Annotated in this window: 55 protein-coding genes, 1 pseudogene and 1 other annotated feature; of the genes and pseudogenes, 39 read left to right on the top strand and 17 right to left on the bottom strand. The window is 41.7% G+C overall.

Going from position 1 to position 56551, the window contains the following annotated elements; translation table 11 throughout:
• The first annotated feature begins 283 nt into the window (after nucleotides 1–283).
• Together ACI2IW_RS12675 and ACI2IW_RS12680 are read left to right on the top strand one after the other, a co-directional pair.
• A complete protein-coding gene (locus tag ACI2IW_RS12675; protein WP_057758797.1) occupies nucleotides 284–1120 on the top strand; it encodes a cation transporter in 837 nt (278 codons plus the stop codon).
• A 433-nt stretch (nucleotides 1121–1553) separates the two neighbouring features.
• Nucleotides 1554–1712: a transposase gene (locus ACI2IW_RS12680; RefSeq protein WP_224737862.1), complete on the top strand. Its 159-nt coding sequence runs from the start codon at nucleotides 1554–1556 to the stop codon at nucleotides 1710–1712.
• A 37-nt stretch (nucleotides 1713–1749) separates the two neighbouring features.
• Here ACI2IW_RS12680 and ACI2IW_RS12685 read toward each other — a convergent pair whose 3' ends face one another.
• A complete protein-coding gene (locus tag ACI2IW_RS12685) occupies nucleotides 1750–1959 on the bottom strand; it encodes a helix-turn-helix domain-containing protein (protein ID WP_058025361.1) in 210 nt (69 codons plus the stop codon).
• 84 nt (nucleotides 1960–2043) lie between these two features.
• Here ACI2IW_RS12685 and ACI2IW_RS12690 point away from each other — a divergent pair, with 84 nt between their 5' ends.
• Nucleotides 2044–3336 (top strand): hypothetical protein, encoded by a 1293-nt coding sequence (locus ACI2IW_RS12690; protein WP_057758801.1) that lies wholly within the window; start codon nucleotides 2044–2046, stop codon nucleotides 3334–3336.
• A gap of 128 nt (nucleotides 3337–3464) precedes the next feature.
• Nucleotides 3465–3713, top strand: coding sequence for an antitoxin VbhA family protein (locus ACI2IW_RS12695; RefSeq protein ID WP_057758803.1), 249 nt, complete (start codon nucleotides 3465–3467; stop codon nucleotides 3711–3713).
• Between the two features lie 781 nt (nucleotides 3714–4494).
• Here ACI2IW_RS12695 and ACI2IW_RS12700 read toward each other — a convergent pair.
• A pseudogene (locus tag ACI2IW_RS12700) lies at nucleotides 4495–4776 on the bottom strand (elongation factor P hydroxylase); the annotation flags it as partial.
• A gap of 299 nt (nucleotides 4777–5075) precedes the next feature.
• Here ACI2IW_RS12700 and ACI2IW_RS12705 point away from each other — a divergent pair.
• From ACI2IW_RS12705 to lysM, 6 genes are all read left to right on the top strand, one after another.
• Nucleotides 5076–5669 carry a DUF177 domain-containing protein gene (locus ACI2IW_RS12705; RefSeq protein WP_134292644.1) on the top strand — a complete coding sequence of 198 codons (594 nt, stop codon included), beginning with the start codon at nucleotides 5076–5078 and terminating at the stop codon, nucleotides 5667–5669.
• A gap of 318 nt (nucleotides 5670–5987) precedes the next feature.
• Complete coding sequence (gene rpmF / locus ACI2IW_RS12710; RefSeq protein WP_057758809.1) at nucleotides 5988–6170, top strand: 50S ribosomal protein L32; 183 nt, start codon at nucleotides 5988–5990, stop codon at nucleotides 6168–6170.
• A 425-nt stretch (nucleotides 6171–6595) separates the two neighbouring features.
• Nucleotides 6596–7564 carry an ACP S-malonyltransferase gene (gene fabD / locus ACI2IW_RS12715; RefSeq protein WP_134292643.1) on the top strand — a complete coding sequence of 323 codons (969 nt, stop codon included), beginning with the start codon at nucleotides 6596–6598 and terminating at the stop codon, nucleotides 7562–7564.
• The gene (gene fabG, locus ACI2IW_RS12720) at nucleotides 7561–8289 is read left to right on the top strand and encodes a 3-oxoacyl-ACP reductase FabG (protein ID WP_057758813.1); all 729 of its coding nucleotides are present in this window, start codon (nucleotides 7561–7563) and stop codon (nucleotides 8287–8289) included. The genes fabD and fabG overlap by 4 nt, the downstream gene beginning before the upstream one ends.
• Before the next feature lie 269 nt (nucleotides 8290–8558).
• Nucleotides 8559–8795, top strand: coding sequence for an acyl carrier protein (gene acpP, locus ACI2IW_RS12725; RefSeq protein WP_057758815.1), 237 nt, complete (start codon nucleotides 8559–8561; stop codon nucleotides 8793–8795).
• 282 nt (nucleotides 8796–9077) lie between these two features.
• Nucleotides 9078–9587 carry a peptidoglycan-binding protein LysM gene (gene lysM, locus ACI2IW_RS12730; RefSeq protein WP_057758817.1) on the top strand — a complete coding sequence of 170 codons (510 nt, stop codon included), beginning with the start codon at nucleotides 9078–9080 and terminating at the stop codon, nucleotides 9585–9587.
• A gap of 131 nt (nucleotides 9588–9718) precedes the next feature.
• Here lysM and ACI2IW_RS12735 read toward each other — a convergent pair whose 3' ends face one another.
• Together ACI2IW_RS12735 and queG are read right to left on the bottom strand one after the other, a co-directional pair.
• Nucleotides 9719–9790: a hypothetical protein gene (locus ACI2IW_RS12735; RefSeq protein WP_404693882.1), complete on the bottom strand. Its 72-nt coding sequence runs from the start codon at nucleotides 9788–9790 to the stop codon at nucleotides 9719–9721.
• Between the two features lie 19 nt (nucleotides 9791–9809).
• Complete coding sequence (queG, locus tag ACI2IW_RS12740; RefSeq protein WP_404693857.1) at nucleotides 9810–10967, bottom strand: tRNA epoxyqueuosine(34) reductase QueG; 1158 nt, start codon at nucleotides 10965–10967, stop codon at nucleotides 9810–9812.
• 245 nt (nucleotides 10968–11212) lie between these two features.
• On the opposite strand from queG, the gene ACI2IW_RS12745 reads away from it, so the two are divergent.
• Nucleotides 11213–13045: an NAD(P)H-hydrate dehydratase gene (locus ACI2IW_RS12745; protein ID WP_404693858.1), complete on the top strand. Its 1833-nt coding sequence runs from the start codon at nucleotides 11213–11215 to the stop codon at nucleotides 13043–13045.
• A gap of 22 nt (nucleotides 13046–13067) precedes the next feature.
• Here the strand turns inward: ACI2IW_RS12745 and ACI2IW_RS12750 are convergent, their stop codons facing one another.
• Nucleotides 13068–13565: a DUF4124 domain-containing protein gene (locus tag ACI2IW_RS12750; RefSeq protein ID WP_101204858.1), complete on the bottom strand. Its 498-nt coding sequence runs from the start codon at nucleotides 13563–13565 to the stop codon at nucleotides 13068–13070.
• Nucleotides 13566–14541: 976 nt separating this feature from the next.
• Here ACI2IW_RS12750 and ACI2IW_RS12755 point away from each other — a divergent pair.
• The 8 genes from ACI2IW_RS12755 (at nucleotide 14542) to ACI2IW_RS12790 (ending at nucleotide 22310) form a co-directional block, all read left to right on the top strand.
• Complete coding sequence (locus ACI2IW_RS12755) at nucleotides 14542–16254, top strand: acetolactate synthase 3 large subunit (protein ID WP_404693883.1); 1713 nt, start codon at nucleotides 14542–14544, stop codon at nucleotides 16252–16254.
• Nucleotides 16254–16751: an acetolactate synthase small subunit gene (ilvN, locus tag ACI2IW_RS12760; RefSeq protein ID WP_057758828.1), complete on the top strand. Its 498-nt coding sequence runs from the start codon at nucleotides 16254–16256 to the stop codon at nucleotides 16749–16751. Before ACI2IW_RS12755 ends, ilvN begins: the two co-directional genes overlap by 1 nt.
• A 130-nt stretch (nucleotides 16752–16881) precedes the next feature.
• Complete coding sequence (gene ilvC / locus ACI2IW_RS12765; RefSeq protein ID WP_101204856.1) at nucleotides 16882–17898, top strand: ketol-acid reductoisomerase; 1017 nt, start codon at nucleotides 16882–16884, stop codon at nucleotides 17896–17898.
• A 280-nt stretch (nucleotides 17899–18178) separates the two neighbouring features.
• Nucleotides 18179–18610 (top strand): hypothetical protein, encoded by a 432-nt coding sequence (locus tag ACI2IW_RS12770; protein ID WP_404693859.1) that lies wholly within the window; start codon nucleotides 18179–18181, stop codon nucleotides 18608–18610.
• Between the two features lie 362 nt (nucleotides 18611–18972).
• Nucleotides 18973–19185: a cold-shock protein gene (locus ACI2IW_RS12775; RefSeq protein ID WP_057758834.1), complete on the top strand. Its 213-nt coding sequence runs from the start codon at nucleotides 18973–18975 to the stop codon at nucleotides 19183–19185.
• A gap of 267 nt (nucleotides 19186–19452) precedes the next feature.
• Nucleotides 19453–20022, top strand: coding sequence for a DUF421 domain-containing protein (locus ACI2IW_RS12780; RefSeq protein WP_179799542.1), 570 nt, complete (start codon nucleotides 19453–19455; stop codon nucleotides 20020–20022).
• A gap of 461 nt (nucleotides 20023–20483) precedes the next feature.
• Nucleotides 20484–21233: an electron transfer flavoprotein subunit beta/FixA family protein gene (locus ACI2IW_RS12785; RefSeq protein ID WP_404693860.1), complete on the top strand. Its 750-nt coding sequence runs from the start codon at nucleotides 20484–20486 to the stop codon at nucleotides 21231–21233.
• 144 nt (nucleotides 21234–21377) lie between these two features.
• The gene (locus ACI2IW_RS12790; RefSeq protein WP_201549324.1) at nucleotides 21378–22310 is read left to right on the top strand and encodes an electron transfer flavoprotein subunit alpha/FixB family protein; all 933 of its coding nucleotides are present in this window, start codon (nucleotides 21378–21380) and stop codon (nucleotides 22308–22310) included.
• A gap of 205 nt (nucleotides 22311–22515) precedes the next feature.
• Here the strand turns inward: ACI2IW_RS12790 and ACI2IW_RS12795 are convergent, their stop codons facing one another.
• A complete protein-coding gene (locus ACI2IW_RS12795; RefSeq protein ID WP_404693861.1) occupies nucleotides 22516–23310 on the bottom strand; it encodes a TrmH family RNA methyltransferase in 795 nt (264 codons plus the stop codon).
• A 96-nt stretch (nucleotides 23311–23406) separates the two neighbouring features.
• Nucleotides 23407–24390 carry a class 1 fructose-bisphosphatase gene (locus tag ACI2IW_RS12800; RefSeq protein ID WP_404693862.1) on the bottom strand — a complete coding sequence of 328 codons (984 nt, stop codon included), beginning with the start codon at nucleotides 24388–24390 and terminating at the stop codon, nucleotides 23407–23409.
• 389 nt (nucleotides 24391–24779) lie between these two features.
• Here ACI2IW_RS12800 and ACI2IW_RS12805 point away from each other — a divergent pair, with 389 nt between their 5' ends.
• From ACI2IW_RS12805 to ACI2IW_RS12815, 3 genes are read left to right on the top strand one after another with little or no spacing between them, the layout of a single operon-like run.
• Nucleotides 24780–25853, top strand: coding sequence for an aspartate carbamoyltransferase catalytic subunit (locus tag ACI2IW_RS12805; protein ID WP_114701674.1), 1074 nt, complete (start codon nucleotides 24780–24782; stop codon nucleotides 25851–25853).
• 58 nt (nucleotides 25854–25911) lie between these two features.
• Nucleotides 25912–27123, top strand: coding sequence for a dihydroorotase (locus ACI2IW_RS12810; RefSeq protein ID WP_404693863.1), 1212 nt, complete (start codon nucleotides 25912–25914; stop codon nucleotides 27121–27123).
• A 55-nt stretch (nucleotides 27124–27178) separates the two neighbouring features.
• On the top strand, nucleotides 27179–27664 hold the full coding sequence (locus ACI2IW_RS12815; RefSeq protein ID WP_404693884.1) for a DUF2127 domain-containing protein: 486 nt from the start codon (nucleotides 27179–27181) through the stop codon (nucleotides 27662–27664).
• Between the two features lie 79 nt (nucleotides 27665–27743).
• Here ACI2IW_RS12815 and ACI2IW_RS12820 read toward each other — a convergent pair whose 3' ends face one another.
• The 3 genes from ACI2IW_RS12820 to ACI2IW_RS12830 form a co-directional block, all read right to left on the bottom strand.
• On the bottom strand, nucleotides 27744–29018 hold the full coding sequence (locus tag ACI2IW_RS12820) for a cation:proton antiporter (protein WP_404693864.1): 1275 nt from the start codon (nucleotides 29016–29018) through the stop codon (nucleotides 27744–27746).
• Nucleotides 29019–29172: 154 nt separating this feature from the next.
• Complete coding sequence (locus ACI2IW_RS12825; RefSeq protein ID WP_404693865.1) at nucleotides 29173–30789, bottom strand: DUF2254 domain-containing protein; 1617 nt, start codon at nucleotides 30787–30789, stop codon at nucleotides 29173–29175.
• Complete coding sequence (locus tag ACI2IW_RS12830) at nucleotides 30782–32368, bottom strand: YihY/virulence factor BrkB family protein (protein WP_404693866.1); 1587 nt, start codon at nucleotides 32366–32368, stop codon at nucleotides 30782–30784. Before ACI2IW_RS12830 ends, ACI2IW_RS12825 begins: the two co-directional genes overlap by 8 nt.
• A gap of 256 nt (nucleotides 32369–32624) precedes the next feature.
• Here ACI2IW_RS12830 and wrbA point away from each other — a divergent pair, with 256 nt between their 5' ends.
• Both wrbA and ACI2IW_RS12840 read left to right on the top strand, forming a co-directional pair.
• A complete protein-coding gene (gene wrbA, locus ACI2IW_RS12835) occupies nucleotides 32625–33242 on the top strand; it encodes an NAD(P)H:quinone oxidoreductase (protein ID WP_404693867.1) in 618 nt (205 codons plus the stop codon).
• Between the two features lie 127 nt (nucleotides 33243–33369).
• Nucleotides 33370–33822, top strand: a complete 453-nt coding sequence (locus tag ACI2IW_RS12840; RefSeq protein WP_404693868.1) for a hypothetical protein — start codon at nucleotides 33370–33372, stop codon at nucleotides 33820–33822.
• Between the two features lie 103 nt (nucleotides 33823–33925).
• Here the strand turns inward: ACI2IW_RS12840 and ACI2IW_RS12845 are convergent, their stop codons facing one another.
• Complete coding sequence (locus ACI2IW_RS12845; RefSeq protein ID WP_404693885.1) at nucleotides 33926–34681, bottom strand: DUF3108 domain-containing protein; 756 nt, start codon at nucleotides 34679–34681, stop codon at nucleotides 33926–33928.
• 467 nt (nucleotides 34682–35148) lie between these two features.
• Here ACI2IW_RS12845 and groES point away from each other — a divergent pair, with 467 nt between their 5' ends.
• The 3 genes from groES (at nucleotide 35149) to ACI2IW_RS12860 (ending at nucleotide 38079) form a co-directional block, all read left to right on the top strand.
• Nucleotides 35149–35439, top strand: coding sequence for a co-chaperone GroES (groES, locus tag ACI2IW_RS12850; RefSeq protein WP_058024926.1), 291 nt, complete (start codon nucleotides 35149–35151; stop codon nucleotides 35437–35439).
• A gap of 110 nt (nucleotides 35440–35549) precedes the next feature.
• Nucleotides 35550–37199: a chaperonin GroEL gene (gene groL, locus ACI2IW_RS12855; RefSeq protein ID WP_404693869.1), complete on the top strand. Its 1650-nt coding sequence runs from the start codon at nucleotides 35550–35552 to the stop codon at nucleotides 37197–37199.
• 367 nt (nucleotides 37200–37566) lie between these two features.
• Nucleotides 37567–38079: a hypothetical protein gene (locus tag ACI2IW_RS12860; RefSeq protein WP_404693870.1), complete on the top strand. Its 513-nt coding sequence runs from the start codon at nucleotides 37567–37569 to the stop codon at nucleotides 38077–38079.
• A 295-nt stretch (nucleotides 38080–38374) separates the two neighbouring features.
• Here the strand turns inward: ACI2IW_RS12860 and ACI2IW_RS12865 are convergent, their stop codons facing one another.
• Nucleotides 38375–38830 carry an Lrp/AsnC family transcriptional regulator gene (locus tag ACI2IW_RS12865; protein ID WP_057758867.1) on the bottom strand — a complete coding sequence of 152 codons (456 nt, stop codon included), beginning with the start codon at nucleotides 38828–38830 and terminating at the stop codon, nucleotides 38375–38377.
• Between the two features lie 147 nt (nucleotides 38831–38977).
• On the opposite strand from ACI2IW_RS12865, the gene ACI2IW_RS12870 reads away from it, so the two are divergent.
• From ACI2IW_RS12870 to ACI2IW_RS12885, 4 genes are all read left to right on the top strand, one after another.
• Entirely contained in the window at nucleotides 38978–39895 is a 918-nt protein-coding gene (locus ACI2IW_RS12870; RefSeq protein ID WP_404693871.1) for a DMT family transporter, read from the top strand.
• Between the two features lie 18 nt (nucleotides 39896–39913).
• The gene (locus tag ACI2IW_RS12875) at nucleotides 39914–41092 is read left to right on the top strand and encodes an aromatic amino acid transaminase (RefSeq protein ID WP_404693872.1); all 1179 of its coding nucleotides are present in this window, start codon (nucleotides 39914–39916) and stop codon (nucleotides 41090–41092) included.
• A 66-nt stretch (nucleotides 41093–41158) separates the two neighbouring features.
• Nucleotides 41159–41785 (top strand): glutathione S-transferase family protein, encoded by a 627-nt coding sequence (locus tag ACI2IW_RS12880; RefSeq protein ID WP_404693886.1) that lies wholly within the window; start codon nucleotides 41159–41161, stop codon nucleotides 41783–41785.
• Nucleotides 41786–42241: 456 nt separating this feature from the next.
• Nucleotides 42242–43855, top strand: a complete 1614-nt coding sequence (locus tag ACI2IW_RS12885) for a hypothetical protein (protein ID WP_404693873.1) — start codon at nucleotides 42242–42244, stop codon at nucleotides 43853–43855.
• Between the two features lie 86 nt (nucleotides 43856–43941).
• Here ACI2IW_RS12885 and ACI2IW_RS12890 read toward each other — a convergent pair.
• Together ACI2IW_RS12890 and yaaA are read right to left on the bottom strand one after the other, a co-directional pair.
• Nucleotides 43942–45161, bottom strand: a protein-coding gene (locus ACI2IW_RS12890) for an IS3 family transposase (RefSeq protein WP_404693874.1) whose coding sequence is annotated in 2 segments (ribosomal slippage) — nucleotides 43942–44885 and nucleotides 44885–45161 — 1221 coding nt in all. Because the reading frame shifts where the segments join, the coding sequence is not laid out codon by codon here.
• Nucleotides 44770–44886: a sequence feature (AL1L pseudoknot), on the bottom strand. It overlaps the preceding gene by 117 nt.
• 100 nt (nucleotides 45162–45261) lie before the next feature.
• Nucleotides 45262–46074 (bottom strand): peroxide stress protein YaaA, encoded by an 813-nt coding sequence (yaaA, locus tag ACI2IW_RS12895; RefSeq protein WP_404693875.1) that lies wholly within the window; start codon nucleotides 46072–46074, stop codon nucleotides 45262–45264.
• Nucleotides 46075–46571: 497 nt separating this feature from the next.
• Between yaaA and ACI2IW_RS12900 the strand changes: the two genes are divergently transcribed.
• The 6 genes from ACI2IW_RS12900 to ACI2IW_RS12925 all read left to right on the top strand — a co-directional run bounded on the left by ACI2IW_RS12900 (nucleotide 46572) and on the right by ACI2IW_RS12925 (nucleotide 51345).
• Nucleotides 46572–47723, top strand: a complete 1152-nt coding sequence (locus ACI2IW_RS12900; protein WP_404693876.1) for a Re/Si-specific NAD(P)(+) transhydrogenase subunit alpha — start codon at nucleotides 46572–46574, stop codon at nucleotides 47721–47723.
• Between the two features lie 115 nt (nucleotides 47724–47838).
• Nucleotides 47839–48177, top strand: a complete 339-nt coding sequence (locus ACI2IW_RS12905) for a proton-translocating transhydrogenase family protein (protein ID WP_197707696.1) — start codon at nucleotides 47839–47841, stop codon at nucleotides 48175–48177.
• Nucleotides 48174–49574, top strand: coding sequence for an NAD(P)(+) transhydrogenase (Re/Si-specific) subunit beta (locus ACI2IW_RS12910; protein ID WP_101204835.1), 1401 nt, complete (start codon nucleotides 48174–48176; stop codon nucleotides 49572–49574). The genes ACI2IW_RS12905 and ACI2IW_RS12910 overlap by 4 nt, the downstream gene beginning before the upstream one ends.
• A 279-nt stretch (nucleotides 49575–49853) precedes the next feature.
• Nucleotides 49854–50390, top strand: a complete 537-nt coding sequence (locus tag ACI2IW_RS12915; protein WP_404693877.1) for an acyl-CoA thioesterase — start codon at nucleotides 49854–49856, stop codon at nucleotides 50388–50390.
• Between the two features lie 176 nt (nucleotides 50391–50566).
• Complete coding sequence (gene iscX / locus ACI2IW_RS12920; RefSeq protein WP_010196865.1) at nucleotides 50567–50776, top strand: Fe-S cluster assembly protein IscX; 210 nt, start codon at nucleotides 50567–50569, stop codon at nucleotides 50774–50776.
• Between the two features lie 65 nt (nucleotides 50777–50841).
• Nucleotides 50842–51345 (top strand): GyrI-like domain-containing protein, encoded by a 504-nt coding sequence (locus tag ACI2IW_RS12925; protein ID WP_404693878.1) that lies wholly within the window; start codon nucleotides 50842–50844, stop codon nucleotides 51343–51345.
• A 141-nt stretch (nucleotides 51346–51486) separates the two neighbouring features.
• Here ACI2IW_RS12925 and dapE read toward each other — a convergent pair whose 3' ends face one another.
• From dapE to ACI2IW_RS12940, 3 genes are all read right to left on the bottom strand, one after another.
• Nucleotides 51487–52686, bottom strand: a complete 1200-nt coding sequence (dapE, locus tag ACI2IW_RS12930) for a succinyl-diaminopimelate desuccinylase (protein WP_290177079.1) — start codon at nucleotides 52684–52686, stop codon at nucleotides 51487–51489.
• Between the two features lie 134 nt (nucleotides 52687–52820).
• Entirely contained in the window at nucleotides 52821–53285 is a 465-nt protein-coding gene (locus ACI2IW_RS12935) for a hypothetical protein (protein WP_404693879.1), read from the bottom strand.
• 57 nt (nucleotides 53286–53342) lie between these two features.
• Nucleotides 53343–54095 carry a 2OG-Fe(II) oxygenase gene (locus ACI2IW_RS12940; protein ID WP_404693880.1) on the bottom strand — a complete coding sequence of 251 codons (753 nt, stop codon included), beginning with the start codon at nucleotides 54093–54095 and terminating at the stop codon, nucleotides 53343–53345.
• 141 nt (nucleotides 54096–54236) lie between these two features.
• On the opposite strand from ACI2IW_RS12940, the gene ACI2IW_RS12945 reads away from it, so the two are divergent.
• Together ACI2IW_RS12945 and pssA are read left to right on the top strand one after the other, a co-directional pair.
• Nucleotides 54237–55124, top strand: a complete 888-nt coding sequence (locus ACI2IW_RS12945) for a 23S rRNA (adenine(2030)-N(6))-methyltransferase RlmJ (protein WP_057758888.1) — start codon at nucleotides 54237–54239, stop codon at nucleotides 55122–55124.
• Between the two features lie 26 nt (nucleotides 55125–55150).
• Nucleotides 55151–56065: a CDP-diacylglycerol--serine O-phosphatidyltransferase gene (gene pssA / locus ACI2IW_RS12950; protein ID WP_404693881.1), complete on the top strand. Its 915-nt coding sequence runs from the start codon at nucleotides 55151–55153 to the stop codon at nucleotides 56063–56065.
• The last annotated feature ends 486 nt before the right edge of the window (nucleotides 56066–56551 follow it).

Below are 56551 nucleotides of genomic sequence, written 5' to 3' on the forward strand. Positions count from 1 at the left end.
CATTGATTATAATTGACATGATATTTTTAGAAAGTAAGCGTAATAAATAAGCACATTGATGCCGATTATCACAAACAAAATGAACTAGCGTCGTATTCACTCTATACGGAAAAATACTTTTTATACTTGAGTATGTTTATAAAATGTGAACTGGAAGGTAATGTTACTTAGACAGGCTGGGCATTTGATGTATAGTGTCATTTGCATTTCACTATTTATCAATTTCTCAGCCTGTTTTTTTTCAGCCTACTTTTTGAACCACCACCCGGATATAAATGTAACTATGAATAAAACAACTTTTAAAATATCGAAGATGGACTGCCCTTCGGAGGAAAACCTAATCCGAATGAAATTAGAGGGCCACTCGAATATTGAACATCTTGAGTTCGACATTCCTAACCGTCAATTAACTGTGTTTCATCATGACAATATAGAAGGGATAGAGACTGCTATTCATGACCTAAAATTAGGAGACACCCTACTCTCGACCGAAACCATTGACCCCTCTGATCCCAACAATAATTTTAAAATTGATGCTGACTCTAGTCACAAAAAAGATGCTGAGCAAAGAAAGCTACTATGGATAGTGCTGGTCATTAACTTTGCTTTCTTTATTATTGAAATGAGCACGGGACTGATTTCTCGTTCGATGGGGTTGGTCGCCGACAGCTTAGATATGTTAGCAGATAGCTTGGTGTACGGAATTAGCTTATTTGCGGTCGGTGGAACGGTCATTAAGAAAAAACGGATTGCTAGAATTGCCGGATATTTTCAAATTACGCTAGCGATTCTTGGTTTTTTAGAAGTACTAAGACGTTTCTTTGGCAATGAGCAGTTACCTGACTTTTCTACCATGATAGTCATATCGATTCTTGCGCTAATTGCAAACTTGATTTGCCTCTATTTACTACAAAAATCGAAAAGCAAAGAAGGAGAAGAAGCCCATATGCAAGCCAGTATGATTTTCACTTCAAACGATGTGATTATCAATTTAGGGGTAATTGTTGCAGGGATTTTGGTTAATTGGTTACACTCTAGTACGCCTGATTTGATTATTGGTAGCATCGTATTTGCTTTAGTTATTCAGGGCGCCTTTAGAATATTGAAGTTGAGTAAGTAGCCAAGCCTAATAACTGAAGCAAATAGCTCAAGTAAGTAGCTTAATTAAACCGCTAAGTGTAAAGTAACTGGGTTTGAAGCAAATAAACATCATAAGGATATGAGACCTCAAGCAATGATTGAACAAACTTTAAATCTAGTCACCACCAAAGACCATCAGCAAGTTGCCGTTTGGCGAATAATAGATGATGAAGTCTTTGATAAGAATCTGGTGGTGGTCAACTAATTTAGGACACTAATAAAATTCAAACCTACATCGCCATTACTTATAACCCTGAGTCGAGAACGGATAATAATTATAAGCGTTGGGGCAACTTTTATGACCGCCAAGATCTGTTAGTAGGTGACGAGTTGTGTCAGGTGGTTAATTTTCAGAGACCTTCCTAAATTTTGTGTAAGTATTTAATCTAAACGTCAGTTACACAGAATCTGGGATGGTCTCTCGTATTCTTTGGTTGCCACCCTACAGCCCTGATCTAAATCCCATTGAAAAGAAGTGGGCACAGGCAAAATTTCTACGTCAAGGCTGGATGGAGAATAATCTACCTAAGCTGTTTCATGATATGGGTTGTATCTCTTTTATTCTAGACTGACTATAGTTAACTATCATATTATTATGAATCGAACAATTTAGACTAGATCCTTAATATCTATATCCAATGCATCGCAAATATCATAGGCCTTTTTGAGAGTGACATTCTTCTCTCCACGCTCGATATTTCCCATATAACTTCGATCAATATCTGCCATCTCTGCCAGCACTTCTTGAGATATTCCTTTGCTTCTGCGCACATCACGGATACGCTTTCCAAAGGCTATCATGCGTTCATCTGTCTTCATCTCACCAACCACTGCTAAAAATAGCAATACTCACAGTGGTGGGCTATAATATCCACGGGATATAGTCGGTATTATGAGGTGAGTATGAAAACAAAACTAGAGTATCAGCCAGATATAACAGAAACTAATAAGCTGATCTGTGAGAGGTACTGGTTAAGAGAAGGCGATAAACGAAGTGGTTTTATATATACCTGTAAAGAAATAGGTCAAGAGTTTGATGTTAAGCATCAGGATATACCTAGTATCGTTAAAATAAATGCTCATCTTGTCGTACTAGACTGCCAATGCATAGACTGCGGTACAACTAAGATTTGCTATACTCGCTCACAGCTAACTCGATTGGATCTTATTAGATGGCGGTGTGATGATTGCAGGGCGGCGCTTGAAAAAAGAATGGATCAAGAGTACTTAGAGTATCGTCTTAAACAAGACCGTTTAGCAGAAGAAAAGAGACAGACCGCTCTAGAGTACATCAATCAATGCCGAAGCATTCAATTAAGCAGTATTCCTTCAGTCACTGAGCTTAACGATGTGGATAAACTTCTACTCGCAGCGACTGTAGAGAGCCTAGGGGCAGATAATATAAGGAATACAGTCTCTCTACGTGACAATTTATCATTACCTTTATCACCGTTCTCTAAATTAGATGAAGAGATACTACAGCATCTTTTTAACCGAAATCTGCTCATACTCGCTTCTGAAAATAGCTACGAATACGTAACTATCAACGAAGAAAAAGAGCTAGAGATAGATTTCTATCAAGCGATCTTTGAGTTTGCTTATAGTATTGAGAATCTTACTAAAATCTTGATAAACGCTAAATCTCAGAAAAATACCAGTGCTCTAGTAGCGAATGATCAATTTAAGAACTGGTGTGAAAAGTTACAGCTAGGAGAGTGTTTAAGCTACCTGATTACTAGGTCAAGATTGAACTATCTAGCACCGCCTATTGGCGAAAAGCTAATTAGTATTCTCAGATCATGTTTAGCTGAATGCTCTGTATCAACCATGCATTATATCATTTGGAAGTCTGTGGAAAATGCTGCTGCATACGTGCAAAAACCAGGTATTACTCGAAAACATGCTTCAAATTCTGTTTCTGGTAATATAGAGAGAGTATTCAATAAAATATACAGTGGTAGTTGGAGTCACAATAAATCTTTTCGCGATGCTAGCCACCCTCAGTCTGCAATGGCCAAAATATTTTTTGATTATGTATTTGCAGTAGATGATGGTGGTTTTCACCATACTCTTGATGAGCTATTCAGCCCATATAGGTCCCAAAAAACTTTAGAGCAAGTAAGTTACGCAACTCTAGGAGATGCTAGAAGTACGAATTATTCAGTCACAATAGCTCTTGATATTAAACAATCATGATTTACCGATGTCTAAATCACTAATACAATTAAATCAGCCGAATAAGACATAGCAATGAGAGAAAGATTGTCTAGATAGAAGACTATCTGACTTGCTGAACAATTTTATTACTACTGATAGGAGCTAGTATGGAAGATTCTAAATTTGAAGCATCGATTACCGATGATCGTCCTATCCTCGTTAGCAAACAAGAAATAGAAAAGCGCCGCCGCATTAACTTTGATACTTTGGGCAGCTTCGCAGTCGATAATATTCCTATTAACCCAGATACTCAGCACATCTTTCAAGACTTTGAGGAAGGTAAAATTGCAACTAGCAAGGAAGTAAAAGCTTTGCTACATGCTCACTATACTAAGATAGCGCTCGAAGATAATTAGCTCTTATAGTTTGAGCCCGACGTTGCTAAGCTATTATAGTATTGCTTTTCACAGCCAGTATCGAAAGATGAAACATAATTAATTGTGCTATTCAATCATATTTATCAAATCATTTCACCTATGTAAGATTACTAGTCCAGTATCACTAACTCTCGTCCAGCCATCTCCGAAATAAAGAATAACTATTCTGCCCACAAACATAATAATGCTATAGCTAGTCAGCTTATTCGCTTAGTGAATAGATAAGCATTAAGACCTAATATCACCGTGGTGAATTACATCCTTGGGTCTGCTTCTATCTACACTCGCGTGCTTTAATATTACCATCATTATATCCGTGTTCATATGATTCGATATCTTGCAACTGACAATACTATGTGCAAAGACGTTAATGATAAACATGAATAGCAGAAAACTACTTTTACTTCTACCTATCTGACATAGATAAAATCTACTGGATTAGAGGATGGTACGATTGATCAAAAGTAACCATTAATAGATAGACGTAGCGAAGCGCATCATGTCCGCGTTTATAGCTTAGATAGGATGATATTAGAAAGAATGCTTCTGAAGATGTGAAAGATACCTGAAAAACTTAATTGTTATGATACCTAATTGATAGAACGACCATTATCTTTTGGATAGGTAAAAGTGATTTGTTCTGATAGGTTGTAATAATCACCGAAGTGATAGTTTTAATTTAGATGCCTACAAATAATATAGCGATGTACACTATTAGAATAAGAGGTTTCTAGCATGTCAACCTATAAGGAGATGTGTGCATTTCATGTAAAGCACTAGCAAAAAAGCCATGAGCGAACTCAATTCTGGCAGGTTTATCATTTTGAGCAGGGAAATACTCTGGCTCACCTTCACTACGAACCAATATAACTTGCTGATCAGCGAATAAAGTATTAAATAACTGTATGAGCCAGTCGGTAGCTAATCGTTCGCTATCAATTATTAATTCTGCTGACAAAGGATTGTCAGATTGAGTACTACACAATTTTTGCCACTGACTTCTCCATTCTTTTAAATACTCATTTTTATCATGAGAGAGCATATTGCTAGATGACTTTTCAGTATGACTCTTTAATTGAATAAGCTGTTGTAGCAACGAACTTGCTTCAGTAGAAGAAAGTAAATCAGAAAAATTCATTTTATTATCGGATAGATTCATAGAGAAGACATTGACTTAATAAATACTAAAGACAAAAAACTTTAGGTAAAAAGGTAAGTAGTAAAAGAGCTTAAACAAATTTACTATCAAAAAATCTTAACATACTAGCGCTAGCAGAATATGGCACTTTCCGTTAGTATGGCAGGCAATATTATACACCGTTTTTATGAATGAGGCCGCGCATGTCAAGCACTCCAGAAACTAAACCGTCAGCACCTCAAGCTGACAATAAAAAAGCGCCTGTATCTACTGGCATGCCTGAGCATATTTCTTTAGATAAGTGGGCAGACACTGGTTATGAATGGTCAGGAGAGGTAAAACCAAGCTCGTTTGATCGTCTTGCTACTACTCTGAGCACTGAACATGAGCAGTCAGATATACAGCTCAACGCTAACTTGTATCGTCGCAACAACGTCTTGCATTTAGCATTTACTTTGACAGGTGATGTTTGGCTAACTTGTCAGCGTTGTTTACAACCAATCGCTATAGACTTGTCTGATGATTATGACATCGCGCTACTCGAAAACGATAGTCAGGTTCGTTTAGTTAAAGATGAACAAGATTATTTATTACTGGATGAAATCGTTACCGAGCAATCTCCAGAGCGTCTGTTACCATTTAAGAAATTGGTAGAAGACGAAATCTTGCTCAAAACACCAATGGCACCAAAGCATGACGATTGTGAAATGTCTGTTGAGCAGTTTGGTGAAATACCAGAAGAAGAGGAAGGTGAAAATCCTTTCGCTGCTTTAGCCTCGCTAAAAGGCAAACTATAAGCACTAAAACTATCTACTCGATGCATTTAAAAAACCTTTTATCAGCTTTGTACAGAAGAGTGCGAGGCAGGGCTTTATTAATTTAATAAACATGCGTATAATGTCCGGTTTATTGCATTCGAGCAACCTGTTGCTTGCTGATAGAAACTGACTGGGTAAATTTTTTATAAGATTCAGCCTTGGTCAGTGCTTTATGTGAGTGGCAATCTATTTAACTAATGATGCTTAAGACTTAGGTTGTTGTGATTATATAGCCTCTGTCAGTATCGACTTAAGCTGAATTTCAAGCTTATCCCTTTTAAGTATAGGAGCTATATCATGGCTGTTCAAAAAAGTCGTAAAAGCCGTTCTCGTCGTGACATGCGCCGTTCACATCACCGTATGGAAATTGCTGAACTAAGCGTAGATGCTACTACTGGTGAAAAACATCGTCGTCATCACATGACTAAAGATGGTTTCTACCGTGGTCGTCAACTGTTCAAAGTCAGCCAAGACGCCTAAGACATTGGCTCTATGATAGCTTAGGCGAAGATAATAATAGTACTGGTGACTATTATTATTTTTGCCTAATTATTATTAGTCAATAAGCTTTGAGCTAAAAAAAGCCAAGTTATTTCGCTATCATATATTATGTGGCTGGATAACTTGGCTTTTTGTTATTTATAACTAGACTTATTGCTTAATGCGCTTGTTATTTTTAGTAGATTTAAAAATGTGCTGATATAATCCGCTCCTTTAATTTGGGCAGCGTTACTCTTGCTGTTTGGTTTGCATCCGCTATGATAATAGTGTCTGTCAGTGTATAGTTTACTGACAATCCGTTTTCTTGCATAAATACTTGAAGTAGCGGCTTTGTATAACATCTAATAATATAATACACCCCATTGTTTTTAGGGATATTTCTAATCAGATAAGGAATATTGGTTATGGCTTCTGTACCCGATATGGTAAAAAAGCAACCCGCTCGTATCGCGGTCATTTTTCCTGGACAAGGATCTCAAGCAGTCGCGATGACGAGCGAGCTTGCCGAAATCTATCCAGAGATACGCGATACATTTACCGAAGCGAGTGATGCGCTTGGTGAGGATTTGTGGGCAATCTGTCAGGACGAAGAAAAACTCAATCAAACCCAATATACTCAGCCTGCGCTTTTGACCGCTAGTATTGCTATTTGGCGTGTCTTACAACAAAAAATAGAAGAGACGCCTTGTTATTTAGCTGGTCACTCTCTGGGCGAGTACAGTGCCTTGTGTGCTGCCAATGTGATATCGCTGGGTGATGCCGTTACTTTAGTACATAAGCGCGGTCAGTTGATGCAAGAGGCCGTTATAGGTGTTGATACTGCTATGGCTGCAGTATTAGGACTAGAAGACAACCGAGTCGAAAACTTGTGTGAGCAAGCAACCGAACATGTCGAAGATGCAGTAGTCGGTGCAGCCAATTTCAATAGTCCAGGACAAGTGGTTATCTCGGGTAACGCTGCTGGTGTCAATGCTGTTATTGATAAAGTCAAAAATACTGGCAAAAAATCTGTTCCTCTAAAAGTGAGTGTGCCGTCTCATTGCGCACTTATGGAACCTGCCAGCAATGCATTGGCTGAAATACTAGCGGGTATCAAGTTTGATCAGGCAACCATTCCTGTTATACAAAATCGTTATGCACGCGTTGAAACCAGTGCGGTCGGTATCAAGCAAGCATTGACCGAACAGCTGAGCGAGCCAGTACTGTGGTCAAAAACCATGCAAGAGTTAGCTGACAAGCAAATTAATATCTTAATCGAATGTGGCAGTGGTAATGTACTGAGCAATTTGGCGAAGCGTCAGGCGCAGCCAATCGCAAGCTATCCTACTGACAAGCCTGCCCGTCTAGAAAAATTATTAGAGGTGTTATCATGAGCCGTACGATTACATTAGTGACTGGCGCTAGCCGAGGTATTGGCAAAGCAGTGGCCAAACGTTTTGCCAAAGAAGGACATTTTGTTATTGGAACTGCGACCACTGAAAAGGGCGCTGAGCTTATCGATGACTACCTTCATGATACTGGTGGTATTGGTCGTGTTTTAGACGTACGTGATACTGCTCAAATTGACAAACTGTTTGAAGAGATTGAAAGCGTCTATGGTGCGGTACAAGTATTGGTTAACAATGCAGGTATCACTCAAGATGGCCTATTGATGCGCATGAAAGATGAAGATTGGGAAAACGTTATCGATACCAATTTGACCTCAGTATATCGCATGAGTAAACGTGCCGTACGCGGTATGATGAAAGCACGCCGTGGCCGTATTATTAATATCACCTCTGTAGTCGCTCAAATGGGCAATGCAGGCCAATCTAACTATGCGGCGACCAAGGCTGGCGTAGAAGGGTTTAGCCGTACGCTTGCACGTGAGATCGGTTCACGCCAAGTGACCATCAACTGCGTGGCACCAGGCTTGATCGAAACGGATATGACAGATGAGCTTGATGAGCGCCTATTGAACTCCATGTTAGATGCTGTACCTATCAGTCGTCTTGGTCAGCCAGAAGACATCGCTGCAGCGGTACATTTCTTGGCTAGCGACGAGGCCAGCTATATCACAGGCGCTGTGATTCCTGTCAATGGCGGCATGTATATGTAGTCAATATACGAGCGTTACATAGTTATAATAAAAAACTGTGTGAACGAGTGTAAACTATAATAAAGAGTGCTATAATGACGGATACTTTTAAGTCAAAGCCCTGTATGATAACAGGGGTTTATTAGACATCAGACAAACTGTATAACATGTCATAGAGTACTCAGACAGCATTGCTGGTCTGGCAAACGCATTTTATATACCATGCTATAGCGTTAAATAAGGCGATATAGCAGTTTATTAAAACAATAGATGATAACGGAGTGATCTACATGAGTAATGATATCGAGCTAAGAGTAAAAGCAGCAGTAGCTGAGCAACTAGGTATGAATGTTGAAGACATCAACAACGATGCTTCATTCATGGAAGACCTAGGTGCGGACTCTTTAGACCTAGTTGAATTGGTTATGTCATTTGAAAGTGATTTTGGTATCACTATTCCTGATGAAGATTCTGCAGAATTGACTACTGTTCAAAAAGCAATTGATTACGTACAAGCCCAACTATAATTTGCTGCTTATTTAGCAGATTTATAATGCCGCTTATCTGATTAGATAGGCGGTTTTTTTATGGGCGCGTGATTATTATCTTTAAACGCAGTAATCGAATTTAACATTGACTACGTCAATTCAACATTATTCAACATACTATTACTATCTACATCGACTCACTTTATCTATACTCGTAATGGTAAGTCGTAGAAAAAGACGCCAGTTAGACATTTAAAATATCGTTTGATTGCGTATTTCATTAAAAGAATGACAAATAATAATATTTCAAGGAGTAGATATATGGGTATGTTCAGTTTTGCAAAAGATATCGGTGATAAGATTTTTAACCGTGATGACGAAAAGCATGATGCTAAGACAGAAACGAAAGCAGATGCTAATACACCAGTACAAAGCAGTGAGCCGAGTGCACAATCAGTTGCTAATATTCTATTGCGCCGTATTCAGCAGCAGAACCTCAATATCAGTAACCTAAAAATTAAATATAATGGTTCTACAGATACTGCAGAAATTAGTGGTAATGCTAAAACTCAAGCTGATCGTGAAAAAGCCATTATCGCTATCGGTAACGTGCAAAACGTTGCAAAAGTTATTGATAACATCGATATCGAAGAAGATGCACCTGAATCTACAATGTATACGGTAAAATCTGGTGACAGTTTATCTAAAATCGCTAAAGAAGTGTATGGTTCATCTGGCGATTATATGAAGATATTCGAAGCAAACAAACCAATGTTATCTGATCCAGATAAAATCTATCCAGGTCAAGTATTACGTATTCCGAAGCCATAATTCTAGAAGAAGCGTATAGAAAAATAGTATTTTAAATATGAAATTCTAATAAAAAAAGCCTCTTATTATTAAGAGGCTTTTTTTATTTTGTACACTTCAAATAAACACTTTATCTCAGGGATATTTGATAGTTATAAAGTGATTGGTTGATTGGTTGATTGGTTGATTGGTTGATTGGTTGATTGATTGGTTAATTGGTTAATTGGTTAATTGGTTAATTGGTTAATTGGTTGAGTCTAGCTTATTGTGCTGCTCAGCTAGAGCCCATTCGATATGCTCATCTAGCATGTCATTATGTAAGGTCAATTTAGATTTTAATTGTTCGACTACTTCTAAGTTGGCATTAGCATTGCCAAGGCCGATAGCGATATTACGTAAAAAATTCACATAGCCGGTGCGTCTTAGCGGACTACCTTGAGTGTTCTTCATAAAGTCGGCTTCTTGCCACTGCCATAGTTCAAGCAAGCTACTATTGTCTAATCCATGTCTTGGTGCGAAGTCATCGACGGTAGTCAGATTGGCATAACGATTCCATGGACAGATTAACTGACAATCATCACAGCCAAAGACCCGATTACCAATTGCGCGTCGATATTTGGTATCGATGACACCATCATGTTCGATAGTCAAATAAGAGATACAAGCAGAAGCGTTGAGCTCATGGGGTGCTACAATTGCTTGAGTAGGGCATATGTCAATACAAGCGCTACAACTACCGCAATGCTCCTTAACTGGTTTGTCATCGGGTAGCTCAAGGCTCAAAAATAGCTCACCGAGTACAAAAAATGAGCCAGCTTGCTTATTTATAAGTAGTGTATGTTTACCTGTCCAACCAAGACCTGCTGCATCTGCAATCGGCCGCTCAAAGATAGGCGCCGAATCGCTAAAAGGTCTAAACACAAATTCTTTCTCTGAACCGATATCTAAATGTTGCCATTCAGGAAGCATTGTTTCTATCTTTAAAGCCAACTGCTTTAAACGGCTACGCATCGTTTTATGGTAGTCACGCCCTCTTGCATAACGCGCGATGATGCCTTTATTGGGATGATCATTATCAGTGACAGCACGCGGCGTCGGTGATTGAGTTAGATAATCCATACGTACGCTGATGATGGTCTTTGCGCCCTCGACTAGCTGATCAGGATGAGCGCGCAGATCATGGTTGTTATGCATAAACTGCAGTTGACCCTCATAGCCTTTATCTAGCCACTTCTGTAGTTGTTCAATCTGCTGAGTAAACAAAGGATGATGCACAGATAAAAAACCACAATCAGCAAATCCTAATGCCTGTGCTTGTGCTGTAATCCACTGCTTAACATCAGCTGTGGTTGTAAATACAGTTGGGTTCGTAATGGCGATTTTGTTTTTATCAGTAGGCATAGAGAGTAGGTGCTTATTAGATGGTTTTCTCGTTTGTTTTAATCAGATTATTCATATCTGACAATCAGAGATAATGTAAATACGGCTATGATAAGCCAGTGAGCAATGAGTGCAAGTATAAAAGAAAATAAACTCACATTCATATTGATACATAAGTCGAGGTAAGCTTTTGCTAAGCTGATATGAGAAATGAGCAACCAAATTTAAATAAAATAAAAAATGAGTAGAAACACCAAGGATAAGTTATGAGAAATAATACCAATTTATTACCTATAAAAAATACAAAACCTATCGCGCTATATAGTAGTGAGCAGGTTTATGCGATGGAACAGGCTTGGTTTGCAGAGGGATACGACAGTTTTGGTTTGATGAAACAAGCTGCTTGGCAAATGACACAGCAAATAGAACAGGTTTATGAGCGAAAAACCGTCAGTGCCAGCCATTCTACCAATACTAACGTTTATCAGCGTAGTGCTTATCCACGTCGAGCAAGTATCTGGGTAGGGAAAGGTAACAATGGTGGTGATGGCTGGCTTATCGCTTATTATTTACAGCAAGCTGGCTGGCAAGTAGAAGTAATAACAGTTGGCTTTAGTGAAAATGATTTTGATCTCCATGATCAATCAGTAACTTCTAAAACTCCTAACAATGGAGACAGCGATAGTAGCAATATTACTGACTCGATAAAGGCATTACAGATAGCTTTAGCTAGCAGCTGTCACTATCAACGATTTGAAGACATTGTTAGTCACGATGATGCGGATAAAAGAGTTTTGCCAGCTGATATCTATATCGATGCATTATTTGGTATTGGCTTAGATCGTGCACCAGAAGGCGTTTATAAATCAGCTATTAAAGCTTTTAACAACGTTACTCAGAAAAATAACACACTAGCAATAGCAGTTGATATTCCAAGTGGTTTAGTGGCTTCTACTGGTGAAGTGTTCGAGCGCATAGCAATACAAGCTGACGTGACTCTATGTTTGATTGCGCGTAAGTTTGGTCTGCATACTAAAGATGGTACAGATTATAGCGGAGACGTAATCGATATACCGTTGATACCTTATCAAAAAGCATGCCAGCAAACAGCTAGCCATCATACGATAGCTGAGAAAAATGCCAGTCAAGCATTTGAGCCAGTTGCCACGTTGATGACGGCTGCACATAGTATGAATCTGCGTCGCCAAAACAGCTATAAAGGCAGCTATGGTCATGTGCTAGTCATTGGCGGAAATCGCGTCGATGGCTCTCAGGGTATGGGTGGTGCTGCCATACTGTCTGCAGCCAGTACGATGGCGACAGGTGCTGGTAAAATAACAGTTGCCTGTCATGAGGCTTTTCATGGGTCGTTACTGACTTCATTGCCAGATGCGATGACTATTAATCTACATGACGCAAGCGGCGTAAGAGATTTAATCAAGCAGGCCAGTGTCGTTGCCATTGGGATGGGACTTGGCCGTGACGAAAAAGCCAACGCATTATTTATTGATTATGTACAGGCTGCTATAGAGAGTGAAAAATCAATTGTGATCGATGCTGATGGTCTTTATCACTTGGCATCACTGCACATGGGTAATCATGAGCTAATAACAGAGCTACGAAAATACAGTACGAATCATCGGGTTTGCTTGACGCCGCATAGTGGTGAAGCAGCTAGATTGCTTGAGCAAAAAGTAAGTAAGATTGAGTCAGATAGACTGCAAGCTATAAAACAGTGTGCCGCAACATATGGTGGTGACTGGGTGTTAAAAGGGGCAGGATCATTAGTGCTAGAGCAAGAAAAGGGAGGAGAAAACGTATACGTCTGTGATGTAGGTAATGCTGGCATGGCAACCGCTGGCATGGGTGATGTGCTATCTGGGGTGACCGCGGGACTATTGGCACAGCAAGATTTATCAGCAAAGGCACGTAGCTTACATCAAGCAGTTCTTATACATGGGTTCGCAGGAGATGTATTAGTAAATCAAAGGAATAGCGATTATAGTGACAATAATACATTACTAGTGGGACAACGAGGGCTACAAGCTCAAGATATGCCAGCAGCCATTCGTCACGTCATGCAGCTTATGATAGTTTGAGATTTGCTTTCAAGAGGTCTGGTTAGGTAGAAGGGTTGGAGCAATACTGAGTAATCGCTTGCTGTACGCGCTCGCGCTTAAGCTCAATCTCACGACCATCTAAATATTGACGTTTACCGTTGGCATCCATCTCATAGATACGGCCGCCTACATTCAGGTTGGTCAAGTTATTACGTAATGACTGACAGCGTTGGGCATTAGCCTGAGCTTCTTGTTCTTTAATACGTGCTTCAAGTGCTGCTACTCGTTGTTCTTCTGCAGTTTGAGCATTGCTGCTCTGGTTGGGATCTGTTTTTCCTGCCATTTGTCCTGCGTTGTTCTGTCTACCGTCACTACGAAACTCAATCAGTTCGATATTTTTGCCGACTTGCGGCGCATGTTGGCTATATTTTACCTCACCATGTGCTCCAATTGATTTATAAACTTGAATGGCCTGACTGGCATTCATGGATAGCATTAGCATACACGCGGTACTCATCAACAGTTTGGCAGCGGTATATATCTTAGACGCATATGCCATAGTAGCAATCCTCTTATTTAATAAAAATTAAATGTATATGGGTGTAAATATAACACTTGAACATTTTATTGGTAGTAATAATGTATCGACTATCGATTCTAGCAAATAATACTTATCAATGTATATTATTTAATAACTAATAGTTTGGGATAGGCTTTAGAAGTTTTTCTTGACAATAACTCGTAAACCATCGAATATAATAGCAGTTGATTGGTCAGTGAGCGGCTTTTACGATGTTGCCGTGGCACTTGAGAAAGAAAACGACGAGTTACTTATCGGTAGCTTACGCAGTTTTATTTCCTTTGTGATAATGATATAGCAAGCATAGTGGCATAACGACCACTGTTGATAGCGATACATTGTCTCCGGACTTATCTGTCTACAATGACTAAGATAAACTTATTATTTGAAATATGCTAAATGTGTTTTTAGCAGTTGTATCAAACGCGATATAGTACGCCGTTAAGAGATTTCCCCAAAGCCTATTGTAAGTTCTAAAGATCTTATAATTTAGCATTGACTATGAAGTTTTTTTGCTTGTGTATATCGATGCATCTGTACAAATAAAGTCACAATAGGTACTTGCTAGTATCGAATCTCAATAATAAGCGCCTTCTTTTATAGATGCACTCGCATCTTGTCACTGTATATCGATAAACATCCATCACAAAGCTGACCTAAAATACACTGCTATGTTTGATTAGTATTGTCCTATGAGACAGTGTTAATTAAACCTATTGGGCAGATATTCTTGATATGGACAAGAATTAGCGATCATTCAGTAAGTAAAAATAACGACGGTAAGTAATTATTTTTGCTCATAGAATCCCGCAAATTCTCGCCGCAAAAAAAGGTGATGACAGTGACGCAAACCACGCAAAGTCCGAACATGACGGGACATACCCAAACGGGTAATGCCGCCAAAAATTTTGAACAAAAGCAACAACGTCTTGCAGAAGGTAGTGCACAGCCTGTGATGCTATCGGGCGCTGAAATGCTGGTGCAAGCACTGACTGACGAAGGTGTCGAATACATCTTTGGCTATCCAGGTGGCGCGGTCTTACACATTTATGATGCGCTGTTTCAGCAAGAAAATATTGAGCACATCTTAGTACGTCATGAGCAAGCAGCGGGCCACATGGCAGATGCTTATTCGCGAGTGACTGGTAATACTGGTGTCGTGTTGGCCACATCAGGCCCTGGTGCGACCAATACCGTGACGGCTATTGCTACTGCCTTTATGGACTCCGTACCGATGGTTGTGATCGCAGGTCAGGTACCAAGTAGCCTAATCGGTGAAGATGCTTTCCAAGAAACAGATATGGTGGGCGTATCACGTCCTATCGTTAAGCATAGCTTCCAAGTACGCCATGCTAGCGAAATTCCAATGATTGTAAAAAAGGCATTTTATATTGCCCAGACTGGTCGCCCAGGCCCTGTCGTCATTGATGTGCCAAAAGACATGACTGCGCCTAGCGAAAAGTTTGCTTACGAATATCCAGAAGAAGTATTTATACGCTCGTATCAGCCTTCACTCAAAGGTCACAGCGGTCAAATCAAAAAAGCCATTGAAACGCTATTAGCAGCGCAGCGTCCAGTTGTATATGCAGGCGGCGGTGTGATTTGGAGCAATGCGCACGAAGAGTTAACAGATCTTGCACATCGTCTGAATTTACCAGTGACCAATACCTTGATGGGTCTTGGTACATTCCCTGGCTCTGATTGTCAGTTCTTAGGTATGCTTGGCATGCATGGTACTTACGAAGCCAATATGAGCATGCATCATGCTGATGTGATTTTAGCTGTCGGCGCGCGTTTCGATGATCGTGTGACCAACAACGTTAAAAAATTCTGCCCTAACGCAACCATCATTCATATCGATATCGATCCTGCTTCGATTTCAAAGACCATCCTTGCGCACATTCCTATCGTAGGCGATGTGAAGTCGGTCTTAAAAGACATGCTAGAGATTGTTGGTCAAGACAAGCAGTTAGAGCAGCACGCATTGCTCGATTGGTGGTCACAAATTAATGAGTGGCGTAAGCGTCATGGTTTACGTTATGACACTAGTACAGATAATGGCATTAAGCCACAAAGTGTCGTACAAGCTCTAGATAAAGTGACTAATAGTAACGCTATTATCACAAGTGACGTCGGTCAGCATCAGATGTTTGCGGCACTTTACTATACTTACAATGAGCCACGTCAATGGCTGAATTCAGGTGGTCTTGGTACCATGGGTGTTGGTTTGCCGTATGCAATGGCTGCCAAACTTGCCAATCCTGAGCGTGATGTAGTTTGTATTACTGGTGAAGGCTCTATTCAGATGAATATCCAAGAGCTATCGACCTGCTTGCAATATAACTTACCAGTTAAAATTCTGAACATTAACAATGCGCAGCTTGGTATGGTGAAGCAGTGGCAAGATATGCTATATGAAGGTCGTCATGCCCAGTCTTATATGAACTCCTTACCAGATTTTGTCAAATTGGCTGAAAGCTATGGTCATGTCGGTATCAAAATTACTGATCCTGCGACTATGGAAGCGCAATTAGCTGAAGCAATGGCTATGAAAGACAAACTGGTATTTATCGATGTTTACGTCGATCGTAATGAGCATGTATATCCAATGCAAATCGCTGGACAGGCCATGCGTGATATGTGGTTAACAAAAGGGGAGCGTACCTAATGCAACAACAACATCTGATTTCGGTATTGATGGAAAACGAAGCGGGTTCGTTGTCGCGGTTAGTCGGCTTGTTCTCACAACGTGGCTACAATATCGAAACTTTGAACGTCGCACCTACTGATGACCCAAGTATCTCACGTCTAACGGTTACGACCATTACGTCACCTGAAAGAATTGAGCAAATCACCAAACAATTGCATAAATTGATTGAAGTGGTTAAAGTGCTTAATCTGACGGAGAACGTACACGTTGAGCGTGAATTGATGCTTATTAAAGTCCGTGCAACAGGCGGTGTTCGTGAAGAGATCAAACGCAGCGCAGATATTTTCCGCGCACAAATCGTCGATGTAAATTCGAACTTATATACAATTCAAATCGTGGGTGACAAAGCCAAACTTGATGGTTTTATCGATGTGATTGGCCGTGAGCGCATTATGGAAGTGGTTCGCTCAGGTGTGATTGGTATTGCCCGCGGTGAAAAGACTCTAAGTATTTAATTATTTATCACAACCAGTTTAAACCAATATTTATCTAATCAACAAAGCGCTTATCTTAGTTATTATATTGACTACAGCATAAGCGCTTACTATCCATGGCAAGCCATGATTGAGAACAAGGACTCTATTTATGAACGTTTATTATGACAAAGATTGTGACCTATCTATTATCCAAGGTAAAAAAGTTGCCATTATCGGTTACGGTTCACAAGGCCATGCACACGCGCTTAACCTACAAGATTCAGACGTCGATGTCACTGTTGGTCTACGTGCAAATTCAAGCTCATGGAAAAAAGCTGAAAATGCTGGTCTAAAAGTCGCTGAAGTAGAAGAAGCAGTAAAAGCTGCTGACGTTATCATGATTTTGACGCCTGATGAGTTCCAAAAAGAGCTTTATAATGATGTAATCGAGCCAAATATCAAAGAAGGCGCTACACTAGCTTTTGCTCACGGTTTCGCAATCCATTACAACCAAGTGGTACCACGTGGCGATCTTGATGTCATTATGGTTGCACCAAAAGCACCAGGTCATACTGTACGTTCAGAGTTCGCTAAAGGCGGCGGTATCCCTGATCTTATCGCTATCTATCAAGACGCTTCTGGTCAAGCCAAACAGTTAGCATTATCGTATGCTGCTGGCGTTGGTGGTGGTCGTTCAGGCATCATCGAAACAACGTTCAAAGATGAGACTGAAACGGATCTATTCGGTGAGCAAGCCGTACTTTGTGGTGGCGCAGTAGAGCTAGTTAAAATGGGCTTTGAGACGCTAACAGAAGCGGGCTATGCACCAGAAATGGCTTATTTCGAATGTCTACATGAGCTAAAGCTGATTGTTGACTTGATGTATGAAGGCGGCATCGCTGACATGAACTACTCAATCAGTAACAACGCTGAATACGGCGAATATGTTACTGGCCCTGAAGTTATCAACGAGCAGTCACGTGAAGCGATGCGTAATGCACTAAAACGAATCCAGTCTGGTGAATACGCGAAGATGTTCATCTCTGAAGGCGCAACCAACTACCCATCAATGACTGCGCGTCGTCGTAACAACGCTGATCATCAAATCGAAATCACTGGTGCTAAGCTACGTGGCATGATGCCATGGATCGGTGGCAACAAAATCATCGATAAAGACAAAAACTAAGTTTTATTCAGATAAAAATCTGATTTAGATTAAATAGCCCATGTTATCACTTGATAGCATGGGTTTTTTTATGCAAAGTATTTGATAGATGCTTTTCGCTTTTATTTGAATCAGGGTTATCGGTTGAAAACCATTAATTGCTACCCAATATAAGCAGGCACCTTAACATTGGCCAAAGTGCCTTTACGATTAACATTCATCGTTGTTCTTACCCGTTTCTAAGTATTCGAAGCGGGTGGATGCTTCATTCTCACTTTCTATAGATAATAGGTTGTATGCTGTGCAAATATCTTATTCAGACTGGCTAACGCCGCAATTCGTATATATTACTCTTAGCGCTGTGGTAGCAGTTTTAATTTGGATAGAAGGGGAGATGCTTAAACAGACCAATGGTAAACTGCCTCAATCTAAATTCTTCAAAGTTAGTTCATTGTTAGATACTCTATGGTTCTTTATATCGGTAGTGATTTTATACGTTATTGATTTGTCCCCATTAGCTATCGCAGTGCCTGCTGCATATGGCATATACACGACCTTTGGTTGGATATATGGTACCAAGCTGCTGAAGCGCAAAGGCATCCCTGACTCTCCTAAAGATTTGGTCATTCCAGCCAAGTATATTGCCTATAGTCAGTCATTTTCATTGGTGTTTTTTGCGTTATGTTTGCTCGTATTGAGTTCAGCATGGCTACCGACATCACCATTGCAGTAACTAATATTCCAACCTACTATCATCTATGTCGACTTATTTAATTAGTGGTTTATTGATGAAGTTGTGGTGTATCTATAAATAAAAACTATTTTATATCAATAAGATATAGAGCTGATACTATCGATGTTAGCTTGCAACAATGGTTAGTGTTTATTTACAAAAATCAGCAATTTAGACTGTTCCTACCATGGAAAACTGTTATAATCAGACTGTACTCAAAATATTTGAGGCAAAAAATTCAAATTTTCTTTAAGATTGTTTAGTATTTTTGGCCGCCGCATTTAGCAGAAAATATTAGGGTATATATCAATTAATCGGTGATGACACAAGTCTCGCCAACAGTTAAAGAGTCAGGAAAATTTATGTCAGATAAAGTTGAAGGCACTGTAAAGTGGTTTAATGAAGCTAAAGGTTTTGGTTTTATCGCTCAAGACAACGGCGGACAAGACGTATTCGCTCACTACAGCGCTATCCAAGGTAACGGTTTCAAAACTCTAGCCGAAGGCCAAAAAGTGTCTTTCATCTTAGGTGATGGCAAAAAAGGCCCACAAGCTGAGCAAATCGAAGCTATCTAATCTCATTTATTATTAGGCTAACTGCTTGCCAGTAAGCTTAATGACAATAAGATTATCAATACGCATTGATTACTTTGTTTGTTAAAACAATAAAAATACTGTATCGACTTTAAAAAAAAGCAACCTCTTATCAGGTTGCTTTTTTTATGGGGCTTTTTTGGCATGACAAAGTGTTGGTAATGTAAGGTACTATTGATTTTGACGGTCAACATCATCAGGTAATAGCGAACAATGATTTAATAAAAATGTAATAGATAAGGTTGTATTATGAAGTGGGAAAATTGGCTTTCAATTGACTGGCAACAGGTGCTCGGGATTTCTTTATCTGCTGTAGGCTTTTATGTAGGGCTGATGTTGTTTACTCGATTGATGGGTTTACGCAGTTTTTCTAAGTTATCAAGCCATGATTTTGCGATGACGGTTGGTATTGGTAGTATATTGGCGTCGACGGTATTGTCAGATAAGCCCTCTCTATTTCAAGGATTGTTTGCTGTTGCGGTATTATTCTTAATTCAGGGCGTTATTTCAGTTATCAGACGCAAAATAAAACCGCTAAAAGCACTGATAGACAATCAAGCTATTATCCTAATGGCTCATGGTGAGTATCTAGAAGACAACTTAAAAGAAGCCAATCTTAGTACCAGCGATGTGCAGGAAGTGCTACGTAAAAATGGTATCAAAGCGAAAACAGAAGTGTTTGCGGTGATTATGGAGACGACAGGTGATATGAGTGTCATCAAAAGTAACGATGTTGAACCTGACTGGTCTTTATTTGACGATATACGAGATAGCGAATTATTGCTTGGCGCTAGTAAGAATAGTAAGTCGCAGGTCTAGCTTGACTAATTAACTAACTAACTATTCTTATCCGTTAACCTCAAAGAGATAAATAATAACAAAATATTAAGTAAACCTAAGGTTTAGAATGCTATAAAGGTACAAGTATTTTGAGCTGTTGAACAACGCAAATCATGAAATGATGCGCTTATAGACTATTTATTGTAGAGTGTTGACAAATTTATGACGCATTATTCACGGCGTTGTCTTGACCTTATCTGCCTGCTGACGCAAGATACATAGGTCTGATAATAACGGTTGGCTTAGCTTTAGCAGATTTCATTAGTAAGAGATACAATGCTAATATGCTCTTAGATATTGGCTCATCTTTCTTAGTTAACAATATTCTGTTGATGTAGTAATAACCTTGAGCAGTATTTTGAACGACAATTTGAACCACAACGAACCTTTGGTTCTTAACTGACAATTTTTAACTCATAACATTAATAAACGAGGAACGTATGAAAGCATTAGTAGCGGTCAAGCGTGTCATTGATTATAACGTAAAAGTTCGTGTAAAAGCCGACAACTCTGGCGTTGACTTATCAAACACTAAAATGTCAATCAACCCTTTTGATGAAATCGCAGTAGAAGAAGCGGTTCGTCTGAAAGAAGCTGGCGTCATTGATGAAATCATCGTCGCGTCTATCGGTCCAAAAGAGTCACAAGAGCAAATTCGTGCAGCCCTAGCATTGGGTGCTGATCGTGGTATTTTAGTCGTGAGTGACGAAAAACCATATCCACTACAAGTTGCCAAGATTCTAAAAAGTATCGCTGAAACGGAAAGCACAGATATTATCTTGTTGGGTAAACAAGCGATTGATGACGACAACAACCAAACGGGTCAGATGCTAGCGGCATTGATGGGTATCGGTCAGGGTACGTTTGCATCAGAAGTGAAGGTTGAAGGCGACAAAGTCAACGTAACGCGTGAAATCGATGGCGGCCTACAAACGGTTGCTCTTGATTTGCCAGCGGTTATCACGACTGATCTACGCTTGAATGAGCCCCGTTATGCGAAACTGCCTAACATCATGAAAGCGAAGAAAAAGCCGCTTGATGAAAAAACGCCAGCAGATTTCGGTGTCGATATGACATCTAAGCAAGAGATTATTAAAGTCGTGCCACCTGCTGAACGCAAAGCTGGTATTACAGTAGGGTCAGTTGATGAGTTGGTTGATAAGCTAAGAAACGAAGCAAAAGTCATTTAATGATTTGACGCTTCGTTACGGCATATCCTGTACGAGGTTATCCATTTGACTGATTTGTTTCATATTGAATAATGGTCGCTCAAATAGCTTTGTACACAAACAACCGCATGAATAGATAATACGAATAAATAAAGGATTAAAACCATGGCAATTTTGGTATATGCAGAACACGACAATGCCAGTCTAAAAAAGGCAACTTTGAACACCATCGCTGCTGCTAAGCAAATCGGTGGCGACATCCATGTATTAGTAGCGGGTAGTGGTGCTCAAGCAGTCGCTGATGAAGCAGCAAAAGCAGAAGGCGTGACAAAAGTACTCTTGGCTGATAACGCGGCCTATGAGCATCAACTGGCGGGTAATGTGGCGCTATTGGTTGCTGATGTCGCTGGTGATTACAGCCATATCCTAGCAGCTGCGACCACGACTGGTAAAAACTTTATGCCACGCGTTGCAGCGTTACTTGACGTCAGCATGCTGTCTGAAATCTCAGGTGTGGTAGATGCGCAAACGTTTGAGCGTCCTATCTATGCTGGTAATGCAACGGCAACCGTAAAAACGACAGAAGACAAAGTCGTACTAACCGTACGTACGACTGCATTTGACCCAGTAGCAAGCGAAGGTGGTTCAGCGACTGTTGAAACTATCGATAACGTACAAGAAACTGGCAAAGCTAGTTTTGTGAACGAAGAAATGGCTAAGTCTGATCGTCCAGAATTGACCTCAGCTGGTATCGTGGTTTCTGGTGGTCGTGCCTTGGCAAATGGTGAAAACTTCACCAAATACATTGAGCCATTGGCTGACAAACTAGGCGCAGCTGTTGGTGCGTCACGTGCGGCTGTTGATGCAGGATATGTGCCAAACGATATGCAGGTCGGTCAAACGGGTAAAATCGTTGCACCGCAGCTATATATCGCCGCTGGTATCTCAGGCGCGATTCAGCATTTGGCTGGTATGAAAGATTCTAAAGTCATCGTTGCTATCAATAATGACCCAGAAGCGCCAATCGCTAGCGTTGCTGATTACTTCTTAGAAGCAGATTTGTTTGAAGCGCTTCCTGAGCTTACTAGCAAGGTTTAATGGATAGTCACAGAGTTACTAAACGGCTACGGCGTTATCCTCCTTAGATGTACTACTTGTACAATCTGCAGTCGGCTGCCTTGTATTCGTTTTAGATTTCTTTGACTATATTAGTAGTAGACAGATAATAAAAACCCACTATCAATCGGTAGTGGGTTTTTTCTTGCTTGATAGAGAAGATTTTAATTATAGTTATAAATGGACGCTAAGAGTACTGTCTTTGGCGCAAGGTTTCGTACAGACATAAAGACCCTGCAATAGCGACATTTAAGCTTTCTTGGCCATTTGGCTGCGGTAAAGCGATAGGGGTAGCACATTGCATCAAATCATCGCTGACGCCTTGACCTTCATGACCCATAATCCAAGCGACAGGCGCCGATAGGTTGTGATCATAAATCAAAGTATCGGTATGTGAGCTAGTCGCCAACAGTGGAACTTTTACGTGATCTAAAATATCTTGCGTACTCAAGCCTTCATAAATAGTCAGCGCAAACTGTGCACCCATACCTGCTCGTAGCGTCTTGGGAGACCAAGCTTGCGCGGTAGCACTGGTACATAAGATGTTGCGAATACCAACCGCTGCTGCTGTGCGCAGTAGCGTACCAACATTCCCACTGTCTTGTACATCATTCAAGATCAAGCAGTCCTCATCAATCATTGATAAGTTAGGCGTTGGTACGTTGATGATAGCCATGATATCGATACCAGTACCTAAGCTACGAATACTCTCGTACAGTGAATTGGATAAAATAAGAATAGGCGTATAAGTCGGCAGACGAGTGAGTATTTGCTGAACTTCAGGATGACTACGTGCTGATTCGGACAGTATTATTTGAACAAATGGATAGTCGCTACGCAGCGCAGCATCTATCAAATGGACGCCTTCTATGACGGTCTGACCATGCTTTTTGCGTTGACGTGCTTGTGCCAATAGGGCTTTTACAAGCTTGACGGTGGTGTTCTTATCTGAGGTAATCAGCTCGGTGGGATTTAGTACCATAGTGGATCGCTTAGAGAAGAGTAGGAGGGTGAATAACCAGCATCGAGCTTATAATCTCGCTGTAAGCTGGTTATTTTTAGAAAGTACTTATATCAATTACTGCTCAGAATAATTGACGTGTAAGTCTCTAACATAATTGACTTCGTTTTTGCTACCGAGCACCACAGGAACACGCTGATGAATCTCAGTTGGTTTGATATCTAAAATGCGATTGACAGCGTCTGTCGCACCGCCGCCGGCACGCTCGATCAATAGGCTCATGGGGTTGGCTTCGTACATCAAACGCAGTTTACCTGCTTTATGCGCGTATTTGGTATCAAACGGGTAAGTGAAAAGACCGCCGCGGCATAAGATGCGATGGACGTCACCCACCATAGCGGCGACCCAACGCGTATTAAAATCGCGCCCACGTACCCCTGTCTCGCCAGCAATCAACTCATCAATATACTGTTGCATCGGTGCGCGCCAATAGCGATAGTTTGAGCTATTGATAGCATACTCGCTCGTATCGACATCGATTTGAACATTGTCTTCTATCAGCACATAGTCAGAAGTCTCTGGATCTAGGCTAAACATCACGACTTTATCAGCGATGGTTAACGCTAGGACAGTAGAGGTACCATATAGCAGATAACCGGCTGCGAGCTGTTTGTTGCCGGCTTGCAAATAGTCGCTATTTTCACTGGTTTGACCTTGGCGCTCATACGGTAGAACAGAAAAAATCGTACCTACTGCCATATTGATATCAATATTTGATGAGCCATCTAATGGGTCAAATAGTACCAATAGGCTACCGTCATCATTAGCAGGGGTGGCATCATCGAGCTCTTCTGAAGCAACACCAGCACAATGTGTATTTTTTGCCAATGCATCTAGCAGTAGGTCATTGGCCAGTACATCTAGTTTTTTCTGATCTTCGCCTTGTACATTTTGATTACCTGCTTCGCCCAAAATATCTGCTAGAGCGCCTTTTCTGAGCAGTTGTGAAATCGTCTTACCGACATCAGTGACAGTGGTAATCACGTCGTTAAGTGCAGGGCTAGTAGCATGTTGGTTTAGATAGTCTGCTAAGGTCGTCATAAGGCTTCCTAATAAATAGTATGGAAAGTAAAAGAACGGATAGGTGTCAAAGTAAAGAAGTAGGTGGCATTTAGCACACCTGAAATAGGTAAATTCTTAAATAGCTAATACGGCATCTTTGTCCCGACCACAAAATCGGCTACACTATATCTATTGTTATTCATTTATAGTTTTGCCAGAATTATTCTCTATGAGAATACAGCATGTCTACTCACGCTTTCTGATTGTCTGCTGAGGTTATTTTTCGGTCGAATTTGATTACGGTAAATTGTAGCAAATAAGCGTCAAAATGTCCTTTGTATCTATGCCTATCAGTGATAAATGATCGAACAAAGATGAATAAGTGATTACTATAGACTCATATAAACCCACAATAAAGACTCGCCATTATGTCAAATTCTATCGATAGTAGCGCTACACAACCAGTCTCACCGACTGATTATGCAAAATTTGATCCCAATACGATTCATCAAAGGCTCAATACCTCATTGAGTCGTCCGCAGCTCAATACCGATGGCAGTATCCGGCATTTCTTAGGTGTTGAAGGTCTTAATAAAGCACAGCTCAAAGCTATTATTGCAAAAGCAGAGACTTTCTTTGATGAAAACGGACAGCTAATCAATCGTCCTGAGTTAGACGGCTACACGGTCATGAATTTGTTCTTTGAACCATCGACTCGTACCCGTACGACATTCGAGGTGGCAGAAAAACGCTTGGGTGCCAATGTACTCAATATCGATATCGAACGTTCGAGCACCAAAAAAGGCGAGAGTCTGCGTGATACGCTGTGGAATCTACAGGCAATGACCGCAGATATCTTTGTAGTACGCCATTCAGCATCAGGTGCTGCGCATTTTATGGCAACAGAAGTCACGCCTGATATCGCAATCATTAACGGCGGTGATGGCTGGCATGCGCATCCTACTCAAGGGATGCTCGACATGTTGACCATTCACCGTGAGGCACCGCGCCCGTTTGAAGAGCTGTCTATCGCAATCGTTGGTGATATTAAGCACTCACGCGTGGCACGCTCTGATATCAGTGCATTGCAAACGCTAGGTGTGACAGACATTCGTGTTTGTGCGCCGCGCACTCTACTGCCAAAAGGTATTGAGCGTTTCGGTGTACAAGTATATGAAAACATGGACGAGTGTGTCACCGACTGTGATGTGATCATGGGATTAAGAATACAAAATGAGCGTATCGGTTCGCCGCTCTTGGCATCATCAAGTGAATACTATAAGCACTATGGTATTACGCCAGAGCGGGTAGCTCTCGCTAAGCCTGATGCATTGGTGATGCATCCGGGGCCGATGAATCGCGGTGTTGAGATTGCCTCTAGTGTGGCTGATGGCGCACAATCCGTTATCTTAAAGCAGGTAAATAACGGCATTGCCATTCGCATGGCAGTCTTATCACTTGCGATGGAAGGTCAACGCGCTCATCAAGCGGCTGGCAAGTAATAGCCTGCCGCGCGACTTATTCTCATTTATTTCATTTTATTGATACGGTAATAACGTTATGTCTACCATGCTTAATACTGATGCACCCATTCTTGACCATTTACCAAAAGCATTTAAAGATGCATTGCCGAAAACTGCAACAGAAAAACTATCTACACTCGATTCTGGCCGTGAGATGTGGTTATTACCACCACTAGTAGATCTATGCGCGCGCTTGCGTGAGCCAGGCCAGCAGCAACACGGTACGCTAAAATCAGAAGGCAGCGCAGCTCGTGGTAATGGGTTCTTGCATGTGGTTACGCCGCCTGATACCAATCCTATTTTAGAAAACGGCTCACTCTTAAAAGGCTTACGTGAGCGCGCCCTGAGTGATGGCGGGATTTACTTACATATTTTGGGTGCATTGACCACAGGGTTAGAGGGCGAACGACCATCTAACATTGCAGGGCTTAAAAAGGGCGGCTGTATCGCAGTATCCAATGCGCGTAGACCTTTTCGCAATGATTTAGTATTGCTGCGTACACTAGAATACGCGGCGACTTTTGGCATGAAAGTATTCTTTTATCCTGATGAGCCAAGTCTGTCTGGAGATGGAGTGGCACATGAGGGCTATATTGCTTCTTATCATGGTTTGCAAGGGATTCCTTGGATTGCAGAAACGGTTGCATTGTCTACGCAGCTATTGATGGTTGAAGAGACTGGAATCGCTGCTCATTTTAGCCAGTTATCATGTAAGTCTTCCATTGAGCTCATGCGCTGGGCAAAAGATAAAGGCTTGCCAGTGACTTGCGATGTTGCGATGCATCAGCTTTACTTAACTGATGACAATCTTGAAGGCTTTAATGCTCAGGCGTATGTGTTACCACCACTGCGTAGTAATACGGATCAGCAGGCAATCCGCCGTGGATTAAAGGATGGTACTATCGATGCTATTTGTAGTCATCACGAGCCACTCAATAGCACCGCCAAAAAAGCACCATTTGCTGAAAGTACGCCAGGTATCTCAAACTTCGATACGTTTATGGCATTAGCTTGTCAGCTGGTAAATGACGATGTCTTAACACTCTCGCAATTAGTAGATAAAATTTGCCTAAATCCTGCAAAAATTGCAGGTATTAGTGATCAGTACGAAGCTATTGGCGGTGCAGTATTAGTCGATCCTAACCTTGAGTGGCAAGTAACCGCGCAGTCTATGCTATCGAATGGTAAGAACACGCCGTTTTTCAATCAGCAGTTGCAAGGACGTGTTGTGGAGACATTCTTTGGCTAATTTGCCCCGACAGGATGACCGTCTGCCGCCATCCTCGAAGGATAAAGGGGTTACTATGAATGGTCAGCAAGAAAAATTGCGCAGTACGGCGAGTGAGTCTATCAAAGCAGTGGCCATTTATGAGGTAGTCAAAGGTGTTGGTGCGTTACTAGGAGCAGGGGCATTATGGTGGTGGCATACCAATCTTGAGCATTGGTTGACGACGGCAACGGTTACTTGGCAACGCAGCTTCGGCCATATGCTTGCTCCGCAAATAGACAGTGCTGTACGTATTGCTCAGCAGGCAAGCAAAAACTGGCCGATGTTTTTATTATTGATATTTGCTTACGCCAGTTTGCGCTTCCTCGAAGCTTATGGCTTATGGCATGACAAAACATGGGCATATTGGTTTGGGGTGTTAGGCTATGGGGTATTTATTCCTATAGAAATCTACTATCTGATCGTTAGCCCATTTGACTGGTTTAAGCTTGGAATATTGGTTTCTAATCTGCTCATTATTATTGTGGTTTATCGCAATATGAAACGAAAGGGATTGATATAACGTTTAAATTTAAGTCAAAAGAATCCAGCATAAGACAAGTATCTTATGCTGGATTTTTTGTGCCTGATATATTTTTGGCTTATACGTCTACTGTTTTTTCATCGGTACGAATGCTTTTAGCGACTTTTCCAACGCTCAGACCTTGTACCAAGATAGAGAAAATAACCACTGCATAAGTGAGTGCCAATAAAATCTCTCGTTCAGCTCCGATAGGTAGCTGTAATACTAACGCGACTGAGATACCACCGCGTAAGCCGCCCCACGTTAGTACTTTCCATGCGCCCGTAGGCAAATCAAGCTGACGATGAAAGGTCTTGGTCGTCATACCTACCACGATAAATCTGGCAACGAGCGCAATCAAAATCGTCAAACCACTCGCGATAAATAAATTGCCTGAATAAGCAATCATCACTACTTCTAGACCAATGAGTACAAACAAAATGGCGTTTAAAATCTCATCAATCAATTCCCAGAACAAATCAATATAGTGCCGTGTCTTGTCACTCATGGCTAGCTCGCGACCACGATTACCAACCATTAGACCCATCATGACCATGGCGAGTGGCCCTGATAAATGCCAATGACTGGCCAACGCGTAGCCACCGATGACACCTGCCAATGTTAATAGCACTTCTTCTTGATAGCTATCAATGCTTTTGAGCAAGTAGTATAAAATTGCGCCAAGTACCAGTCCGAATACAACGCCGCCACCAGCTTCAACCGCCAAAGTATGTGCGACGTAGTGGGCAGTAGGGATATCACCGCTAGATAAAATCCCTAGCAATAAAACGAAGATGACCACGCCGATACCATCATTGAACAATGACTCGCCAGCGATGACAGTCTCGATGCTCTTTGGAGCACCTGCTGACGACAGGATGCCCATGACGGCAATAGGATCGGTAGGGGAGATAAGCGCCCCAAATAACAGACACCAGAGAAACGGCAGGCCGAAACCGAAGAGTGGCAACATAAAGTAAATTGCGGTTGCAATGAGCATCGCCGATATGATCGTACCAAGTCCGGCAAGGATGCCTATAGGTAGCTTGTAGCGTCTTAAATCACCAATATTGACGTGTAATGCGCCTGCGAATAGCAACATTGATAGCATACCGTCTAAGAGTACTTCAGTAAAATCAAGTTGCTCCAATAAACTGACTTCGTAATCAATCAGCTGATCAAACCCTAAGAAGCCTAAAAATATCGCGCCGATTGACAATAAGATAGAGATGACCATGACACCGATAGTGGTCGGCAAACCAATAAAACGGTGATTAATATAAGTTAACGAAGCAGTAATCGACAAAAATATGGCGCTGATTTCTAGGATGGTGAGGCTGGTTGCAGATGCCATAAAAAGTAAGTCTCATATGAATATAAAAAGTATCTAAAGCGCAGGGCTTATAGGGACGTTATAAGTGTTGCTAGCTGTAGGTGTTGTAATTATAAGTAAAGTGCTTATAAGGGCTGACATTGCCATCTATTTAAACAGTTAACTGGTCATGTCATTAACTAGACTGTGTCTGTAACGCTTGACGAATATCCGCTTCAAAATCATTCACGTAATTAAAATGCTTGTGCTGCGCATCGTTATCAAGGATAAATTGCTTGGCTTGTTCGCACATAGCGACCAAATCATCGACCAATTCTTGATAATTTAAATTCTCTTCTCCGGCGCGCTGAATCAGATGCAATTCATGTAATAGCGTTTGCTGCTGTGCGCTGTTCACCCGTGCATAATTCAAATTGACCATTGCCTGACAGAGTGCTTTTAAGACCATGAGGTCAGCAGCTGCATAACGACGTATCTCACCGAGTGACACATTGATAAAGTCAGAAATTTTGGGGATATGAGTGACTAGTGCCAATATGGCAAGACGCTTCTGTTTGATAGTATTTTCAGAGCTATCGTTAGTGTCTGATTGCGGTATGTGAAAGTGATAAGGGCTCGGTGGCTGGCGACGCATCATGATACTCAGACAGCTGGTTAGAGACTGGACGCAATTGACCGCAGTCTTTGGATCATTGATACCAGGGGATAGTGCACGTACAGCAATTTCCGTCATCTGACCTAAGCTATAAGCAATGTCGTTAGAGTGCGCCAATCGTTGCTCAAGTCGCAGGCAACCTGCAAGACGTTGCCAAAACAGTCCATCAGGCGCTCTCGGTATCACTGCCAGATGCGGTGTTGCTGTCCTTTGGCGATTATTCGGATGAGAGGCAGGCCACTGATAAAAATAGCCAATGACGTTGTTGTCAGTGACGTAATTACCGAGGTTGACATGCATTTGTACCACGCCACCATAATCTTGTGACAGCGCAATCAATGACTCAAGATAAATCTGCTGTAAATAACCTGAATTTGGTGAATAAATCGGCATAGCAGGCCAGTTTTGGAACTGCTCAATATCATGGTGCTCAGCATCGCGTTGATGTTGAATATCACATCGATCATTATACCAATAGTAAATGTTTGCAATCGCATCGTTGCTAGCATTTTGAATGACGTGTGACGCTTGAATAGCATGTACCATATGCTGTACAAAATAAACTAAAAGCAGCGCACAGATAATCGCCATGATAATAGCAAAAGTTACTGCCAATTGCGGCACACCAAAAGCTACGTCAGACTTATGGATAGACTTCAATACCAGTAAGCTATAGCTAAATGTACCGATAAAAGCGCCAAGGACAAACTGATTTGGAGTGTCAGTCAAAAAGTTACGTAGTAGTCTTGGACCAAACTGTGAGGATGCCATCGACAGGACGGCGATTGTAATCGAAAATGTCGTACCCGCCACGCCCAGTACCGCACCAGCGATGGCGGTCATAATCGCGCGCGCCGCCTCGTCATCACCAGTAAAAGCAAAGGAGATCTCTTTTACGGTTTCACGATCAAAATGCTGATCAATCGCGACTAGTAAAGGAGCAAGCAAAATACCGACGATGACACAAGCGGTTGGAATAAACCAATAAGAGCCAATCAGCCATTGCCACAAGTTATTTAAGCGATCAGGCAAGTCGGTCAGCGTTTGTATTGACCACAACTTAGTGAACTGCTTAAGCCTGTTTTGACCTGCATTGATCGTACGTGTCCAGACACTGTCTCCATCATTTTTATTCACTGTGATGAGCCTTAGGGTTATCTGCTTCTGTAATAATAGCGTTTTTGTGCGTACGTCTGCTCATATTTGTCTCAGCATGACTCTCACTACTAGTCCCTAGAGGTATGATGGCTTCATTGTCGTGATCGTCATACTCAATATCACTGTCTTTATCATAAGCCATAGGCTCTAGGTGCGGTGAGGCTTCAATATTTGAATCATTACCGTTATAAATATTCTCATTATGTCTATCTAGATTATCATGTCGTTGTACGTTTTCAGTGGCGGCAGAGGTTTTTCTAAATAATTTATGGTCATCGCTATGCTTACTATTAGATTGTTTACGAGGTTCGCTATTGGCAAAGATAGCATTTAGCGGCAGATGCAGTTGCTGTTTGGCGTACCCCTCAGTATTTTCAAAGCGTTTTACCAGTAAACTTAGCCAAGGCTTTTGACCTTCCAATTTCATCTCATCCAACTCGTCCTTGATAGGAAGTGGGTAGGGCAAGGTACGATAAAAGTCCCATAACGTCATCCTACTCAGGTCTCTTTTGAGTACATAGTCGTCATCATCTGTCATGGTAATCAGATTGCTGTCTTGTAGGTAGTTGATATAGGTATACCATTTTGGCAGCTCTTTGCGACCTAAGACATTACGCAGTGCTTGCTCGCTAACAGCTTCACCTTTTAAGTGGTGGGTATAAACCAAATTCAACATGTCTAACAAGCTGAGTAACGGGTGACGAGGGTAGACTTCTTCTGTCTCAAAAATCGTCAAGGTATAGCTGATTTCAACGCCTAATAAAATCAAATTCCACGACAGATAAATCCATAGTAGAAAAATAGGCAAGGCAGCAAAAGCGCCGTAAATCGCTTCATAGCTAGTAAAGTTAGCCATCACTGTACCAAACAGATGCTTCATTAATTCAAAGACAATGGCCACGAACACGCCAGCGATGGCTGCATTTTTTGCTGGTACGCGCGCCTTAGGAATGAACCAATACATGCCAATAAAACCTGCGACAGTGATACCAATCGATACGGCCTGTACCCAAAACCCCCAATCGATCCCGTAACCTGCGATTTGGCGATTTAAAAAACTCAAGCTTTGTACCGTGCTTGAAGCGATAAACGCCGTACCCAGCACCATAGGGCCCAAGGTTACAATCGTCCAATAGCGCAGCAGACTCTTTATACCACCTGAGCGGCTCTCCACTCGCCAGATTTGATTAAAGGCACGCTCAATGGTGGTCAAGGTCATGATGGTGGTAAAAAATAGCACCATGGCGCCGATGATGGTAAGGTTCGATGATTTTTCGGCGAAGTCATTGATATACTCACTGACTTGCATGCTCGATTGCGGCAACAAGTTGCTATAAATGACCTCGTATATCTGCGCTCTGACGGATGCCAGTGCCGGTACAGAGGACAATATCATGAGCAAAACGGTTAATACAGGCACGATCGACAGCATAGTCGTGTAGGTTAGCGATGCTGCTTTTTGCTGACAGTTGTCTTCAAAAAAATGTCGAACCAAAAATCGCAAGAATTGAAACCAGCGTTGTTGTAGAAATGGCAGTTTTTGTGAGAATTTTTCCATGTCGACCATTAAGCAAAAGTAAGAGTGACAATAGTGTAACAAAGATGAACGGTTACCATCTGCGGTTTAATTGTGTCAAAATGCACTACCTAGCACATCAGATACAATATAAGTCAGGTTAACAACCATGGTTATTTGCATGACAGTGAATGACTCGGGCATAATGTGCACATATTCTACAATGCCAGTTAGTTGTATATTTCGCCGCATTTTTGGTGGCTAGTATGGTTAACGATTTTATAAGGAAGCTTTGCTAATGAGTCAGACCGACCCTTATGTTTTGGTGCTTTATTATTCTAATTACGGTACGACTAAGACATTAGCATATGCTATCGCTCAAGGTATTGAGGATGCTGGAATGACCGCGCGTATCCGTACGGTACCGACAGTGGCACCTGAAACCACGTCAAGTAAGCCTGCGATACCTGATGAGGGTGACTTGTACTGTACGATGGATGATCTAAAAGACTGTAGTGGTCTTGCGCTTGGTAGCCCAACCCACTTTGGTAATATGGCCGCACCCATGAAGTATTTTTGGGATAATACCGTGACCTTATGGCTGGCAGGGAACCTACAAAATAAACCAGCCTCAGTATTTACGGCGACAGGTTCCATGCATGGTGGCCAAGAAACGACGTTGTTGACGATGATGTTGCCGCTGATGCATCACGGTATGGTCATCGTAGGTGTGCCCTATGCAGAGCCAGCATTGAACCGTACTCATCGCGGCGGCACGCCTTATGGTGCCAGCCATGTCAGCGGTGCATCGCATGATCAGCCAATATCTGCTGACGAGCGAGATTTGGGTATTGCGCAGGGTCGCCGGTTGGCAATCACCGCTACTGCTTTAGCACAAGCAAACTGGGGTCGCTAATCGATTCTCATGTAACCGGTGTCATAGCTCAAACTTGATACTTAAATACTTTTTGCACTCAAATACTGATAATTAATCGCTAATAGCTAGATACCCATGCTATTCATTTAGGAAGTAAAAATCTCTAATGGCCACAAACCACTCTAACAGCAAGTCTCCTAAAGTTACCAAGCCTATCGCACCTATTGCGCAGCGCTTGATGATGACGTGGCTGATTTGGTTGGTGTATAGACTGCTTGGGTTGCCCATCTTGATCAATGTGTTTAATGCCAGTCGCCCTGATATTGTGGGCGGTATCGCATGGCAAGCACTATGGCTTTTGCCAGCTTTTATACTGACGCCATGGATCGTGCGCGGGCGCTTGCCTTATGCGTTATTGGTCGGTAGTATGTTTACTCTAGTATATTTGGGCGCAAGTGGCGTGGTGCTGTTTACGCGCGCGTATGGCAGCAGCTGGGCGGAAATAGCGGTATATCTGATTGATTTTGTATTGTTGTTTGCCATCAACGTTTGGTTGTTTATTTTACTAAAACGCTTGCCGTCGATGAATAATGTTGTTAAAAAACCGCGTTCTCATTAGTAGGCTGTAATAATAGTCATTAATCTTAAGATATAAAAAAGCGGCGTTCCAAATAGGACGCCGCTTTTTTATTGCGATAAAGCGACTCTTTTATCTATTGGTATTAGTTGACCTTGGTCAGTTCTAAATCCATCTTTTTACCATCATTGATTTGACTGACTTTGACAGGTAGATAGTCTAAGCTTGGTGCCAACCAAAAACTGGTAGAGCGACTGTCGTCATCATGGACGCGGTCGACACGCACCGTATCAAATGTGCCTGCTGGTACCGTAATTTTGGTGCTGCCAGATTTTTTAAACGGGGTCTTTTCGATTTTGTCTTTTTTCGCCATGTAGTAATTACCAGTAAACTTACCGTTTAACAGATCTTGGCGAATTTGCACTTCAAGGCTCAAGTCATCAAAGGCTTGCTGCGGCATACTCAGCGTCGTGGTCTTGCCTTTATAGTTGCTGGTCACCTTTTTGCTACTTGGGTTAAAGTCTAGTTTGTGCGTACGCCCCAAGCCTAATAGCTTATAAGTGGTGCTCGCTTGGGTTGGGCTGACATTATTACCATTGATGGTGAACGTGCTACTTTGCGAGGCACTAGCCACCCCAGCGACGCGAGCCTTAACGTTGTATTTCCACGTATTGCCAGATTTATTAAGCGTACGAGTCGCGGTTCCTTTGTATTTGTCTTCAACGGTAAAACTATAGTTGGCCGTTGATGGCTGAACAGTCTTTGCGCTGGCAAGTGTGGGTGTGGTCATACTCAAGGCTCCAATGGTGGAAATACTGATACTTGTCACTAAGGCGGATAAAAATTTAGATGGACTGCGTTTCGTATTATTAGAATCGTTAGGCAGTGATTTATTATGCATTGATAAAAAACTCATAGATACCTCTTAGTAGTTAATAAGATGCTGATATAGCAGCATCTATCGTCATTCTTATTATGTTCACAACGCTTATAATGGTCATACTCTGTTACATTTTCAAGAGTAAGAACCGACCGGCACGTGTGACGATTGTAGCGAATGTTGCTATGACATCTGATACGACCATCGAGGGTAACGTGCTGTAAAGCCAGCAATAGAGGGTAAATAAAATGTATGGTACCTATTAGGCCTCACTTCTATCAAGTGTCATCAAGAGCCGTCAGAATAATCTTGTAAATTTTTGGGCTTTACACTTGAAGCCAACCTATCTTGCCCCCACTTTTTGTTACAAGCTCAAAGCGTATCTTTAGATTGCTGTTATTGAATGGCGACTCTTATAGATACTGGTATTGAGACTATTAATTCAAATAAACCCTTTATTCAAACAACTAATTTTTGGAGTCATATCGATGAACATTCGTCCTTTACATGACCGTATCGTCGTCCGCCGCATAGAAGAAGAGACAAAAACTGCGGGTGGTATCTTGTTACCAGGTTCTGCACAAGAGAAGCCTTCACAAGGTGAAGTGATTGCTGTTGGTAATGGTCAAGTTCGTGACAACGGCGAAACTCGTGCGTTAGATGTAAAAGCTGGCGACAAAGTTTTGTTCGGTCAATATGCTGGTCAAACCGTGAAGGTTGACGGTGAAGAACTATTGATTATGAAAGAGTCTGACGTATTGGGCGTGTTAGAAGGCTAATAGCCTAATAGAGTTTTTTAGCTGACCATTTTTTAGCTAAAAATACTCCCCGCAATACGAACGAATCATTCAATTGTATTTTCATACTTATAATAATGGAGTAATTTACCATGGCAAAAGACGTAAAATTCGGCATAGATGCCCGTAAACAAATGATGGACGGCGTAAACGTTCTAGCAAACGCAGTACGTGTGACCCTAGGCCCTAAAGGCCGCAACGTGGTTATCGATAAATCTTTTGGCGCGCCAACCATCACTAAAGATGGTGTATCAGTTGCCAAAGAAATCGAGCTTGAAAACAAATTTGAAAACATGGGTGCTCAGCTCGTTCGCGAAGTGGCTAGTCGTACCAATGATGTTGCTGGTGATGGTACAACGACTGCGACCGTATTGGCTCAGTCAATCTTGCAAGAAGGCATGAAGTCAGTCGCTGCTGGTATGAACCCAATGGATCTTAAGCGCGGTATTGACAAAGCCGTTCGTGCAGCCGTTCAAGAAATCCATAACCTATCAACGCCAGCCGATGATGAAAAAGCCATCGCGCAAGTCGGTTCTATCTCTGCCAACTCAGACACCAAAATCGGTGAATTGATCTCGCAAGCGATGCAAAAAGTGGGTAAGCAAGGCGTTATCACGGTAGAAGAAGGTTCAAGCTTTGAAGATACCTTAGAAGTTGTAGAAGGTATGCAGTTTGACCGTGGTTATATCAGCCCGTACTTTGCTAACAAGCAAGACAGCCTGACTGCTGAATTTGAAAACCCATATATCCTATTGGTTGACAAAAAAATCAGCAACATCCGTGAGATCGTGCCATTACTTGAGCAAGTCATGCAGCAAAGTAAGCCATTGCTTATCATCGCTGAAGACGTAGAAAACGAAGCATTGGCAACCCTAGTTGTAAACAACATGCGTGGCGGCCTAAAAACTTGTGCCGTTAAAGCACCAGGTTTTGGCGATCGTCGTAAAGCCATGCTAGAAGACATCGCAACGCTAACGGGCGGTACTGTAATCTCTGAAGAGATTGGTCTAAGTCTAGAGACTGCGACGCTTGAGCAATTGGGTACGGCTAAGAAAGTCACTGTTGGTAAAGAAAACACCGTGATCGTTGATGGCGCTGGTAACAAAGCTGACATCGAAAACCGCGTCGAGTCTATCAACCGTCAGATCGCTGAATCTACTTCTGATTATGATAAAGAAAAGCTACAAGAGCGCGTTGCGAAATTGGCAGGCGGCGTCGCAGTAATCAAAGTTGGCGCAGCGACTGAAACTGAAATGAAAGAGAAGAAAGACCGTGTTGACGATGCACTACATGCCACTCGTGCCGCGGTTGAAGAAGGCGTTGTACCTGGCGGTGGCGTTGCATTAGTTCGTGCCATGAATGCATTGTCTGAGCTAAAAGGCGATAACGACGACCAAGACGCAGGTATCAACATTCTACGCCGCGCGATGGAAGCACCGTTACGTCAAATCGTTACCAACGCTGGCGAAGAAGCATCAGTTGTGGTTAACGCAGTGAAAAACGGCACGGGTAACTACGGTTACAATGCGGCATCTGGTGAGTACGGCGATATGCTTGAGATGGGTATCCTTGATCCAGCCAAAGTATCACGCTCAGCACTAGAGAACGCTGCCTCTGTTGCTGGTCTCATGCTAACGACTGAAGCCATGATTACTGACCTACCAGAAAAAGATGATGGTATGGCAGGTATGGGCGCTGCTGGTGGAATGGGCGGTATGGGTGGAATGGGCGGCATGATGTAATTTTACTGTCACTGCAAAGCGGTTTGTCTTTGTTAGACGCGCTCAATGTACAATAAGTACTATTTTCGCTCGTCTTCCTTGATAAATCACTTTTCGCAAAAAGTATGATTTTGTCATAAAGTCTATTTGACTATTAAAAGCTCTGTTATCAAAAGATAGCAGGGCTTTTTTGTGTCTAGTCTAATAGGGTAGTGGATTCATATAGAAAAACCCTTATAGGCTGAGCTTATCGTGATTTTTTAGGGTTGAAAGATAAATATTGATCATTGGTTTGAAACTCTTAAAATTAACAGCCATAATGTAGAAACAAAACAGTTGTTAAACTTACACATAAGATTGTAATCTTATTTATATTTTTGGAAAGTTAATGAAGAAAGTATTATTCACCGCTCTTGTTTCGCTTAGTGTCATGTTCGTTCCATACAGTTCTAGTATTGCTCAAAGTAATAAAATGAACGATCTCGCGAGTATTGATCAGATGTATAGCTCTAAGTTAGTTGGTACTTGGAACTGCAATCCTGTCGAAATGGAAGTTGAAGATGCAACTGTTACTATGAAAGGAAAAGCTTCGTATTTCACTAATAAACGAAGTAATACATTTGGTACGATGATAATAGATTATCCTAAAGAAAAAATTACGCTTGAATACGATTATTTCGGTACAGGCACTTGGGAGATAAACAATAAAAAATTAGTTGAAATATTAGAAGATATTAAGTTGACTAATATAAGTCATCCATACATGGACCAGTCATTCAATATGACTGATATGTTCCCGAAAAATATAAGTGCATCTTCCTCAATTATATCTTTGTCACAATCAAGTATGATTTTGAAAGAGGATACTGAGGGCGTAATATTTACTTGTTCAAAAAAATAATTAGATAAAGAACCTCTCTCATGAGCACAAATTATCTATACAAATAAACCTCTAGTTTTAACCCATATAGAAAAACCCTAGCGAGCTGAGCTTACTAGGGTTTTGTTATAAAATTTTAGTCTATTTTAGCTAATGATTACGCATCTGTCGCATTCCTTCTAAAAATCCACGTCTTATCAAAAGATGCTTCTTTGTAATAGCAATATTCTGTCAAATCCAAATGAACTCATTATGGGTCTTGCTACTCAAGAATTATCGAGCGAGACATTGTGCTGCTAGTCGGTATAAAAGAATCTCAAACAAAAATAGGTAAAGTTGTCTTATTGATTACCTTTCTCACCGATAAATGAGTGTGAATGTCTTTTACGCTAGCAAGCTTGTGTAGCTTACGGGTGAACCGCTCATAACCATCGAGATTGGGGCTCACCACTTCTAATAAATAATCATAAGAACCCGACACCACATGTCCATTAATCACCTCGTCCATATTGGACAGGGCACGCTCGAAGGCTGCGATAGATTCTTCTTGGTGGCTGTTGAGGCTGACCTCCACAAAGAAACTCATCGCAATACCTGCTTTGGCTTTATTTACGTTCGCTTGATAGTTCTCTATATAGCCTTCGTCCTCCAAACGTTTGAGGCGTCGCGCGCAAGGAGAAGGCGACAGCCCTATACGTTCGGACAATTCCGCCGTAGATAAGCGCGCTTCTTTCTGGAGCACTTCCAAGATATGGCGATCGATTTTGTCCATAATTTACCTTTTGGCTTTTTAAGCCAATAATTTTTATTTAATTAGTATTATCCACCAAATATTTGCAAAATTGCAATGGATAAATAGAGATAAAAGCGCGTATTTTAATTGATAATTGGTCTTTGTATAGCAGCATAAGACACGACTATGAATACGATATTCCACCCCTCATCACGCAAAAATCCATTGTTTGTAATGTCGCCACTAACCAAAGGCTATGTGGCGATGAGCGTCGTATTATTGATTTGGTCAGGCTTTGCGTTGACTGTACGAGCGGTTAGTGCATCTTCGCTAAGTATTGCGGATGTCATGCTCATTCGCTTCAGTGTACCGCTGGTCTTATTGACTCCTTGGGTACTCTCTAGTTGGCATGAAGTAAAAAACATAAGACTGCCAGATATCATGTTTGTTTTACTTGGTGGCGTGCCTTTTCTTTTATTAGCCGCTTTTGGTGCAAGTACGGTACCAGCAGCTTACGTTGGTACTATTTTGACAGGTACGCCAGTCTTCTTTGCCGCAATATTGTCTTTTATTTTTTATCGTCAACGAATATTATTGAGGAAATTTGCCGCATTAACCCTTATTCTCTTTGGTATCGCTACGATGATTGGCGGGCGTGCACAGTCAGTGCCTAATAGTCTTCTGTACGGTGTGGGGTTATTGTTGATGGCAAGCCTGATTTGGGCGGGTTATACCTTGGGGTTAAAAAGCACCAAGTTAAGTCCAATAGCTATCGCTATCGTGCTCTCTTATACCTCGTTTTTTCTGACATTGATGATGGTTCTGTCCGGTATTGTGGAAACGAATATAGGTTCTGTGTCTTTTGATGAAGCGCTTCCGTTTATCCTAGTACAAGGACTTGGTGTAGGGGTGGTATCAACCATTGCGTTTTCTTATGCAGTCAAAAAGCTGGGCTCCATTCGTACCTTATTACTTGGCTCTTTGTCCCCAGGATTAACCGCTATACTGGCTACGCTGATACTTAATGAGTCTCTATCAGTCATTATGATATGCGGCATCGTACTCAGTACCATTGGCGTCATCTTGTCCAATCGAGCGCAATAAATTAATTAAGGAAATATCATGATGTTAGATAATATGCCTGTTATCAACGGTGATCCATTGTGGGCATTGTTAGGTAGGTTTCGTACTGACCAGCGCAAACATAAAATAGATCTATTGGTTGGTGTCTATCGAGACGAGCATGGCAATACGCCTGTGATGAAAACCGTGCAAGACGCAGAAATACATCTTGCTCATCAAGCTCATTCGAAGGCTTATGGCATGTTATCGGGTAACGCTAATTTTAATCAGCAAATGGCAAAATTTGTATTGGGTGACAGTCCAAGTCTAAAAAACCAATGCACGATTCAGACGGTTGGGGCATCAGGGGCGCTACGACTCATTGCTGATTTAATCGCTATACTCTCTCCAGATTCAACCGTTTGGATCAGCGACCCTGGCTATATCAATCATCGTCCGCTGATGGAAGGGGCTGGGTTAGCGGTTAATACGTATCCATGGCAAAATAAAAACGGTCAATTAGATATCGATGCGTGTTTTGCCGCGCTAGAAAAAGCAAAAGAAGGAGACGTGTTGTTATTACATGCGTGCTGCCATAATCCTACCGGTATAGACCCTTCTCTAGAGCAGTGGCAACTGTTTTCTGATAAATGTAAACAGAAAAATATTGTCCCGTTTATAGATATGGCGTATCAAGGTTTTGGCGATGATCCTGATACCGATGCTGCAGGGCTTTGTCTAATCATTGAAGACGCTGACTTTGCATTTATCGCCGCTAGCTGTTCAAAAAATATGGGTCTATATAATGAGCGGACGGGTATTGCCACGGTGATAACGACCAACCATGAGCGCCATGCAGATATACAGACACTTTTAGAAACCATCACACGTGCCAACTACTCCATGCCGCCCAATCACGGTGCTGCAGTGGCTTCTTATTTACTAGACAAACCAGATGCTTGGCTAGTCGAGCTGGCAAGCTACCGCGATAGGGTAGATGCTATTCGCCAAGCGTTAGGCAAAGCCTTAAAAGATAGGGGTGCACCTGCAGAGTTTTTGGACATTTCGTACCAAAAAGGCATGTTTTCTCTATTACCGCTAACAGAAAATCAAATGCTCATACTGCAAGATGAGTTCGCGATTTACGGCATGCCAAATGGCAGAATCAATATTGCCGGTTTGAAAATGACGGAAATCCCTCAACTGGCGGACGCTATCATGTCGATTATTTCACGTTAGAGAATAATTTCTATCGTTCAGTACAATATTTTATCCATTAATCGCCACAGCAAGAAGGACACGACTATTTATACTTTATATTGGGATAAGGGTGGTGCCAATATGGCTACCCATGCTGTCTTTGAGGAGCTAGGCGTTTCTTATGAAATGATAGAAATAGACCTGTCTAAGAACATGCAAAAATCAGCTGAGTATCTAGCCATTAATCCAAATGGCAAAGTACCTACGTTGGTGCATCAGGGACAGGTTATTTATGAGTCTGCGGCAATTTTAATGTATGTGTTAGATCAGCACCCAGAGTCTGGGCTAGCACCTAACACAGGATGCTCTAAGCGCGGTGTCTATTACCAGTATTTGTTTTGGATGTCTTCTACACTACAAGAAGCTGCTAATCGCTGGGCACATCCCGAGCAGTACATCAACGGCGAGTACAATTTGCAGCAAGTGAAAGATAAAGCGAATGATGTGCTAACCCACTGCTGGGATATTATTGAGAAGGGATTAGCAAATAATGGTCCATGGTTGTTGGGCAATAAATTAAGTGGGGCTGATTTTCATTTATTTATGATCGCTCACTGGAGTCGGCGATATGCGAGTCGAGCACAGGATTGGACACACCTAAATGCACACTATCAAGCCATGCTAAACCGCGCCTCGATACAAGAAATGATGGCACAAGAAGGGTTGTTATAATTTGTTCATATGTTCAACTAAAGGATATTGGATGACTTCTAGCGATTGTAGTAAATGTAGTTTTATATCAAGCTACTGATCCGCCGCATTTCGTCTAAACGTCCACGTCTTGTCATCAGATGCGTCTTCACAGTAATAATATCCTGCCAAATTAAACTGCTTTAGCTGTTCATCACTTCACTTGATATTGACCATTTTCTCACCTTTCTCGATGAATCGTGTTTCGCTAAAAGTATGATTTTGTCATAAAGTCTATTTGGCTATTAAAAGCTCTGTTATCGAAAGATAGCGGGGCTTTTTTGTGTTTAATTTTAACGCTGCGCTTTGTTTAACGTTTGTCAATATATATGCTATTATATGAATATATAATGGAATGATAATTCACTTAAAAGGAGCTTGGACACGTGTTGCGGGACAGAATTTGCAAAATATCGTGTGCCATTGAATGTGATAACGATGAAAAAAATTAGGCTTGGAATCTTTGTAGAAGATGAAACATTAGAATGGCACAAGTTTATGCCATTAAAATCTCTAGTAGATGAAGGTATGGTTGAGGTTTGTATTGCTATCCAACGAAGTGCAGAACACCAAGCTAATCCCTCTCATATATCTAAGGTTATACCGTCTATCAATCAAAAGTTATTTTCTATTCTTTCTCGAGCTAAAAAGACTACCAAGCGTTATTCTATTCATGATTTAGTCCCTAATGGCAAAATGCCTGTCATTACATCAATACCAAAACAGAATAAATCCACTGATGAAATTGAAGACTCAGTGATTAAGAGACTGCAGGCAACAGATTTAGATTACCTGCTGAGTATGGATTTCCAAACCTTAATAGGGAAAGCGCTAGGTGTTACGAAGCATGGCATTCTCTTACTTCATTATGGTGATGAAAGGATACAGCGAGGTGAGCCTGCGTTGTATTGGCAGTTTGCTGAACAATGGGAGAACAGCGTCGTGACACTGCAACTATTGAGTAATGACCATGATGTACACAAAGTGGTAGGTAGAGGTTATGGCACTTTGTTTTACTGGGACTATAATTTGACTGAGGACAAGTTAAAAGGGGTTGCAGCATCAGTACTGTATTGGTACTTCCGTAAAAATGAAATTGGCGTCGAAAGTGGGAATTTTATTAATTTAATTAACGATCACACACTTTATAAAACGCCTCCACAGTTAACAGCAGTACGACATTTGCAGAATTTTCTCAAAAACTACATGATAAAAAGGTTTTATAAAAGTCTTTATCTAAACAATTGGAGTATTTTTATTGGTTCTACTGATCAGCCAATACAAACATACACGGAGATACTGCCTGAAAAGGGATGTTTTTGGGCTGATCCTTTTTATATTGAACACGACTCAAGACGTTACATATTTTTTGAAAGCTTGAACTACAAAGAGAATATTGGTCGAATAGAGTGGATAGAGCTGAATGAAAGCCATCAAGTTATTGGTTCAGGACAAGCTGATTTGGGTATTAGCACGCACTTAAGCTTTCCCAATGTATTCGAGTATGAAGATGCTGTCTATATGATTCCAGAAGCTGCAAAAACCAATTGTATTAACTTATTAAAAGCGACAGATTTTCCGCGTAAGTGGGAAAAAGTTCATGAGTTAGTTTCAGACGTTCAGGCCGTGGATAGCGCTGTGATTGAGCATAATGGATTATGGTATCTTTTCACAACTCACGGTTCAATTTCAGCATTCACTATGGATTTAGAGTTGTATATTTATACGTCTGACAAGCTGCAAGCAGATAATTGGACCATTCATCCCTCGGCGCCTCTAAAAATTGATGTGCGTGGATCGCGACTAGCAGGCGCATTATTCCAAAAAAACGGTCAGCTCTTTCGTACTGCTCAAGATGGCACTCTTAGATATGGGCGTAGGGTGGCTTTATACTTAGTAGAAGAGTTGACACCGACGTCTTATAAAGAAACCTTTGTACGTTATATTGAACCGAATTGGGAGACTGACATTGATCGTCTCCATACCTATAATGTTTATAATGAAACAGTAGTACTGGATGTTTCAAGGGATAAATTGCGCTTTAGAGTATAGGTACTAAAATATTTAGTGGTTAGAGAATAAAAAACCCATCATAAGTTTGAACCGCCCCGACTATATCGGAGGCTGATCTACTTGAGTCAGGCAGCGATGCCTGACAGGGTTAAATTATCATAATACCGCTTTTCAAACTCAAAGGGTGACACATATCCAATCGTGCTATGTAGACGCTTCTTGTTGAACCAACCCACCCACTCAAGGGTTGCAAGTTCAACATCGTTCACACCAGTCCAGTTCTGCTTTAAATAATGAATCACCTCAGACTTGTAAAGCCCATTGACCGTTTCAGCCAATGCATTGTCGTATGAATCGCCTGTTGTACCAACAGAAGCAATCACGCCAGAGTCCGTCATCTTATCGGTATAGCGAATAGATAAGTACTGAACCCCTCGATCACTGTGATGAATGACATCTTTGGGATTGTTTCTATCTGTTATCGCTTGATTTAATGCTGCCATTACCATATCCGTGTTCATACGATTCGATACTTTCCAGCCGACAATAGCGCGAGCAAATACATCGATGATAAAAGCGGTATAAACCCAGCCGCTCAATGTCTTGATATAAGTAAAATCTGCAACCCACAGCTGATTAGGACGATGGGCATTAAAGTTACGATTGACCAAGTCGTCAGCACGCTTTTGGTCGTCACGGCTGTTGGTGGTAATCTTACCCTTACCGCGCCAGACACCTTTTAAGCCGTGCTGTCTCATTAAGCGTTCTACGGTGCAGCGCGCGATATAAATGCCATCTGCCTTCATCTGCCGCCAGACTTTGCGAGCACCATAGCGACATTTGCTGACCTGCCAGATGCGTCTGATTTCACTGAGGTAAAAGTCGTCATGCTGACTGCGCAGTGAACGCTTTTCAGGGCAGCACTCTAGGTCTTTAGCACGGTGATAGGTTGACGGGGCAATCGGTAGTACTCTACAAATCAGCTCGATCCCATAACTACCTCTATAGTCATCAATAAACTGAACCATTATCTGGGTGGACGGCCCGTCTCCGCCTGGGCGAAAAAAGCAGCAGCCTTACGTATAATCTCATTGGCTTGCTTGAGCTCTTTGTTCTCGCGTTCAAGCTCTTTGATACGCTCTTTGTCACTTTGAGCCTGCACTGAGGCGGGAATGGTTTGGTCTATGTGCTTTTTATGCCAGGATCGCAGTGTCTCAGGCGTACAGCCAATCTTTGACGCTATGGCTTGAATGGCTGACCATGTAGAAGGATAGTCGCTCGACGCTTCAATCAGCATGCGAACGGCGCGTTCTTTAATCTCAGGAGTGTAGATTTGTCTTTTCATTGTCGTATTCTCTCAGAATGTTGAGTCTCCGACAATACCGGGGCGGTTCAGTTTTGGCTTATGATGGGTTTTTTATAATTTTGACTCATATTATATCAAGCTACTGATGCGCCGTATCTCGTCTAAACGTCCACGTCTTATCATCAGACGCGTCTTCACAGTAGTAATATCCTGCCAAATCAAACTGCTTTAACTGCTCAGCATTGGTCAGCTTCTTATCTGCAGCATATTTGACCATCAGTCCACGGGCTTTTTTGGCATAAAAGCTAATCACTTTATATTGACCATTTTTCTCGTCTTCAAATCGTGGCGTAATGATATCTGCCTTCAATGCTTTTTTCTTTACCGCCTTAAAGTATTCATTAGAAGCCAAGTTCACTAATACCTTGTCATCGCTATCAGCCATACGCGCATTGATAACATTAGTGACTTCCTCGCCCCAAAACTCATAGAGATTGTCACCGCGCTCATTTTTCAGCTTGGTGCCCATCTCTAAGCGATATGGCTGGATAAGATCGAGTGGCTTGAGTACTCCATACAGCCCAGACAAAATACCTAAGTGATCATTGACGTAAGTGGCGGTATCTTTGTCCATATGATACATATCAAGTCCAGTATAGACATCACCATCGAATAAATAGCCTGCAGGCTTAGCGGCATTGTCAGAGGCGCCGTTAGTAAATGGTTGCTCTTCGCTCCAATGCCATTGTTGATTGCGCGTGGCATTAAGCTGAGCCAAATCGTCAGATATGCTCATCAGCTCTTGTAGGTCAACAGGCTCTTTTGACTTCAGTACTTTCATCAATTCTTGTGAGCGCTTGATTAGCTCGGGCTGGCTATAGTAGTTGCCTAAATTCAATGGTATAGCGTCTGTTTCGTTCAGGGATTTGGCAGGGGAAAGCAAAAAATACATAGTTATTCCTTATTATAATGAATCGATGACGGGTTTTTTCGAGTGTCAAGTATTCTTATTATACGGTATGCATGGGTGGAACTTGACTTCACCTTGCTTATTTTATGTTTATTGACGTTATATTTTTAATAAAAAAACAGATTTAGGGTTAGAGAATAAATGGAGGTAGGCCTGTATCTATAAGGGCTAAGCGTTTTTCGGAAAAATAAAAGGCTTTAATATACCAACAAAAAGTATGCCAATGGTGTAAATACCTAAATTTTTATTTTACTTGTGGGTCATCATTAGACAATGAAACTTGACGAACGATATCTCTATAATAAAAAGGCATGATGGTAAAGTAGCTATCATTTATTAAATTGATAACCTTTGGTCGCTGTAATGGATTAATCATGATCAAAGGGTTTTGTCCCCTGTGCTTTTTAGATGTGCGTTGAGGGTATTAAAGGTAGTCGTGAGACGTAAATATAGTCATTGGACGTAAGTAAGGAGACGGTATGAAAATCGGTGTAATCAGTGCAGATATCACGAGCGAGAGCCGTGTAGCCATAACCCCAGACGCAGTCAAAAAATTGCGTAAACTTGGGTTTGAAGTCATCATTCAGTCAGGTGCAGGCCAAGCAGCATACTATGCTGATGAGTTGTATCAGGCTGCGGGTGCCGACATTGCCAGTAGTCGTACCGAGGTGATTACCCAGTCTAAGATTATTACCACCGTCAATGACCTACCAGCGGAAGCCACTGAAAGCTTATCATCTGGTCAGATCGTCATTGGCATGCTTGACCCGTATCGCAACACTCAGCTTGACACTTATGCAGCCAAAGGTGCGACAGTCTTTGCGATGGAGTTATTGCCTCGTACACTGTCACGTGCACAGAATATGGATGTATTGTCATCACAAGCCAACCTTGCTGGTTATAAAGCAGTATTGCTAGCGGCCAATGAGTATTCGCGTCCTTTCCCGATGTTTATGACCTCAGCCGGTACTGTTAAGCCAGCCAAAGTCGTCATCTTAGGTGTCGGGGTTGCAGGTTTGCAAGCGATTGCGACAGCCAAGCGTTTGGGCGCTGTGGTAGAAGCCAGTGACTTACGTCCGACCGCTCGCGAGCAAGTAGAGTCACTCGGTGGTAAGTGGCTAGATGTGCCGATGAGTGCAGAGGAAGCTGAAACAGCCAAGTCTACCGGTGGTTATGCGTGGACACCATCCGAGCAGTATGTCAAAGATCAAGCGGCAGTCGTGGACAAAGCCTTGAGCAATGCGGATATCGTCATTACTACTGCACAAATTCCTGGTCGTAATGCTCCGCGTCTGGTGCATGGTGCAACCCTCGCTAAAATGAAAGCAGGTTCAGTATTGATCGATATGGCGGCTGGTACTGGTGGTAACGTCGAAGGCAGTGTGCCGGACCAAACCATCACGACAGACAACGGCGTACGTATCGTTGGCGCTGCCAATATTCCATCTATGCTAGCCGCCCAGTCTTCAGATTTGTATGCCAATAACCTTGTTAACTTTATTACGACATTGATTGCACCTGCTAGCGATGACGCATCAGCCAGCTTGGCACTTAACGTAGACATGGAAGACGAGATTCAGGGCGCACTGGCAGTGACACATGACAGTCAGGTACGACTAGCCAAACGTTAGTTTGAACAGTCTATTACCACATACTTTGTCACTACACATTTGCCAGTAATGAATAAATTTTTAGGAGAATTAGATGATTGCCACTATTTTAGCTGCAGCGCCAGCCGGTGCGGCCATGAGTAGCACACCATTTGTAGCGATTTTCACTGTATTTGTGCTCGCTATTTTTGTCGGATACTACGTGGTTTGGGGCGTTACGCCTGCATTACATACGCCATTGATGGCGGTAACCAATGCCTTATCAAGTATCGTCATCGTGGGTGCGATGCTACAGACCGTCACGATTGATGGTTCAATGTTTACACCGACCAGTTTGCTTGGTGCCTTTGCGGTATTTTTAGCCAGTATCAATATCTTTGGTGGCTTTGCTGTGACTGAGCGTATGCTTGCGATGTTCAAACCGAAAGTGAAAAAAGCACCAGTAGCAACCACTGATGCCGGAGGTGACGCATGAATGATTTCTCAGCAATGATTGCAGCAAATGCAGATTGGTTCTATCTAGTCGGCGCTATCCTCTTTGTCTTAACGTTACGTGGTTTGTCTAGCCCAAAGACAGCGATTCGCGGTAACCGTTTTGGTATGGCAGCGATGGCGATTGCCGTTGTGACAACCTTCTTTTTAGCAGAAGGCCCTGTGCTTTGGTTGATTATCGGGGCGATGGTGTTGGGTGCCCTTGTTGGTATGTGGAAAGCGAAAACAGTCGCAATGACTCAGATGCCAGAAACAGTTGCTTTGATGCATTCATTCGTTGGTTTGGCAGCGGTTGCGATTGCACTTGCGACGGTATTGCACACTGAACAGCAGCATGGCGCCGTTGCCCGCATCGAGCTATTTATCGGTTGCTTCATCGGTGCAATTACGTTCTCAGCCTCAGTCTTTGCCTTTGGTAAATTAGCAGCGAAAAGCTGGGCAAAAACATTGGTTGGGGGCTGGGTAAAACCGGTCCAAGCGCTACTATTCATTGCGATGATTGGGTTCGGTGGCGTGTATTTCGTCACTGATTCATTACCAGCATTTTATGCGATGGCTGTGATTGCCGTTATCTTCGGTTGGATGTGGATTGCCCCAATTGGCGGCGGTGATATGCCAGTGGTTGTATCGCTATTGAACTCATTCTCAGGTTGGGCAGCAGCAGGTATTGGTTTTACCCTTGGCAACTCGATGCTGATTATCGCAGGTTCTCTGGTCGGTTCATCAGGTGCGATCTTGTCTTACATCATGTGTAAAGCCATGAACCGCTCACTACTTAATGTCTTATTCGGTGGTATGGGTACATCAGCTGTTGCCGCAGGCGGCGATGATGGGGCACCGAAGAACTACAAAGCAGGCTCAGCAGAAGATGCAGGGTTCCTGATGTCTAATGCTAGCAGCGTTGTCATCGTACCAGGTTACGGTATGGCACAAGGCCGCGCACAGAATGCAGTAAAAGAGCTATATGAGTTGTTAAAAGAAGAAGGTGTGAATGTTCGTTTTGCCATTCATCCCGTTGCTGGTCGTATGCCAGGTCATATGAACGTCCTATTGGCTGAAGCTGATGTACCTTATGATGATATTTTAGAAATGGACGAGATTAACTCAGATTTCGCAAGTACAGATGTGGTCTTGGTTATCGGTGCAAATGACGTCGTGAATCCATCTGCGAAAGATGATCCTACTTCTCCAATCTTCGGTATGCCGATTCTAGAAGTCAGCAAAGCCCAGACGGTTATGGTTATCAAGCGTTCAATGAGTACCGGTTATGCAGGTTTGGATAACAGCTTATTCTACATGGACAAAACGATGATGATCTTTGGTGATGCTAAGAAAATGGTAGAAGAGATGGTACGTACTATCAATGGCGGCGGTCATTAATCTCTAAGCTATGTTTTTAACCATTATTATTTGCAGATAAGTTTTAGATAAAGAAAGTCACTGAGGTGGCTTTTTTTGCGTTAAAGTGGGCGACATTTATGAGCCGACTATAGACTGAGGTTATTGCCAACTAGAGTTGGTTTTTCAATGATCACAAAATCAACTGTGCTTTGTGTACTCAGTATACGGTTTGCGCTTAATTAATTTTTTAGCTAATTTGCACTGCTTCAACGATAGACAATCACCAATTATAAATACGATGAAATAAGAGAAAAATTTATGAACATGTTACTGCGTTTTTTTATTATGGTCAGCTTACTTAAACAACAGCTCAAGCATCAATCGACGAGTGAGACTATCAGTCTAGAGACATTGACTGCACCGACTGTACGTCATTATCGAATTTTGCCCCACGATATGGGATTTCGCGATCATTTGCCCAATTATCGTTATTTATCATTTATTGAGCTAAACGTCACGCGCTGGGTAAAGGCGTGCTGTCACGAAAAAGGCATTAAGTCGCTGAATTGGGTGATTGCCATGCAAGAAATGATTTATCTGAAGCAAATTAAATTTTTGGATAAAATGACGCTTAGCAGTGCAGTCGCAGGATGGGATCATAAATACGTGTATTTTGAACATCGGTTCTTTGTTAAAAATCAGCTGATGGGCGTTGGTATGACTAAGTTTGTTTTTACAGATAGTAAAGGTATGCACACACCAGAAGTATTAGATATGATGGGCGAGCAATTGACAGATACCATTAACACATGGAATGAGCACCAAGTCGCGGTAAAATCGACTAAATCAGCCTAAGCTACATCGCAAAACAGTATTGAAACCCAGTATTGAAAAACAGCATCGTAAAATAACTTGGCTATAATCATTTGCTGAATTTTGATAGGATAGAGCCCATCAAGTCGTCAGTATTAGGACGATGGCATTACTTTTAAGACGATGATTCTCAAAACGACTAAAAATAAGGTACCGTTATGATCCCACAAAAATTAAAATGGACAGACAGCTTAGATATCGCGATTGAGCTTTATGAAAAATTTCCAGAAACAGATCCACAGTACATTCGCTTTACTGATTTGCATCGCTGGGTAACTGAGCTTGAAGGCTTTGATGATGATCCACAAAAATCAAATGAAGGCATCTTAGAAGCCATTCAAATGAATTGGATTGATGAAGCAGATTAATCGATTCGATCTGCTAACATTGCTACAAACAGAAAACTAAATAAACAGATAGAAAAGGCCGCATCATGACATCACAAATTAAAGAGCTACCAGAAGCGATAGCTTGTAGCGGTATCAGCGTTCGTACCACCAACAATGCTGAGATAAGCCATGACACTGCCAAGCTGGGCAGATTATGGCAGAAGTTTTATCAAAATCACGCGGGTGAACTTCCTGAAGGTGAAGACATTTATGGCGTTTATCACAACTATGAAAGCGATGATCTAGCAGGGGCGTTTGACGTGGTAGCCAGTTGGAAAGTAGCTAGTGAGCAAGATGTACAATCAGAAAGCGACAGTGTGGCCAATGCTAGTAACGTAGTGACGGTTGATATTCCTGCAGGAAAATACTTGGTATTTTCTCAAGAAGGACACATGCCTAACACTGTGATGAATGCATGGGAAAGTGCTTGGGAGTATTTTAATGCGCCCGATTGCGAGCATACCCGTACTTTCAATATAGACTTCGAGCATTATATCGGTGGCAACTTAGAATACGGTCAAGTTGATGTCTATATTGGTATCGAGTAAAGCTAGTAATTGGCTTAAGTAATTTAAGCTGCTCAAGATATTACCGAAAAAAACAATGACAAAAAAGCGCTAACCTAAATCAGGTAGCGCTTTTTCTTTGGACAGATGCAATTAATTAAAAAGGCGTAATTAATCTTACAATTAATCCAACAGTAGATTTTCCAAAATGCCTTCGTAAATCTGCGCAAGCTTTCCTAAATCATCGACTTCTACTTTTTCATCTACTTGGTGAATCGTTGCATTACGTACACCCAGTTCGACCACTTGGGCTCCAGTTGGCGCGATAAAGCGTCCATCGGAGGTACCACCAGACGTTGATAGTGTGGTATCGACATCGGTCACTTTTTTGATGGCATTTTGACATGCCGAAACCAGTTTTCCTTCAGGGGTCAAAAACGGCTGACCAGATAACTTCCAATGAATATCGTAGCTCGCTTTACTGTTGGCAAAGTGCTTATCAAAGATAGCATGCGTTTTTGCCTTTAGTTCATCTTCAGTCGTTTCAGTTGAGAAACGGAAGTTAAAAACCACGTTTAGCGTTTCAGGAATGACATTGGTTGCGCCAGTGCCGCCGTTGATATTCGATATTTGTAATGATGTGGCTGGGAAGTAGTCGTTGCCGTTGTCCCATGCGGTAGACGTCAATTCAGCAAGGGCAGACATCGCCGCATGAATTGGATTAGATGCCAGATGTGGATAGGCGACATGGCCTTGTTTACCTGTAACGGTAAGCTCTGCACCTAGTGAGCCACGACGCCCATTTTTGATGATATCGCCTAACGTATCAGTACTTGATGGCTCACCAACGAGACAATAAGTGATTTTTTCTTGACGCGCTTCTAGAGTCTCAATCACTTTGACCGTACCATTAATTGACGGGCCTTCTTCATCTGAGGTGATTAAAAAAGCAATAGAGCCATTATGTTCGGGATGATTGGCGACGAAACGTTCGGCTGCAACAGTAAAAGCTGCAATACCCGTTTTCATATCGGCGGCACCGCGTGCCCATAAATACCCATCAGCGATAGTTGGGGTAAATGGAGGGTATGTCCAGTTTTTCTCATCACCCGTTGGCACGACGTCAGTATGACCAGCAAAACAAATCACTGGATCGCTAGTACCGCGGCGTGCCCACAAGTTTTTGACTTCGGCATGTTCACCGCTTTGTTTTCTATCACCAAAATACATAAATTCGCAATCAAAGCCTGCTTGTTCTAACCGTGCTGACAACATATCTTGGCAACCATCGTCATCGGGCGTTACTGAAGGACGCTCTAACAGTGCAATACTTAAGTCTAATGTTTCTTGCTGATGGGTTTTACTATTGTTTTCTGAACTCATGACAGTCCTAGGTAAGTTGAGTTAATGTTTTTTGCTATAAAAGATAGCTTGTTTCTTATCAGGTCTATTTGGTACTAATTATTTATACGTTGCAAATATATAAAGGTTAATCGATTTCTATAGCTAAAAAAATATTAGTCTCTGTCTAAGTAAATTTTTTCATAATCACCATAAAATTTTGCTAAATACTCTGTAATACACTTTTCGGCTAGAGTATTGCTATAAGTTTTAGCTTTGTCTCTGTCATAATTACTGATATTGCCACCAGCAAAAACAACTTCGCCCATTTGATAACTTGTTCCTAATAATTCTAAAGTTTTATTACTAATATCGAAAGTGGCATGTCCTTTTGGAAATACTGGCGTCATCCATCTTGTTCCATCAAATGCAAGCAGACACCCGTTCTCATACTTGAACTCAGTAGTGATAGCAGTTGGTGTAACTATCACAGATTTTTCAGAGGTGGATTTTGGTAGGTAATAGGTAAAGAAAGGCTCACTGATTTGTTGAGTTGAGGCTTGATGATTAATAGCCGTGCAGCTTGCAAGCAAAGGTAACATAATAACTAAAATAGAATATCTGAATAGATTCTTACGCATTATTATTGTCCTTAATTAACAAAGCTTACTTAGAGCCGCAGCAAATGATAGATATACTCAGAGCGCAGCAAACAAAACCACAGCATCATCACGTCTTAGCCAAGTAGCGATAGAGTAGCGTTGGCGATGCGCAGTTTGTACTTGATGACGTAAATCGCTATCAAAAATAATCAGTCTATTGGTAACTGGCATCACTTCATGGTGCGTGCCATGCTTATCGACGACTTCTAGCGCACCGCCGTCAGTTGTTTCCCAATTATCATTAAGATAAAAAACCGCCGAGATCACCCGTTCATCACGTCCAGCAGGGTTGTCACTGTGCCATTGATAGCCAAAACCAGTCGGATAGCACGCATAATGCGCTTCGCTATGGCGAATACCAGCAAATAAACTACGATTGAATAGCGAGGCCAAAGCATTGATGCTTTGTAGATAGTAATAGCCTGCAAAAAAGTCTTCAGTAATCCAGCGTATTCTATCACCGCGAATATCACTGATACGGACACCCGCGGTCAGCTCTGCATCACGATAGTCAATAAAACCGCTTTCTGCTTGTAGCGCTAGCAATGCTGTACTATTGAATACGTCATCAATGATGAGCCAACCATCACTGACGAATGTATCAAGCTGTTTATCCGTCAGCTTATCTTCCCAGTTAACCGCAAAGTCAGACAACTGCAATACGTGCTGAGTAGGAATTTCTTGGCTATCATTATGAGTATCTGGCAGCAGTAATGGTGGATTATCCTGACCTATCGGATGATCAACGACCAACGCTGTCTTGTTAAGGTTGCTAATAATCTGCGTCATTTCATCTCATTATTATCAATCAGCTGTCAATATACCGTCATTCAATGCGTTTTTATTGAAAGCACTTACTAAAACCACATTATCTTTTACTCTGCCTATGCTACCATAGATGCAATTTTTCTTATTTAAACTTTTGAGATTATGAACTATAAACACGCCTACCACGCTGGTAACTTTGCTGATGTGGTTAAACACATTTTATTGGTACAACTGCTTAATCAACTGGGGCAGAAAAACAAACCGTTTTATGTGCTTGACGCTTATGGCGGTCGTGGACTGTATTCACTAAGCAGTGAAGAAGCGCGCAAAACAGGTGAGGCCAAAGGCGGTATTCAAGCTTTTCTAAAAGCAGATACCGAAAAGGCACCAGCTGCTGTCAAAGATTATATGGAAGGCATCAAGCAAGCCAAATTCACTTACGACAATAAAGTCTATCCTGGTTCGCCATGGTGGGTGGCCCATCACGTCGAAAAAACCGCCGCTAAAAAGCCTGATGCTGGCGTGCGTGCTGAGGCTTTTGAAGCCAAAGCGACTGAATACGATGCGTTGAACTATCAGCTACATAAGTTGCCAATTGGTATCCAGCATCGTGATGCTTTTGAAGGTATTACCGCTGTTATTCCACCAAAAGAAAAGCGCGGTTTGATTTTCCTTGATCCCCCTTATGAACAAGAGCATAAAGACTTTACGCGCCTTATCGACCTATTGGTCGCGGCTTATAACAAATGGCCACAGGGTACTTATGCGCTTTGGTTCCCAATCAAAAACATCGAAGCCGTAGAGCTCTTCTACAAAAAGCTCAAACGTACTGAAATGAGACGTCAGCTGGTTTGTGAGCTAAACATTTATCCTAATGATGTTGCGGTTGGTCTGAACGGTACAGGTCTACTGGTTATCAATCCGCCATGGCAGTTTGATAACCATGCACGTGAGATATTACGTTTCTTACAGCCAGTACTAAAAGTAGAAGACGCGCCAAACTTGACGCCTGATAGTGCGACCAATGTGCGCTGGCTCGTCGGCGAATAGCAATAACGGCCAATAAGGATATTAAGATGACGACTCAGCCACCTATCGGCCAGCCGAATAATGCACCTTTGAATAATTCGTCCTTAAATGACGGCTCGTTGCAAGATAATGCAGCGACTCAGCCACCGTTTATTGATGAGCACGAGTTTAATATCCGCCTAGCGGATAACGACAGCTATGATGGTTTGACATTTGAGGTGATTGAAGCTGAAGTAGCCGAAGGTAAGCGAGTGGTTAGTCGCGGTGTTTATTTGGCACCCAATCTGATCACTACCTTATCGCTACTGTCAGGCTTTTACTCGATTTTGGCGAGTACCCAAGGCGAGTTCTATAAAGCGGCTTTGGCTATCTTTTTATCCGCTATTCTTGATGGCGCAGATGGCCGTGTCGCACGTATGCTCAATGCGCAAAGTCCATTTGGTGAGCAATACGACTCTTTAGCAGATATGCTAGCGTTTGGTGTTGCCCCTGCTATATTGATTTATAGTTTTGCTTTAGAGCCTTTGGGTCGTATCGGCATTGGCTGTGCGTTTGTCTTTACCGCTTGTGCTGCTTTTCGCCTTGCACGCTTTAATGTTCAGGTTGGCATCGTCGATAAAAAGTACTTTGTTGGTTTGGCAAGTCCGCTGGCCGCTATATTGGTGACGTCCGCTGTAATGGTTGCAGTCGATCATAACGAGTGGATTGGTCAATACGATACAGCCGTCATGTTACTGTTTGCGGCTTGGGTCGTGACTTGTGGTCTACTGATGGTCAGCAATGTCAAATACTATAGCTTTAAAGAGTTTGATAAAAAGAAAGTACCTTTTGTAGTACTTATCATTGGGGTGCTAGTCATGAGCATCGTTCTCTATGATATTCCTGTTGGTATCTTAGCCATCGGCATTATTTATGCGTTATCAGGTATCGTGACTACGATCAGAACAAAAGTAAAAGGTTAGACACTGTATTCAGATTCTACATAAAGGAACTTACCGTCAGGTAAGTTCCTTTTTTAATACGCTCTGTATACTGCTGAAATACGTCAACCACTATGAAAAAGCTAAATCTGTAAATATAAAAGACAGTATTTAAAGTTTGATAGTGATAACAATGGGTTAGGTTGATACGATATCACTAATAGAAAATAACAGAGATTATTTATAGAGTTTCCTTGTTTTCTATCTAAAACTCCGTATACTGCCACCCAGTCGAAAGGGAAGTGGATTACAGATTTGAGCAATGTAGATTGTTTGAATTAAATAGAAAATACTTCTTGACTAAATAAATATAGCGTCTATAATACGCACCTCATCAAGACGAGCTGGACAGCTTATATGTAGATTACACATCAATAACCCAGTTAACTTGTTGAAACAAATTAAAAAAAGAAGTTGACAGACTATTAAAACATGATATGATGGTCAGCTCGCTAAATAGGATAAGCC

Origin of the sequence: Psychrobacter sp. NPDC078501, from assembly GCF_044900935.1 — a bacterium.
Classification (GTDB): Bacteria; Pseudomonadota; Gammaproteobacteria; order Pseudomonadales; family Moraxellaceae; genus Psychrobacter.

Excerpts from the sequence above, each read along its gene's own strand:
- ACI2IW_RS12675 (WP_057758797.1), top strand. The coding sequence starts at position 284 with ATGAATAAAACAACTTTTAAAATATCGAAGATGGACTGCCCTTCGGAG.
- ACI2IW_RS12680 (WP_224737862.1), top strand. The coding sequence starts at position 1,554 with ATGGTCTCTCGTATTCTTTGGTTGCCACCCTACAGCCCTGATCTAAAT.
- ACI2IW_RS12685 (WP_058025361.1), bottom strand. The coding sequence starts at position 1,959 with ATGAAGACAGATGAACGCATGATAGCCTTTGGAAAGCGTATCCGTGAT.
- ACI2IW_RS12690 (WP_057758801.1), top strand. The coding sequence starts at position 2,044 with ATGAAAACAAAACTAGAGTATCAGCCAGATATAACAGAAACTAATAAG.
- ACI2IW_RS12695 (WP_057758803.1), top strand. The coding sequence starts at position 3,465 with ATGGAAGATTCTAAATTTGAAGCATCGATTACCGATGATCGTCCTATC.
- ACI2IW_RS12705 (WP_134292644.1), top strand. The coding sequence starts at position 5,076 with ATGTCAAGCACTCCAGAAACTAAACCGTCAGCACCTCAAGCTGACAAT.
- rpmF (WP_057758809.1), top strand. The coding sequence starts at position 5,988 with ATGGCTGTTCAAAAAAGTCGTAAAAGCCGTTCTCGTCGTGACATGCGC.
- fabD (WP_134292643.1), top strand. The coding sequence starts at position 6,596 with ATGGCTTCTGTACCCGATATGGTAAAAAAGCAACCCGCTCGTATCGCG.
- fabG (WP_057758813.1), top strand. The coding sequence starts at position 7,561 with ATGAGCCGTACGATTACATTAGTGACTGGCGCTAGCCGAGGTATTGGC.
- acpP (WP_057758815.1), top strand. The coding sequence starts at position 8,559 with ATGAGTAATGATATCGAGCTAAGAGTAAAAGCAGCAGTAGCTGAGCAA.
- lysM (WP_057758817.1), top strand. The coding sequence starts at position 9,078 with ATGGGTATGTTCAGTTTTGCAAAAGATATCGGTGATAAGATTTTTAAC.
- queG (WP_404693857.1), bottom strand. The coding sequence starts at position 10,967 with ATGCCTACTGATAAAAACAAAATCGCCATTACGAACCCAACTGTATTT.
- ACI2IW_RS12745 (WP_404693858.1), top strand. The coding sequence starts at position 11,213 with ATGAGAAATAATACCAATTTATTACCTATAAAAAATACAAAACCTATC.
- ACI2IW_RS12750 (WP_101204858.1), bottom strand. The coding sequence starts at position 13,565 with ATGGCATATGCGTCTAAGATATATACCGCTGCCAAACTGTTGATGAGT.
- ACI2IW_RS12755 (WP_404693883.1), top strand. The coding sequence starts at position 14,542 with ATGCTATCGGGCGCTGAAATGCTGGTGCAAGCACTGACTGACGAAGGT.
- ilvN (WP_057758828.1), top strand. The coding sequence starts at position 16,254 with ATGCAACAACAACATCTGATTTCGGTATTGATGGAAAACGAAGCGGGT.
- ilvC (WP_101204856.1), top strand. The coding sequence starts at position 16,882 with ATGAACGTTTATTATGACAAAGATTGTGACCTATCTATTATCCAAGGT.
- ACI2IW_RS12775 (WP_057758834.1), top strand. The coding sequence starts at position 18,973 with ATGTCAGATAAAGTTGAAGGCACTGTAAAGTGGTTTAATGAAGCTAAA.
- ACI2IW_RS12780 (WP_179799542.1), top strand. The coding sequence starts at position 19,453 with ATGAAGTGGGAAAATTGGCTTTCAATTGACTGGCAACAGGTGCTCGGG.
- ACI2IW_RS12785 (WP_404693860.1), top strand. The coding sequence starts at position 20,484 with ATGAAAGCATTAGTAGCGGTCAAGCGTGTCATTGATTATAACGTAAAA.
- ACI2IW_RS12790 (WP_201549324.1), top strand. The coding sequence starts at position 21,378 with ATGGCAATTTTGGTATATGCAGAACACGACAATGCCAGTCTAAAAAAG.
- ACI2IW_RS12795 (WP_404693861.1), bottom strand. The coding sequence starts at position 23,310 with ATGGTACTAAATCCCACCGAGCTGATTACCTCAGATAAGAACACCACC.
- ACI2IW_RS12800 (WP_404693862.1), bottom strand. The coding sequence starts at position 24,390 with ATGACGACCTTAGCAGACTATCTAAACCAACATGCTACTAGCCCTGCA.
- ACI2IW_RS12805 (WP_114701674.1), top strand. The coding sequence starts at position 24,780 with ATGTCAAATTCTATCGATAGTAGCGCTACACAACCAGTCTCACCGACT.
- ACI2IW_RS12810 (WP_404693863.1), top strand. The coding sequence starts at position 25,912 with ATGTCTACCATGCTTAATACTGATGCACCCATTCTTGACCATTTACCA.
- ACI2IW_RS12815 (WP_404693884.1), top strand. The coding sequence starts at position 27,179 with ATGAATGGTCAGCAAGAAAAATTGCGCAGTACGGCGAGTGAGTCTATC.
- ACI2IW_RS12820 (WP_404693864.1), bottom strand. The coding sequence starts at position 29,018 with ATGGCATCTGCAACCAGCCTCACCATCCTAGAAATCAGCGCCATATTT.
- ACI2IW_RS12830 (WP_404693866.1), bottom strand. The coding sequence starts at position 32,368 with ATGGAAAAATTCTCACAAAAACTGCCATTTCTACAACAACGCTGGTTT.
- wrbA (WP_404693867.1), top strand. The coding sequence starts at position 32,625 with ATGAGTCAGACCGACCCTTATGTTTTGGTGCTTTATTATTCTAATTAC.
- ACI2IW_RS12840 (WP_404693868.1), top strand. The coding sequence starts at position 33,370 with ATGGCCACAAACCACTCTAACAGCAAGTCTCCTAAAGTTACCAAGCCT.
- ACI2IW_RS12845 (WP_404693885.1), bottom strand. The coding sequence starts at position 34,681 with ATGCATAATAAATCACTGCCTAACGATTCTAATAATACGAAACGCAGT.
- groES (WP_058024926.1), top strand. The coding sequence starts at position 35,149 with ATGAACATTCGTCCTTTACATGACCGTATCGTCGTCCGCCGCATAGAA.
- groL (WP_404693869.1), top strand. The coding sequence starts at position 35,550 with ATGGCAAAAGACGTAAAATTCGGCATAGATGCCCGTAAACAAATGATG.
- ACI2IW_RS12860 (WP_404693870.1), top strand. The coding sequence starts at position 37,567 with ATGAAGAAAGTATTATTCACCGCTCTTGTTTCGCTTAGTGTCATGTTC.
- ACI2IW_RS12865 (WP_057758867.1), bottom strand. The coding sequence starts at position 38,830 with ATGGACAAAATCGATCGCCATATCTTGGAAGTGCTCCAGAAAGAAGCG.
- ACI2IW_RS12870 (WP_404693871.1), top strand. The coding sequence starts at position 38,978 with ATGAATACGATATTCCACCCCTCATCACGCAAAAATCCATTGTTTGTA.
- ACI2IW_RS12875 (WP_404693872.1), top strand. The coding sequence starts at position 39,914 with ATGATGTTAGATAATATGCCTGTTATCAACGGTGATCCATTGTGGGCA.
- ACI2IW_RS12885 (WP_404693873.1), top strand. The coding sequence starts at position 42,242 with ATGAAAAAAATTAGGCTTGGAATCTTTGTAGAAGATGAAACATTAGAA.
- yaaA (WP_404693875.1), bottom strand. The coding sequence starts at position 46,074 with ATGTATTTTTTGCTTTCCCCTGCCAAATCCCTGAACGAAACAGACGCT.
- ACI2IW_RS12900 (WP_404693876.1), top strand. The coding sequence starts at position 46,572 with ATGAAAATCGGTGTAATCAGTGCAGATATCACGAGCGAGAGCCGTGTA.
- ACI2IW_RS12905 (WP_197707696.1), top strand. The coding sequence starts at position 47,839 with ATGAGTAGCACACCATTTGTAGCGATTTTCACTGTATTTGTGCTCGCT.
- ACI2IW_RS12910 (WP_101204835.1), top strand. The coding sequence starts at position 48,174 with ATGAATGATTTCTCAGCAATGATTGCAGCAAATGCAGATTGGTTCTAT.
- ACI2IW_RS12915 (WP_404693877.1), top strand. The coding sequence starts at position 49,854 with ATGAACATGTTACTGCGTTTTTTTATTATGGTCAGCTTACTTAAACAA.
- iscX (WP_010196865.1), top strand. The coding sequence starts at position 50,567 with ATGATCCCACAAAAATTAAAATGGACAGACAGCTTAGATATCGCGATT.
- ACI2IW_RS12925 (WP_404693878.1), top strand. The coding sequence starts at position 50,842 with ATGACATCACAAATTAAAGAGCTACCAGAAGCGATAGCTTGTAGCGGT.
- dapE (WP_290177079.1), bottom strand. The coding sequence starts at position 52,686 with ATGAGTTCAGAAAACAATAGTAAAACCCATCAGCAAGAAACATTAGAC.
- ACI2IW_RS12935 (WP_404693879.1), bottom strand. The coding sequence starts at position 53,285 with ATGCGTAAGAATCTATTCAGATATTCTATTTTAGTTATTATGTTACCT.
- ACI2IW_RS12940 (WP_404693880.1), bottom strand. The coding sequence starts at position 54,095 with ATGACGCAGATTATTAGCAACCTTAACAAGACAGCGTTGGTCGTTGAT.
- ACI2IW_RS12945 (WP_057758888.1), top strand. The coding sequence starts at position 54,237 with ATGAACTATAAACACGCCTACCACGCTGGTAACTTTGCTGATGTGGTT.
- pssA (WP_404693881.1), top strand. The coding sequence starts at position 55,151 with ATGACGACTCAGCCACCTATCGGCCAGCCGAATAATGCACCTTTGAAT.